This is a genomic window from Kitasatospora sp. NPDC097605 (assembly GCF_040302725.1).
In the GTDB taxonomy this organism is placed as follows: domain Bacteria; phylum Actinomycetota; class Actinomycetes; order Streptomycetales; family Streptomycetaceae; genus Kitasatospora.
On the sequence record NZ_JBEOSF010000015.1, the window covers coordinates 56,908 to 114,157 of the forward strand.

Here is a 57,250-nt window from a genome sequence, read left to right on the forward strand (position 1 = left end):
CGCGGTGGTCGGGCCGACGAACCGGAAGCCGGCCTTCTTCAGGGCCTTGGCCAGCGCCGTCGACTCGGGCGTGACGGCCGGCACCTCGCCGAGCGTGCGGGGCGCCGGCCGGTCCGGGTCACCGGCGAACTGCCAGATCAGCGCGTCCAGGCCGCCCTCGAGGTCGCGGGCGACCCGGGCGTTGGCGATCGCCGCCTCGATCTTGGCCCGGTTGCGGATGATGCCGGTGTCGGCGAGCAGCCGCTCCACGTCGGCCTCGCCGAACCCGGCCACCTCGGCGATGTCGAAGCCGGCGAAGGCCGCCCGGAAGCCCTCGCGGCGGCGCAGGATGGTGATCCAGGACAGGCCGGACTGGAAGGCCTCCAGGCAGACCCGTTCGAACAGCGCGTCGTCGCCGTGCACCGGGCGTCCCCACTCGGTGTCGTGGTAGACGCGGTAGTCGTCCGACGAGTCGCCCCAGCCGCAGCGGCGCAGCCCGTCCGTGCCGAGCACCGCGCCGCCGGGCTCCGTGCTCACCGCGACTCCTCCGGCTTGGCGTCCTCGGGCCCCGGCGCCGGGGAGGGCTGCGCCGAAGGGGTCTTGGCGAGGACGACGGCGGGCTCGACGACCCGGGCGAACTCCTCCAGGCCGGGCAGCGGTTCGGCGCCGGGCTCCGGGCGGCCGTCGGCCTCGACGGCGCCGCGCACCGCGGCCAGCGCCTCCAGTTCGGCGATCCGGGCGTCACGGTGGGCGAGTTCGGCGCCCAGCCGGTCGAGGACGTCGTCCACCTCGTCCATCCGGTAGCCGCGCACGGCCATCGGCAGCCGCAGCGCCTCGACGTCGCCCTGGCCCAGCGGGCGGTCCTGCGGGAGCCGGGCGGAGATACGGTCCTGCACGGCCTCCGGCAGCGAACCGCCGCCGCCCAGTGCCACCAGCGCGGCACCGCCGACCACCACGGCCATCGCCACCACGATCACCCAGAACACGAGCGGTCCTCCCGATTTTCCGGCCGGCCCCGACTGGAGTGGGATCATGGTCCCGATGGGCCGGGGGCCATCATCGCACCCGAAGCAGCTGTGGAGGAGACATCGGTGGCACTGCGCCTGGGACCACGGGAGTTCGGCGACGACGAGCTGGTGATCATGGCGATCGTCAACCGCACGCCCGACTCGTTCTTCGACAGGGGCGCGACGTTCGCCGATGAGGCCGCGTTCGCCGCCGCCGACCGCGCGATGGCCGAGGGCGCCGCGATCCTGGACATCGGCGGGGTGAAGGCCGGCCCCGGCGAGGAGGTGACCGTCGAGGAGGAGCTGCGGCGCACCGTGCCGTTCGTGGCGGAGCTGCGCGAGCGCCACCCGCAGGCCGTGATCAGCGTCGACACCTGGCGGCACGAGGTCGGCGAGGCGGTCTGCGAGGTGGGCGCCGACCTGCTGAACGACGCCTGGGGCGGGGTGGACCCACGGCTGGCCGAGGTGGCCGCCCGGCACGGCGCCGGGCTGGTCTGCACCCACGCCGGGGGCGCCGAGCCGCGCACCCGGCCGCACCGGGTCGGCTACCAGGACGTGATGGCGGACATCCTGCGGGTGACCGTCGGACTGGCCGAGCGGGCGGTGGAGCTGGGCGTGCGGCGGGACGCGGTGATCATCGACCCGGGGCACGACTTCGGGAAGAACACCCGGCACTCGCTGGAGGCGACCCGGCGGCTGCCGGAGATGACCGCGACCGGGTTCCCGGTGCTGGTGTCGCTGTCCAACAAGGACTTCGTCGGCGAGACGCTCGACAAGCCGGTGGACGAGCGGCTGCTCGGCACGCTGGCGACCACGGCGGTCTCCGCCTGGCTGGGCGCCCAGGTGTACCGGGTGCACCAGGTGGCGGAGACCCGGCAGGTGCTGGACATGGTCGCCTCGATCCGCGGCACCCGCCCCCCGGCGGTCGCCCGCCGGGGGCTCTCCTGATGGCGCTCGGCTCGCCTCCGGGGCGCTCGCGCTAGATCTCGTTCACCGGACGGCGGGCGTCGGCGAGGATCTTCATGACCTCGTCGATCTCGTCGGTGACGTGGAACAGCTCCAGGTCGCGCGGGGCAGCCTTGCCCTGCGCGACCAGGGTGTCGCGCAGCCAGTCGACCAGCCCGCCCCAGTAGGCGCTGCCGAAGAGGATCACCGGGAAGCGGGTGACCTTCTTCGTCTGGACCAGGGTGAGCGCCTCGAACAGCTCGTCCAGGGTGCCGAGCCCGCCGGGCAGCACCACGAAACCCTGCGCGTACTTCACGAACATCGTCTTGCGGACGAAGAAGTAACGGAAGTTCAGCCCGAGGTCGACGAATTCGTTGAGCCCCTGCTCGAACGGCAGCTCGATGCCGAGCCCGACGCTGAGCCCGCCGGCGTCCGAGGCACCGCGGTTGGCCGCCTCCATCGCGCCCGGGCCGCCGCCGGTGATCACCGCGTAGCCGGCCTCGGCCAGCGCCCGGCCGATCGCCACGCCCGCCGCGTACTCGGGCGAGTCGACCGGCGTCCGGGCGGAGCCGAAGACGCTGACCGCGGGCGGGAGTTCGGCCAGCGCGCCGAAGCCCTCGACGAACTCGGAGGTGATCCGCAGCACCCGCCACGGGTCGGTGTGCAGCCAGTCGGTCGGGCCGGTGGTGTCCAGCAGGCGCTGGTCCGTGGTGCTCTCGCCGACCTGGTCCCGGCGCACCAGCACCGGGCCCTTCTGCTTCTCGGGCCACGCCTTCTTCGGACCCGGCTCGCCCACCTGCTCGGGGCCGTGACCGTAGTGCTTCTCGTCTGCAGTGCCTGTCATGACGAAACCCTACGCCCGCCCCTCCGCTTTTTCAGGCAACGTCCGAAGGTCGGTTGGGCGACCGGAAGATGGCCTCCGGTCGCCGGCCCCGACGGCCGGCCCGGGCGGTCGGCTCAGGCGGTCAGCCAGGCGCGCAGCCGCTCCTCGGTCGTGGCGATGGCGCTCAGCGAGCAGTGCTCGTCCCGCTTGTGCGCCATGTTCGGGTCGCCCGGACCGTAGTTGACCGCCGGGACGCCGAGCGCGCTGAACCGGGCCACGTCGGTCCAGCCGAACTTGGCGCGGGCGGTGCCGCCGGTCGCGGCGAGGAACGCCTGCGCGGCCGGCTGGTTCAGGCCGGGCAGCGCGCCCGGGGCGAAGTCGGTGACGGTGACCTCGAAGCCGTCGAAGACCTCGCGCACGTGCTTCTCGGCGCCGGCCTCGTCGCGGTCCGGGGCGAAGCGGAAGTTGACCGTCACCACGCACTCGTCGGGGATGACGTTGCCGGCCACACCGCCGTCGATGCGCACCGCGTTGAGGCCCTCGTGGTACTCGAGGCCGTCGATCTCGACCTTCCGCGCCCGGTACTCGGAGAGCCGGCGCAGCACCTCGCCGGCCTTGTGGATGGCGTTGTCGCCGAGCCAGCTGCGGGCCGCGTGGGCGCGGACGCCGCCGAGCCGGACCTGCGCGCGCAGGGTGCCCTGGCAGCCGCCCTCGACCACCGCTCCGCTGGGCTCCATGAGCACCGCGAAGTCGGCGGCCAGCCAGTCGGGGTGGGCCTGGGCGAGGTGGCCGAGGCCGTTGCGGGCGGCCTCCACCTCCTCGCAGTCGTAGAACACGAAGGTGAGGTCCCGGTTGGGCTCGGGCAGGGTGGCGGCGAGCCGGAGCTGGACGGCGACGCCGGCCTTCATGTCCGAGGTGCCGCAGCCGTAGAGCAGGTCGCCCTCGACCCAGGAGGGCACGTTGTCGGCGATCGGCACGGTGTCGATGTGGCCGGCGAGCACGACGCGCTCGGCGCGGCCGAGGCCGGTGCGGGCCACCACGTTGTTGCCGTACCGGTCGACGGTCAGGTGCGGGTAGACCCGCAGGGCCGTCTCCACGGCGTCGGCGAGCGCCCGCTCGTCGCCGCTGACGGAGGGGAAGTCGACCAGCTGGGCGGTCAGCGCGCCGCCGTCGAGGGTGAGGTCCAGGGGCGTCTTCGGGCTGCTCATGGTTGCCCAGCCTAGTCCGCCTGCCGGAGCCCCTTGTGGCGACGCTGTGACAGGAGAGCGGCAACCGCCGGGCCCCGCACACCCGTCCGAGTGGGTACGGTGTCGGTTCGGATGTGCTCGGCGGAGAGGGGCGGCGGTGGCGAGGCGAGAGCGCGGCGGGGGTGGCGAGGACGCGGCGCCGCGGCGCCGCAGGCCGCTGCGGGCGGTGCTGATCGGCGTGCTGGTGCTGGCCGTGGTCGCGGTGGCGGTGTTCTGGCTGCGCGACAACAAACTGCTGACCCCCGAGGGCTGCTCGGTGAAGACACCGGCCGGCGAGGGCACCCTGGAGGTCCCGCAGGCGGCCAACGCGGCGACCATCGCCGCCGTCGCGCACTCCCGCGGCCTGCCGGACCGGGCGGTGACCATCTCGCTGGCCACCGCGATGCAGGAGTCCAAGATCCGCAACCTGTCCGGCGGCGACCGGGACTCGGTGGGCCTGTTCCAGCAGCGGCCCTCGCAGGGCTGGGGCACCGTGCAGCAGATCATGGACCCGGTCTACGCGACCAACAAGTTCCTGGACGGCCTGGTCAAGGTCCCCGGCTACACCCGGCTGCCGCTGACCGACGCGGCCCAGCAGGTGCAGAAGAGCGGCTACCCGCAGGCCTACGCCAAGCACGAGACCAAGGCCACCCTGCTGGCCTCGGCGCTGACCGGCCGCGAGGCGGCCTCGCTGAACTGCGTGGTGCACGACTTCGCCGCACCGGACGCCGACGAGGAGAGCCAGAGCCCGGCACCGGCCGGGGCCGCGCCGGCCCGCCCGGACCGGGCCCAGGTGCTGAGCGACCGGGTGCGCCGGGAGTTCGGCCGCACGGTGACCCCGGCCACCGGCTACACCTCCACGGTCAAGGGCGCGGAGAACGCCGTCTCGCTGACCCCGGACCCGACCGCGTCCACCGACTCCGGCCCGGACGCCGAGCGGCAGAACGGCTGGGCGGTGGCGCACTGGGCGGTCACCCAGGCGCAGAAGCTGGGCATCGAGACCGTCGCGTACGACGGGAGGATCTGGCGGCAGGCGAAGTCCGAGGACGGCTGGAAGCCGCAGCCGACGGGGACGTCGACCAAACTGGTGCTGGTCTCGCTGGCCGCCCCCGCGAAGGGCTGAGACCCGCGGGCCGGGGCCGTTGACGCACTGGTGTCCGGGTTGCCGCCGCCCGGGTGATTCGCGTCAACCCGGGTGGACGGCGCCCCGGCCGGGGCGGGCGGGGCGCAGAACCGTCACTCCCCTTGGCCCGTCATGGGCGCGCACCCCCGGTCCGGTGCCCGGAACGGCTCCGTGAGCGGTCCTACCATCCGATGGTCGGCCCGGCGCTTTCCTTGCACGGGCCGCAACCTTCTGGCTTCTCAAGCGGTAACAACGTCGTCCGCCCGGCGGACGGGACGGACCCAGACCCTCCGAGGAGCCCCATGTCTCACCCCCTCACGCGCCGGATCGCCCAGGCCGCACTGCTCGTGGCGGCCGGCGCGACCCCGCTGGTCGCGGCCGGCTCCGCGTCCGCCGCCGACGCCCTGCTGCCGAAGAGCGACCTGGCCGCCCCGCTGGGCCAGCTCACCAACACCGACGCCGGGTCCACCCTGCAGCACACCACCCACCAGCTGGGCCAGGCGGCCGGGAACACCGGTGCCGCCACCGTCGCCGCGGGCGTGCCCGCCGCCGCCGACGCGACCGGCAGCATCGTCGCCCAGCAGCTCCCCGAGGCGAACGAGAAGGCGAGCTCGCTGACCGCCCCGCTCGACCAGACCGCCGCCACCACCGGCGAGCTCTCCGCCGTCACCCCGAAGCTCGCCCGGACCCTGGCCGGCAAGCTCGGCGAGGCCGTCACCGGCAAGAGCGTCACCCCGCAGCGCAGCTCGCAGGCCGGCGCCGGCCCGGTCGGCGGGCTCGCCCAGACCACCGGCACCCTCACCGGGGCGGTCCCGGGCGCGAGCGGGGTCGCCCAGGCCATTCCCAGCACCGGCACGGTCACCGACGCGCTGCCGATCGGCACGGTCACCCGGGCGCTGCCCGCCGACCTGCCCGCCGCCGACCTGCTGGGCCTGGCGGAGCACGGGTCGGCCAACCGCCTCGGCGGCGCCGACCTCGGCCCGAACAGCCCGCTGAACGGCCTGTCCGGCCTGACCAGCGCGCTCGGCCCGGTCAGCGGCCTGCTGGGCGGCCTCAACGGCGGCTCGCTCAGCGGCCTGCCGATCGGCTGAGCCGGCCCATCGGCCGGTCCGCACAGCGGCGAGGGGCCGGCGTCCTGGTTTCCCGGACGCCGGCCCCTCGTGTGCCGGCCGGCCTACCGCGCGGTGGCGGCCGCGTGCAGCCGCTCGACGGCCGCCGCGACCCGCTCGTCGGTCGCGGTGAACGCGACCCGCACGAACCGCGCGCCCGCCGGACCGTAGAAGTCGCCGGGCGCCACCAGGATGCCGAGACCGGCGAGTTCGGCCACCGTCTCCCAGCACGGCCGGTCCTGGGTCGCCCACAGGTAGAGGCTGGCCTCGGAGTGCTCGATCCGGAAGCCGTACGCCTCCAGCGCCGCCCGCAGCGCCGCCCGCCGGGCCGCGTACCGCTCCCGCTGCTCGGCGACGTGCGCGTCGTCCCCGAGCGCGGCGGCGGTCGCCGCCTGCACCGGGGCCGGCACGATCATCCCGCCGTGCTTGCGCACCTCCAGCAGCTCCCTGACCACCACCGGGTCGCCCGCCACGAAGGACGCGCGGTAGCCGGCCAGGTTGGAGCGCTTGGACAGCGAGTGCACCGCGAGCAGGCCCTCGTGGCCGCCGTCGCCGCACACCTCGGGATGCAGCACGGAGACCGGCTCGGCCTCCCAGCCGAGCTCCAGGTAGCACTCGTCGCTGACCAGCAGCGCCCGGTGCTCGCGCGCCCACTCCACCGCGCGGCGCAGCTCCCCCGCGCCGAGCACCCGCCCGGTCGGGTTCGACGGCGAGTTGACCCAGAGCAGGCGCACCCGGGAGCCGTCCAGCTCGTCCACCGAGTCGTACTCGACCGGCTCGGCGCCGCAGAGCCGCGCGCCCACCTCGTACGTCGGGTAGGCCAGCCGCGGGTAGGCGACCTGGTCGCCGGGGCCGAGGCCCAGCTGGGTCGGCAGCCAGGCCACCAGCTCCTTGGAGCCGACCGTCGGCAGGACGGCCTGCGGGCCGATCTCGGCGCCCAGCCGGCGGCGCAGCCAGCCGGCGATCGCCTCGCGCAGCTCCAGCGGGCCCCAGACGGTCGGGTAGCCGGGCGTGTCGGTGGCCGCGGCGAGCGCCTTCTGGATCACCTCGGGCACCGGGTCGACCGGGGTGCCGACGGAGAAGTCGCAGAGCCCGCCGGGATGGGCCAGCGCGGTCGCCTTGTACGGCTCCAGCTTGTCCCAGGGGAACACCGGCAGCAGGTCGGAAACGCGGCGCGCCGCCCCCGGGTGGCCCGGGAACGGCGCGTGCGTGCTGTTCTTGGTACTCACAGCTCAGTTGCCACCAGTCGTCAGTGGTCGGCGTTCTGCGGCGGCAGAGCGGCGATGAACGGGTGGTCGCGCTCGATCAGGCCGAGCTTCGACGCGCCGCCGGGCGAGCCGAGGTCGTCGAAGAACTCGACGTTCGCCTTGTAGTAGTCCTTCCACTCCTCCGGCGTGTCGTCCTCGTAGAAGATCGCCTCGACCGGGCAGACCGGCTCGCAAGCGCCACAGTCGACACACTCATCCGGGTGGATGTAGAGCGATCGCTCGCCCTCGTAGATGCAGTCAACCGGGCACTCTTCGATGCACGCCTTGTCCTTGACGTCGACACAAGGCTGCGCGATGACGTAGGTCACGCTGTCGTTCCTCCTCGGAAGGGCTCGGCGGCCCATTCTGTTTTCTCGCGTGCGCGGGTGAGCGCGGCGTCGTCGATGCCCGCCCCTAGTATCGCGGGTCGGAGACCGCAAATGCACAGGAGGTGCCCAGATGACCGCCGAAGGGCCGGTTCAGGACCGTCCGGAGGTCCGGATGGATCGCTCTGACGTGGGCCGCAGGGTCAGTGTCCGGCGGCTCTCCGGCTTCACCGGCGACAACCGGCCAGTGTTCCGCGATGTGATCGGTGTGCTCGAATCCTGGGACGACACCGGGCTGACCGTGGTGCCCAGGGCCGGCGATCCGGTCTCCTTCGACGAGAGGCTGCTGGTCGCGGCCAAACCCGTGCCGCTCTTCCCGGCCCGGCGCGCACCGCTGCCGCCGGCCGACCCGGCCGGGCTCCAGCGGGTCGCCGCGCGCGGCTGGCCCGCCGTCGAACAGGCGCGGCTGGGCGCCTGGACGCTGCGCGCCTCGGCCGGCTTCACCCGGCGCGCCAACTCCGTGCAGGCGCTCGGCGACCCCGGCGTGCCCCTGGACGAGGCGCTCACCACCGCGCGCGAGTGGTACGCGGCGCGCGGGCTGCCGGCCTGGGTGGAGGTCACCACCCCCGGCTCGCCGGAGCCGCTGCGCGCCGAGCTGGACCGGCTGGGCGCGGCGTACGCGCCGACCCTGGTCCAGGTGGCCGGGCCGGCGCCGCTGAGCAGGCTCGGGGACCGGGCCGGCCGGGAGCGGGTGCGGCTGTCGCGGACCGCCTCCGCCGACTGGATGTCGCTGTACCGGCGGGTGAGCGGCGATCCGGCGGTGGAGGAGGCCGCTCGCGCGGTGGTCCACGGCGGCCCCTCGGTCTGGTTCGCGACCGTCCACGACACCTACGGCTGCGGGACCGAGGGCGACGGCACCCCGCCCGTGCTGGCGATCGGACGCTGTGTCGTCGACGGCCCGTGGGCCGGCTTCAGCGCCGTCGAGGTGGCGCCGTGGGCCCGCCGCCGCGGCCTGGCCACCGCGGTGATGGCGGTGCTCGCCGCCCGGGCCGCCGAGGAGGGCGCGACCGGCGCCTACCTGCAGGTGGAGGCGGAGAACGCCGGGGCGATCGCGCTCTATGCCGGGTTGGGCTTCACGACCAGTCACACTTACCACTACGCGCTCCTGCCCCAGGGGTAGGCGCGCCCCGGAACCGCCCGTCCCGGAACGCCCGTCCCGGAACCGCCCGCTTCAAAACCGCCCGTCCGCCTGGAACCGCCTGTCTGTCCACCCGTCCAACGAAAGCCGCCGCCACCGCCGTGACCGAGCAGAGCAGAGCACGCTTCCGGACCGAGGCCCGGGCCGAGCACCCCGATCCGGTGCTGCTCTGCCTGCTCGCGGCCGCCGAGCACACCCGCGCCCCCGACCCGGGGGACCCGGACGACCTCCAGGGCCCGCCCTCCGTCGACGCCCTGCTCGCCGCCTGCTCGGCGGCCCTGGAGCGGCACGCGGGCGCCGTCCGGCTCGCCGTCGCCGAGCGGGCCCCGGCCGGACCGGAGGAGACCGCGGCGCTGCTGGCGGCCGTCCTCGGCGGGCGCGAGCGGTTCCACGGGCGGCAGTCCGACTACCGGCGGCTGGAGTCCTCGCTGCTGCCCGACGTACTGCGGCGCCGGCGCGGGCTGCCGATCATGCTCGCGCTGGTCTGGTCCGCCGTCGCCCGGCGGGCCGGGCTCACCGTGCACGGCATCGCCCTGCCCGGCCACTTCATCGTCGCGGTCGGCGGGCCCGCCGGCGGCGACGACTTCGTCCTGGCCGACCCGTTCCACGGCGGCCGGCTGCTCGACCTCGACGACGTGGCCCGGCTGGTGCGCGCCGGCGGGCACGAGTTCACGCCCGAGCTGCTCACGCCCGCGCAGCCGCTGGACGTGGTGCTGCGGGTGCTCGGCAACATCCGGGCCTGGGCCGCCGACCGCCCCGAGCACGCCCGCACCCAGCTGTGGGCCACCGAGCTCGCCCTGCTGCTCCCCCGCCACCCGGCCCAGCTCCGCCTCGAACGCGCCGAGCTGCTGGTGCGCACCGGCGACTTCCTCGGCGGGGCGCAGGAGATGGACGAGTACGCCGGGATCCTGGACGCCTTCGACCCGGACTCCGCCGCCAAGGTCCGCCAGGAGGCCAGGGCCGCCCGCCACCGGCTGAACTGACCCCTCCCGGGTTACAGCCAGCCCTTCTCGCGGGCGATCCGGACCGCCTCGGTGCGGTTGCGGGCCGCGGTCTTCTGGATCGCCATCGAGAGGTAGTTGCGCACCGTCCCCTCCGACAGGTGCAGCCGCCCGGCGATGTCCGCGTTCACCGCGCCGTCCGCCGCGGCCGCCAGCACGTCCCGCTCGCGGGCGGTCAGCGGGTTCGCGCCCTCGGCCAGCGCGGCCGCGGCCAGCGCCGGGTCGATCACCCGCTCGCCGCGCAGCACCCGGCGGATCGCCTCCGCCAGCTCGGCGGCCGGGGCGTCCTTCACCAGGAACGCGTCCGCGCCCGACTCCATGGCCCGCCGCAGATAGCCGGGGCGGCCGAAGGTCGTCGCGATCACCACCCTGGTCTGCGGCCGCCGCTCGCGCAGCAGCGCCGCCGCCTCGATCCCGGTCATCCCCGGCATCTCGATGTCCAGCACCGCCACCTGCACGTCGTGCGCGATCGCCGCGTCCAGCACCTCGTCACCGCGTCCGACCTGGGCGACGACATCGATGTCCCCCTCCAGCCCGAGCAGCGCGGCCAGCGCCTCCCGGACCATCCCCTGGTCCTCCGCCAGCAGCACCCGCACGGAGGGGCGGTCGTTCCGAATGTCACTCATGCCGCCCGACCCTACGGCGTACCGGTTCCCGCTTGAGTCTCCTCCGGGGGGAGACACCAAGCTGGGGGCCATGCGGGACGACGAACTGCACACCACCCTGTACTCCATCGGCGAGTTGGCCAGGCGCACCGGGCTCACGGTGAAGGCCGTCCGGTTCTACGCCGACACCGGACTCGTCCCGCCCACCACCCGTACGCCGGCCGGCTACCGCCGCTTCGACGTGCACGCGCTGGCCCGGCTCGACCTGGTCCGCACCCTGCGGGAGCTGGGTCTCGACCTGGCCACGGTGCGGCGGGTGCTGGACCGTTCCGCCCCGCTGCGCGAGGTGGCGGCCGCGCACGCCGACGCGCTGGACGTGCAGATCCGCACGCTCCGGCTGCGCCGGACGGTGCTGCGGGCGATCGCCGGACGCGGCTCCACGACCGAGGAGATGAGACGCATGCACCAGCTCGCGAAACTGTCGGACGCCGAACGCCGGCGCCTGATCCACGACTTCATCGACGCCACCTTCGGCGGCCTGGACGCCGACCCGGAGTTCGTCGCGATGATGCGCTCCGCCATGCCGGAGCTGCCGGACGAGCCGACCGCCGAACAGATCGACGCCTGGATCGAGTTGGGCGAGCTCGTGCAGGACGAGGACTTCCGCGCCGCGGTCCGCCGGATGGCCGCCCACCAGGCGGCCGAGCGGGCGGCCGGCGACGACACCGGTCTGCACATCGCCCTCTCCGAGACCGTCCGCGGCGCCGTGGCCGCGGCCGTCGCCGAGGGCATCGCCCCCGGCTCGCCCGCCGCCGCCCCCGTCCTCGACTCCCTCACCGCCGCCTACGCCGACACCTTCGGCCGCCCCGACGACGCCGCCCTGCGGGCCTGGATCCTCGACCGCGTCGAGACCGCCGACGACGCCCGCGCCGAGCGCTACTGGCACCTGCTGGCCACCATCAACGGCTGGCCGGTCCAGGAGAGCCTGCGCGAGGTCTTCGCCTGGTTCACCGCCGCCCTGCGGGCCTCGCTGGAGTAGGACGTCGGGCCGGCCTCCCGCTCCGCACGGCCGTAACCCGGTTGCGCCCGGGAGACTTTCGGGATGGCATGCGGGGAGGACTGGAGCGGAGCGGGAGGCGGGCGGGGATGGGCGTGGAGTGGCGGGAGGTGCTCCCGGACGGCGAGCCGGGGGCGGTCCTGGCGGTGGTGCGGCGGTGCCTCGCGGTGGACGGGGGCCTGCCGGTGACCGGCGAGCCGTCCTTCGTCGACCGGCGCTACGACGGGCCGGGGGCCGTCCGGATCGGGGCGTACGAGGACGGCAGGCTGGTGGCCTGCGGGGCGGCCCGGCCCCTCATCGGCCGCTGGTCGCTGGTGGGAGCGGTGGACCCGGACGTCCGGGGGCGGGGGCTCGGCGGGGAGCTGCTGGACCGGCTGATGGCGGTGGCGGAGACCGTCGTCCAGGTGGAGACGGAGGCGCTGACGCCCGCCACCGAGCAGCTGTTCCGCTCCCGGGGGCTGCGACAGGTGTTCGCGGAGGACGTGTTCCGGCTGGGCCCCGAGGCGCCGCTGGAGCAGACCGTCCTGCCGGACGGGGTGCGGGTGGAGGAGTGGGGCGCGGGGACCAGGGGGGCGTTCTACGAGGCCTACTGCGCGTCGTTCGCGGACCGGCCGGGGTTCCCCGGCCTGACCTTGGAGCAGTGGGTGAGCTGGCTGGTCGAGGACGACTTCCGGCCCGGCGCCTCCCTGGTGGCGCGGGATGCGAAGGGGACGCCGGTCGGGTTCGTGGCCTGTGCCGAAGGGTTCCTGGTACAGGTCGGGACCGTACCCGGGTGGCGGCGGCGGGGGCTCGGGCGGGCGCTGGCGGTGACGGCCCTGGAGCGGCTGAGGGCGGCCGGGGACGCGGAGGTGTTCCTGGACGTGAACGTGAACAACCCGGCCTCGGCGGCGCTGTTCCGGGAGCTGGGGTTCACCCGGGTCACCCGGCGGGCGCGGTTCGAACGTCCGTAGGCGCCGGCCCCGCGCCGGCGGCGCGGGCCTCGGTGCGGGCGGCGCACGGGATCAGGGCGAGGAGCAGGACGACGAGCACCACCGCGACAGGCTTCGGCATGCCCGTCATGCTGCCCGCGCCCGGGAGCGGCGCCGCCACGCCGGGCGGGCGGGGCGGAGAGTTCCTCCGCCCGGACCAGCCCGCCAACGCCTACGGGGCCGGGGACGCCCGCGAGGCCGGGGAACTCGGCACGGAGGCCGTCCGCAGCGGCACCGAGGCCCGCAGCCGGAAGCCCTTGCCCCGCTCCCCCGTCCCGGTCTCCAGCCGGCCGCCGACCAGCGCGAGGCGCTCGCCCAGCCCGGAGAGCCCGTTGCCCGGGTGCGACTTGCCCGGCCCGGGCCCGTCGTCGGTGATCTCCAGGACGGCGTACCGCTCGCCGCTCCCCTCCCACGTCTCGTCGGCCCGCACGGTGCAGACGGTGGCCCCCTCGCCGTGCCGCACGACGTTGGTGACCGCCTCCCGCAGCGCCCAGGCCAGCGCGCCCGCCTCCTCGGGGGCCAGCCCCGGCCAGGCGTCGAGCAGCTCCGGCGCCGCCTCCAGGCTCACCTGGGCGGCCGCCAGCGCGGTGCGGGCGGCGGCCAGCTCGACCGGCAGGGTGGGCCGGCGGAAGCCGGTGACCGCCTCCCGGACGTCGATCAGCGACTGCCGGGCGACGTTCTCGATGTCGGCGACCTGCGCCCGCGCCGCCTCGTCCTTGCCCGCGTCCATGAACCGCCCGGCCAGCTCGCTCTTCAGGGTGATCAGCGACAGCGAGTGCCCGAGCAGGTCGTGCAGGTCGCGGGCGAGCCGCAGCCGCTCCTCCGAGGCCGCCAGGTGGGCGACGGCGGCGCGGGCCTCGCGCAGCTCCCGCATGGTGGCGACCAGGCGCTGCAGACCGGTCATCGCGGCGCCGGAGAGGAAGGCGCTGAGGGTGAAGGTCCACACGTTGTCGATGTCGGCGTGGGTCAGCAGGCCGACGCCGGCGGTGAGCGCCGCCATCGCGAGCAGCGCGCGCAGGGCGTAGCGCGCCGGCGTGATGATCGCGACGCACACCGAGGCGTAGATGAACAGGGTCAGGAAGGCGTCGCCGAGCACGAAGGCGGAGGCGACGGCCAGCGCCACCATCGTCGCGACGATCACCCGGCAGGCCCGTGGCCGCATGCCGGCCAGCGAGCGGAAGACGACCAGCAGGACGTAGCCGCCCACGAAGGCCGCCAGGCAGGTCCAGCCGAGCACCCTGGCGCCCGTGCCGTGGCCGCCGTGCAGCAGGTTGCCCACCGGGTAGGCCAGGTAGATCATCCACAGCAGCATCCAGGAGACCTTGACCAGCAGCTGCCGCCTGGTCTCCACCGGGGCGCCGGGGACGTTCATGAACGACGCGCGCGCCGCACCCACCTCGGGGTGCTCGTCGGTGCGCCGGGTCGGACGCGGGTCGCTCATAACGGTCATCATGCCTGCCGGGTGTCGCGGCGGTACAGGGTCGCCGCCGCGACGACGAACACCGCGAGGAAGGCCGCCAGCCCGGCGACGGCGACGGTGTCCAGGCCGTGCCCGGGCCGGGTGAAGGCGGCCAGCCGGTTGTAGAGGTAGACCGGGTCGAACCGGGCGAAGCGCTCCAGCGAACCGCTCACCGGGAACCACGTCCCGCCGAACAGCGCCATCACCATGTAGGTGATCATCACGATGGTCTGCACCGAGTCCGGCGCGGCCGCGTAGCCGAGCGCCACCCCGAGCGCGGCGAAGACGAAGCTGCCCAGCCAGAGCGCGAGCGCCAGGCCGATCCACTGCGCCGGGTCCAGCGAGACGCCCTGGGCGGCGCCGACCGCGAAGACCACCAGGATCGCGGGCAGCGTGGTCACCGCGCTCGCCGCGATCTTGCCGACGGTGTACGCCCGGCCGGGCAGCGCGGTCAGCCGCAGCTGGCGCACCCAGCCGCTCTTGCGCTCCAGCGAGATCCGCTGCGCGCTGCCGGTCAGCACCGCGCCGACCGCGCCGAAGGTGGCCATCGAGACCATGAAGTAGGTCTTCACCGGCAGGCCGCCGGCGAGGTCGGTGCCGCCGTAGGCGTGGATGAAGAAGACGTACATCAGCGCCGGGTAGGCGATGGTGAAGAGCAGGTAGCGGCGGTTGCGGAGGGTCCGCAGGATCTCCAGGCGGATCAGGGTGGTCATCGCGCACTCTCCAGGACGGACGCGGTCGGCGGAGCGGACGCGGCGGACGCGGCGTCCTGCTCGCCGGTGATGGTCAGGAAGGCCTGCTCCAGGCCCAGGCCGGTGACCTCCAGGCCGCGCGGGTACAGGCCCGCCCGGTAGAGGGCGGCGACGGCGGCGTCCGCGTCGGCGGCGCGGATCCGCACCGTCCGCACCCCGGGGACCCGGGCCGTGAGCTCCAGCCCCTGGACGCCGGGCAGCCGGCGCAGCGGGGCCTCGTCGAACGGGCCGTCCGCCTCGTGCAGCTCGAAGGTGATCCGGCGGGCGCCGGCCCGGGCCTTGATCTCGGCGGAGCTGCCGTCGGCGATCAGCCGCCCGCGGTGCAGGACGAGGACGCGGTCGGCGATCGAGTCCGCCTCCTCCAGGTAGTGGGTGGCGAACAGCACGGTGCGGCCGGCGTCGGCCTGGGCCCGCATGCTCGCCCAGAAGGCCTGCCGGACCGAGACGTCCATGCCGGTGGTGGGCTCGTCCAGGACGATGAGGTCATTGGCGCCGGCGATGGCGAGCGCGAAGCGGACCCGCTGTTCCTGGCCGCCGGAGAGCCGGTCGACGCGGCGCTCGGCGAGCTCGGTGACGCCCGCGTCGGCGAGCACCTCGGCGACGGCCCGGCCGCGCGGGTGCACCTCGCAGGCGAGCCGCACCAGCTCGCGGACCTTGACGTCGGCCATCAGACCGCCGCTCTGCAGCATCGCGCCGACCCGGCTGGCCGTGATCGCGGCGCGCGGGGTGCCGCCGAACAGCGTGACGCTGCCGCGGTCGGGCTCGCGCAGGCCGAGCAGCAGGTCGAGGCTGCTGGACTTGCCGGCCCCGTTCGGGCCGAGCAGGGCGACGGTCTCGCCCGGCCGCAGGACGAGGTCGAGGCCGTCCACGGCCCGGACCCGCCCGTAACTCTTGCTGACGCCCCGGAAGGCGGCGACTTCTCCCGCGTCCATGGCCCTGGTCCTCCCTGTCGGTGCCGTTCTCGCCCCATCAGGGTCCCGCCGGGCCGGGGTGCGGCGGCAGTGGCCGCCGTCGTGCGTTCGGCATGACATCCGTCATGCCGAACGCACGACCGGGGTCACGGTCCGCCGCTGTCGGACCCGCCCGCTAACGTGTGGCCCACGTCGAGGCCGGACAGCTCGACCCCCCGTGGGTGCGCGCGGCCAAGGGGGAGCGGGATGGGCATGCCCCGGCACCGCTCGTCCGCGGGCCCGGGTTCCCTGATCCGGCCCCGCTCCCCCTCCTCGGCGCGCCGCGGCTCAGATCCCGAGCGACTTCTTCACGAAGTCGACCTGGAGCAGCAGCAGGTTCTCCGCGACCTCCTCCTGCGGCGTCATGTGGGTGACGCCGGAGAGCGGCAGCACGGTGTGCGGGCGCCCGGCGGCGAGCAGCGCCGAGGAGAGCCGCAGGGTGTGCGCGGCCACCACGTTGTCGTCGGCGAGCCCGTGGATGATCATCAGCGGGCGCTCCAGGCCGGCCGCGTAGCCGGTCAGCGAGTTGGCGTCGTACACCTCGGGCACCTCGGCCGGGTGGCCCAGGTAGCGCTCGGTGTAGTGGGTGTCGTACAGCCGCCAGTCGGTGACCGGCGCGCCCGCGACCGCCGCGTGGAAGACGTCCGGACGGCGCAGCACGGCGAGCGCGGCGAGGTAGCCGCCGTACGACCAGCCGCGGATGGCGACCCGGCCGAGGTCGAGCGGGAACTCGTCGGCGAGCGCCGTCAGGGCGTCGACCTGGTCGTCCAGGGTGGCCCCGGCGAAGTCGTGGCGGATCGACTTCTCCCAGGCCGGCCCGCGCCCGGGGGTGCCCCGGCCGTCGGCGACGACGACCGCGAAGCCCTGGTCGGCGAACCACTGCGAGTTGAGGTGCGGGTTGTGGGCCTGGACGACGCGCTGGCCGTGCGGGCCGCCGTACGGGTCCATCAGGACGGGCAGCAGGCCGTCCCGCTCGCGGTCGTAGCCGGTGGGCAGGAAGACCGCGGCGGGGATGCGCCGCTCGCCGGCGAAGCGGAACACCGGGCGGGCGGTGATCACCGGGGTCTCGGCGTGCGAGGCGATGACGGCGATGTCGTCCACCACCACGCCCTCCGGCAGGTCCCGGGCGACCCGCACCAGGGTGCCGGGCAGGTCGGGCTCGGCGGTGGCCCGCACGGTGATGCCGGCCGCGTGCACCGCGGTGGTGACGGAGGTGAACGGGCGGCCGTTGGCGGACTCCCAGGAGAGCCGCTTGCCGTCGTGGCTGATCCGGCCGACGGCGACCCAGCCGGGCTCGGGGTCGGTCTCGGCGGCGCCGCCGGAGGCGGTGAAGAAGACCTCGTCGGCGGTGACCGCGAGCACCGAGCGCAGGTGCAGGTCGGGCCCGGTGGCGGTGTGCTCGCCGATCACCAGCGACCGCGCCCCGGACTCGTCGGAGATCCGCACCAGCCTGCCGTCCGGGGTCCACGCCGGGACGCCCTGGAACAGCTCCAGCCAGACGTCGTCGCGCTCCTCGTGCAGCACCTCGGTGGCGCCGGTGGCGACGTCCAGGCCGAGGGTGCGCTGGACGCGCTGGTCGCGGGACTGGACGAGCAGCAGCGGCACGCCGCCCTTCGACCAGTGCACCCGGGCCAGGTAGGGGAAGGCCGCGCGGTCCCAGGCCACCTCGGTGCGGGTGCCGTCCAGGCCGAGCACCCAGAGGCCGACCTCGGCGTCGGCGGTGCCGGCGGCCGGGTAGGCGATCTCGGCGGGCTCGCGGTCCGGGTTGGCCGGGTCGGCGATCCACCAGCGGTCGACCGGGGTGTCGTCGGCGCGCTCGACGAGCAGCCGGTCGCTGTCCGGGGACCACCAGTGGCCGCGGTCGCGGCCCATCTCCTCCTGGGCGATGAACTCGGCCTGGCCCCACGTCACGTTCGGCCCGTCGGGCTGGACGAGGGCGCGGTCGCCGGTGCCGTCCACGCGGGTGAGCCGCAGCTCGCCGGAGGTGGTGGCGTACGCGACGTGGACGCCGTCCGGGGAGGGACGCGGGTCGAGCAGCGGGCCCTCGGCGGGCAGTTCGGTGGCGGTGCCGGCGGCCAGGTCGGCGACGAACAGCCGGCCGGAGAGGGCGAAGGCGGCGAGCTTGCCGGCGCCGTCCAGGGCGTAGCCGACGATGCCGGCCGAGCCCTCGCGGCTGCGCTCACGGCGGGCCTTCTCGGCCGGGGAGAGGTCCTCCTCGCCGCCGCCGAGCAGCACCGCCGGGTCGGCGGCGATCCGCTCCTCGCCGGTGGCGGTGTCGAGGGTCCAGAGCAGGTTGGCGCGGTCGGCGCCGGAGAGGGAGCGCAGGAAGACGACCCGGGAGCCGTCGGGTGCGACGGAGAACGACCGGGGGGCGCCGACGGTGTAGCGCAGGGTGCGCGCGTACTGCCTCGGGAAGGTGTCCGCTGAGGTGTGGGTGGTCATGGCACCAGACCCTACGACCCGGGGTGGGCCGTTGGTGATCACTCGTTCGGAGCATCGGCCGCAAGTACGCCCGGATGGGGTCCGCACCCCCTCCGACCGGCCCATGCGCCCCACGGGTGCCACCGTGCCCCGGGGCATGCGGACTCACCCAGCGTCATGACTCCCTCACTCTTCGGGTATGACTGGTGCACGTGTGATCACCAGGCCCCGAGGAGTGTGAGCCGCCATGGCCCTGTCCATCTCCGCCGCCATGCTGATGCTGGTCATCGTGGTGGTGCTGATCCGCCGCTCCGGCCTGAAGCTCGCGCACGCGATCGTCTGCGCGCTGCTCGGCTTCTACCTGGCGTCCAGTTCCATCGCCCCCTCGATCAGCCAGGTCACCAGCAACCTGGCCGGGATGATCAACGGCCTGCGGCTCTGACCCGCCGCGCGGTCACCGGGCCGGCGCCCCGGTCGTTAGGCTTCCTCCCATGACCGCGACTACCGGCCGCCGCCTGCTCCTGGTGCACGCGCACCCCGACGACGAGTCGATCAACAACGGCGCCACGATGGCCCGGTACGCCGCCGAGGGCGCCCACGTCACCCTGGTGACCTGCACCCTCGGCGAGGGCGGCGAGGTGATCCCGCCGGAGCTGGCCCATCTGACGGCGGATCGGGACGACGCCCTCGGCGCGCACCGGATCGGCGAGCTGACGGAGGCGATGGCCGCGCTCGGGGTCACCGACGTGCGCTTCCTCGGCGGCCCGGGCCGCTACCGCGACTCCGGGATGATGGGCGTGCCCGACAACGACGCGCCCGGCTGCTTCTGGCGGGCCGACGTGGACGAGGCGGCCGGCCGGCTGGTGGCGGTGGTCCGCGAGGTGCGCCCGCAGGTGCTGGTCACCTACGACGAGCGGGGCGGCTACGGCCACCCCGACCACATCCAGGCGCACCGGGTCGCGACGCGCGCCCACGAGCTGGCCGCCGACCCGGCCTACCGGCCCGAGCTGGGCCCGGCCTGGCGGATCGCCAAGGTGTACTGGAACCGGGTGCCCCGGTCGGTGCTCGCCCGGGGCCTCGCCGAGACCGCCGGGAAGGCGCCGTTCCCGGGCGTGGCCGAGCCCGCGGACGTGCCCGGGGTGGTGGACGACGAGCTGGTCACCACGGTGGTGGACGGCAGCGCGTACGCCGGCCGCAAGGCCGCCGCGATGGCCGCGCACGCCACCCAGGTCACCGTGGACCCGACCGGCGCGTTCTTCGCGCTCTCCAACGACCTGGGCCAGCCGCTGCTCACCACCGAGTACTACCAGCTGGTGCACGGCCAGGCCGGGCCGCGGCTGCCGGAGGACGACCTGTTCGCCGGCCTGGACCTCACCGCGGCGCCCGACGGCGCGGCGACCTCCGAGGAGCGTGCCCGATGACCCCGCCCGCCCCCGCGCGGCGTTCGATCCCGGCGGCCGTCCTCGGCACCCGCGACGAGCGGCTGAAGGAGCCCCAGCCCCCGCGCGCCGCACGGATCGCGGTGTACGTCCTGCTCTTCCCGCTGGGCTTCGCGGTGTCGGTGTGCGGAGCCTTCGTGCAGGCCTTGTGGCCGCCCGTGGGAGTACTGCTGGCGCTCGCCGCCACCGCCGCGACCTTCTACGGCGGCCTGCGGGTGACCGGCACCCGGCTCGGCGCGGCCGTCCCGGCAGCCGGCTGGTTCCTGGCGCTGCTGCTGGTGATGGTCCCCCGCCCGGAGGGGGACAACGTGCTCTGGACCAACGCCACCTCGCTCGCCTGGCTGTTCGCCGGCTCGATCCTGGGCGTGATCTGCGCCACCCTGCCGACCCGCGCCGGCTGGTTCCCCGGAGTGGCGGGCCCACCGCGCTGACCCGGGCGGGCACCCGCGTACGGTGGCCGGTACGACGGGCAGTCAGCACCGCCCGGTCGTACTCTCATACCGGAGGAACCGGACGTATCGGGATCTCTCCGAACCGGTTCACCGGTCGGTTCTTCCCAGTATGGTGGTGCCGCAGAACGCCGTACCCGACGCCGCCCGCCAGGTCCGGCGCCGACGACCGCGGTCGCGCCGCACGGCCCGGCCCGCGAACCCGGAGCAGAGCAGCATTGAGCAGCCGCGAATCTGACAACGCCCACCCGACGCCTCGGCGCACGGGCCCGGACGCCTACCCGTCGGGCACCCCGCCCTACGGCACACCGGGCTTCCCCGGCGGCGACCGCACGGGCGGCGCCGGCGCCGCCAAGAGCTCGGCTCCGGAGGGCGAGGACGACGGCCCGAAGACCGAGACCACCCTCACCACCCGGGTCCGGATCAACATCCCGGGCTCGCGCCCGATCCCGCCGGTGGTCGTCCGCAGCACCGTCAAGAACGAGGACGGCGGCGGCGAGGACACCCCGGCGCCCGCCGCCGAGCCGGCCGGTCCCCGGCACCGTTCCGCCGCGCCCGCCTCCCCGGTGCTCGGCGTGATGGACGGCGGCCGCAGCACCACCCCGCCGAACCTGCCGCCGGAGTGGCAGATCCCGCCGGCCACCTCGGAGGCCGAGTCGACCGGCGCCTGGTTCCGCCCGCGCCAGAAGAAGGCCTCGACCGCCGAGGGCGCCGCCCCGGCCCCGGTGCCGGCCGCCGCCCCCGCCGCCGCCGAGGCCGGAGCCGCCGCGCCCGCCGCCCCGGCCGGCCCGCAGCGCGCCGCCGCCCGGGCGAACGGCACCCGCCCGCAGACCGAGCGCCCGAAGAAGGCCGAGCGGCCCGCCGCCGCCCCCGGCGCGGCGCGCGCGAACGGCCGTCCGGTGCCCGCCCAGGCCCAGGCCCCCGTGGCGCACCCGACCGGCGCTCCCGCCTCCCCGTACGGCGCGGCGCCCGAGCTGCCCGCCGACGAGGCCGGCGTCTACGCCGACTCCCCGGCCGAGCTGTTCGCCCCGCCGGCCCCGGCCGACCCGTTCGCGCCCACCGACCCGTTCGCGCCGGCCGACCCGTTCGCCGTCCAGCAGCCCCCGGCGACCGGCGGGCCCGGCGCGCCGAGCCCCGAGGACACCTCGGTCGACGGCTTCGCCCCGATCCGCGACGACGCCCCGGCCGCGCCCATATCCGCCGCCCCCGCCGGCCCCGCCGCCCCGGGCGGCGCCCCGCAGCCCGGCCTCTTCCCGGGCGCCCCGGCCGGTGCCGACCCGTTCGCCGCCCAGCGCCCGCCGGCCGCCGGCGCGAACGGCGCCCCGGCCCCCGGCGGCCTCTTCCCCGGTGCCCCCGGCCGCCAGGGCGAGCCCGCCGCCGACCCCTTCCAGACCGCCCGCCCGCACCCCGGGAGCGAGCCCGCCGCGCCGGCCACGGCCACCGCCCCCGCCGCGGACGGCCCGTCCGCGCCGAAGCCGGCCCCCGCCGCCGCCAAGCCCGCGCCGGCCCCCAAGCCCAAGCCCGGTGCCGCCAGGAAGCTGGTCAAGCTCGCCACCTACGCCGTCGTCGGGGTGGGCTTCCTCGGCGCCGCCGCCTACGGCACCGGGCTGATGCTGAACCAGTCCGACGTCCCCAAGGGCACCGTGGTGCTCGGCACCGACATCGGCGGCAGCAGCCGCGACCAGGCCATCCACCAGCTCGACGAGAGCGTCGGCAAGGCCGGCCAGCAGCCGGTCAAGCTGAAGGTCGGCGAGCAGACCGTGGACCTCGACCCGGTCGCCGCCGGGCTCGCCTTCGACACCACGGCCACCGTCGACAAGCTCGCCCAGCACTCCTACAACCCGATGGACGTCCTCAAGTCGCTCAAGGGCGACGAGAAGGCCGTGCCGCCGGAGGTCAAGGTCGACCGGGCCAAGCTCAAGTCCGCGCTGGAGGCGCTGGCCGGCGGCACCGGGCAGGGCCTCCAGGAGGGCTACGTCAAGTTCGCCGAGACCGGCGAGGCCGTCGTCGTCCCCGGCAGGGCCGGCCAGGCGGTGGACTCCGCCTCCGCCGTCGACCTGGTCGACGCGGCCTACCGCGACCGCGCCGCGGGCAAGCCCGAGCAGCCCGTCGCGCTGGCGGTGACCGCGGCCCAGCCGAAGACCTCCGCGCAGGCCCTCCAGGGCGCGGCGGACACCCTCGGCAAGTCCGCGGTGAACGGCCAGATCCACATCATGGCCGGGACCAAGAAGTTCGACTTCGGGCCGAAGACCGCCGCGGTGGCGCTCACCCTGGTCCCGGACGCCAACGGCAAGTTCGTGCCCAAGTGGGACCTCGACGCGCTCAACCGCCAGATGGTCGCCGGCGGCTTCGACAAGGTGAAGACCAAGAAGAACGGCCAGCTCGTCCCGATCACCCCGCAGGACGTCGCGGACCAGATCACCGCGCTGCTGGACAAGACCGGCGACCGGGACCGCACCTACAAGTTCCCGGTCTGACCGAACCGTTATCGGGGGCCGGGCCCGGATCCGGGCCCGCCCCTCGACAATCCCGCTCCCCGGTCAGCAAGATGTGTCGCCTGTCGTCCGCCGCATCCGTCCCGGGAGAACCACCATGGGCCGCCCCCTGTACCGCCGCACGGCCCTGCTCGCCGGCCTGACCGCCGTCTCGCTCTCGCTGACGCTCTGTTCCTGCGCCCCGGTCGGCGGCTCCGACGGCAACGCCCGCGCCCTGCCGAGCGCGGTCGAGAGCCCCAAGCTCACCGCCGTCGACATCAACCCGCACGACCGCGCCGAGCTGCGCCAGGGCGGCACCCTGCGGGTGGCGATCCCCCAGTACTCCTCCCAGTGGTCGCCGATCCAGACCGACGGCGGCGAGTCCTCCACCATCGCCGTCAGCAAGCCGCTGCTGCCGACCTTCTTCCGCTCCGACGCGGCCGGCACCCAGACCCCCAACCCGGCCTATCTGCAGGACGCGCACGCCGAGCAGCGGGACGGCCGGCAGGTCGTGGTCTGGACGCTGAACCCCAAGGCCCGCTGGTCCGACGGCACACCGATCACCTGGCGCGACATCGAGGCCAACTGGCGGGCGCTGAACGGCAAGGACCCGGCGTACCGGGTGGCCAGCAGCACCGGCTTCGAGCAGGTCGCCGCGGTCGAGCGCGGCAAGGACGACTACCAGGCCGTGATGACCTTCGAGCGGCCCTACTCCGAGTGGCAGTCGATGTTCAACGGCGCCGCCAACGCCCCGCTGCTGCCGGCGAGCAGGGTCGCCACGCCCGAGCTGTTCAACACCTCCTACCTGGACGCGATCCCGGTCACCGCGGGCCCGTTCAAGGTGGAGCGGATGGACCGGGCCGCGCAGACCGTCACCCTGGTCGCCGACCCCGCCTGGTGGGGCGACAAGCCGCTGCTGGACCGGATCGTCTTCCGCGCCATGGTGCCCAACACGATGGCCGCCGCCTTCAACAAGGGCGAACTCGACCTGTTCAACAACGGCCCGGACGTGGCCGGCTACCAGCTGATCCGCGGCACCCCGGGCGCCGCCGTCCGGCGGGCCGGCGGGCCCGACTTCCGGCAGTTCACGCTGAACAGCCGCAGCCCCGCGCTCACCGACCCGACCGTCCGCCAGGCGATCTTCCAGGCGATCAACCGGGACACCATCACCCGCTCCGACCTCGCCGGGCTCGACTGGCCCACCGTCACCCTCAACAACCACCTGCTGGTGTCCAACCAGAACGCCTACCGGGACAACTCCCTCGGCCTCAGCCGCTACGACCCGGCCGAGGCCGTCCGCAAGCTCGACGCGGCCGGCTGGAAGCTCGACGGCGACGTGCGCCGCAAGGACGGCAGGGAGCTCAACCTGCGGATGGTCATCCCGGCCGGCGTCACCCAGGCCCAGAACGAGGCCTCCGTCGCCACCGGCATGCTCAAGGAGGTCGGGGTCAAGGTCACCACCGTCACCGCCAGCCCCAACGAGTACTTCGACAAGTACGTCAACCGGCGGGACTTCGACATCGCCGCCTACTCGCTGCTCGGCACGCCGTTCCCGGCCAGCGGCAACCGGACGAACTTCGCCACCAACGGCGGCACCAACCACTCCCAGGCCGGCAGCCCGGCGGTGGACGCCGCCTTCGACCGGGCGGCCGCGGCGACCGACGCGGCCGGCGCCTTCGAGGCCATCAACCAGGCCGACGGCGAGCTGTGGAAGGTGGCCGGGATGCTGCCGCTCTACCAGCGCCCGCAGCTGTTCGGCGCCCGCGCCGACCTCGCCAACATCGGCGCCCAGGGCCTGTCCGACATCATCTGGGAGAACGTCGGCTACCAGAAGTGATGTTCCGCCGTCCGCGGCCGCACGACGGGGCCCCGGAGTCCGCGGGGACTCCGGGGCCCCGCCCGCGGGGGACGCGCTCAGCCCGAGCCGATCACGTCCCGCACCTCCGCGAAGTGGCAGGCCGACTCGTGCGCGGCCGGCCCGCTCAGCGCCGACGGCACGGCCAGCAGCGGGACTTCGCTCGCGCAGCGCTCCTCCGCCTTCCAGCACCGGGTGCGGAAGCGGCAGCCGGAGGGCGGGTTGGCCGGCGAGGGGATGTCACCGCTGAGCAGGATCCGCTCGCGCTGCTCGCGCCCGGTCGGGTCGGGCACCGGCACCGCGGAGAGCAGCGCCTGGGTGTACGGGTGCGTCGGGTGGGAGTAGATCTCCTCCTCCGTCCCGATCTCGACCAGCTTGCCGAGGTACATCACGCCGACCCGGTCGGAGATGTGCCGGACGATCGAGAGGTCGTGCGCGATGAACATGTAGGAGAGCTGGAACTCGTTCTGCAGCTGCTCCAGCAGGTTGATCACCTGCGCCTGCACCGAGACGTCCAGCGCGGAGACCGGCTCGTCGCAGATGATGACCTCCGGCTTGAGCGCGAGGCCGCGGGCGATGCCGATGCGCTGGCGCTGGCCGCCGGAGAACTGGTGCGGATAGCGGTTGATGTACTCCGGGTTCAGGCCGACGACGTCCAGCAGGTCCTGGACGGCCTTGCGTCGGTCACCCTTCGGCGCCACCTCGGGGTGGATCTCGAAGGGCTCGCCGATGATGTCGCCGACCGTCATCCGCGGGTTGAGCGAGGTGTACGGGTCCTGGAACACCATCTGGATGTTGCGGCGCACCGCCTTCAGCCCGGCCCCGGAGAGCCGGGTGATGTCCTCGCCCTTGAACAGCACCTGGCCGGCGGTGGCCCGCTCCAGGTTCATCAGCACCTTGGCCAGCGTCGACTTGCCGCAGCCGGACTCGCCGACGATGCCGAGCGTCTCGCCCTTCCCCAGCTCGAAGGAGACGCCGTCCACCGCCCGGACCGCGCCGACCTGCCTCTTGAAGACGATGCCCTGGGTCAGCGGGTAGTGCTTGACCAGGTCCTTCACCTCCAGGATGGGCTCAGCCATGGAGGGTCTCCTTCCAGAAGTGGCACGCGCTGCGGCGGCCCGGCAGATCGGCCCCCTGCTCGTCCAGCACCGGGACCAGGCGCGGGAGTTCGGTGCGGCAGACGTCCTGGGCCCGGTCGCAGCGCGGGTTGAACGCGCAGCCGTCCGGGATCCGCAGCAGGCTCGGCGGCAGGCCCTGGATCGCGTAGAGGTTCTGGCCCTTCTGGTCCAGCCGGGGGATCGAGTTGAGCAGCCCGCGGGTGTACGGGTGGGCCGGGCGCGCGTACAGCTCGTGCACCGGCGCCGTCTCCACGATCCGGCCGGCGTACATCACCGCGATCTTGTCCGCGACGTCGGCGACCACGCCGAGGTCGTGGGTGATCAGGATCAGGCCCATGTTGAACTCGGCCTGGAGCTCGGCGAGCAGGTCCATCACCTGGGCCTGCACGGTGACGTCCAGCGCGGTGGTGGGCTCGTCCGCGATGATCAGGTCCGGCTCCAGCGCCAGCGCCATGGCGATCATGATGCGCTGGCGCATCCCCCCGGAGAACTGGTGCGGATAGTCGCCGACCCGCTGCCTGGCGGCGGGGATGCGCACCCGCTCCATCAGCTCGACGGCCTTCTCCTTGGCCTCCTTGCGGCTCGCCCCCTGGTGCACCCGGAACATCTCGCCCAGCTGGTAGCCGACGCTGAGCACCGGGTTCAGCGAGGAGAGCGCGTCCTGGAAGATCATCGCGATCTTGCGCCCGCGCACCGCCCGCCGGGCCTTGGGGCTCATGGTGAGCAGGTCCTCGCCCCGGAACCGGATCGAGCCGGCGGTGATCCGCCCCGGCGGCATGTCCAGGATGCCCATGATCGCCTGCGCGGTCACCGACTTGCCGGAGCCGGACTCGCCGAGCACCGCCAGCGTCTCCCCCGCCGACACCGAGTAGCTCACCCCGTTGACGGCCTTGGCGACGCCGTCCCGGGTGTGGAACTCGATGTGCAGGTCGTCGACCTCCAGCAGCGGCGTCCCGGGCACCAGGCTCTCCCGGCGCGCGCCGATCACCTCCACCGTGTCCCGGCCCGGGCCCGGGCCGTCCTTCGCCGGTTTGGTCATGTCAGTCATGGTCCGCGGCCCTCCTCAGCGCAGCTTCGGGTCGAGGGCGTCGCGCACCGCGTCGCCGAGCATGATGAAGGCCAGCACGGTGACGCTCAGCACGGCGGCCGGGAAGAGCAGGACGTGCGGGGCGTTCAGGAAGCGGGCCTGGGCGTCGCTGATCATCAGGCCCCAGGAGATCGCCGGGGACTGGATGCCGATGCCCAGGTAGGACAGCGCGGCCTCGGCACCGATGTAGACGCCCAGGTTGATGGTGGAGACCACGATCACCGGGGCGACGGCGTTCGGCAGGATGTGCCGGCCGACGATCCGCCCGGTTCCGGCGCCCAGCGCGCGGGCCGCCACCACGTAGTCGTTGTGCTTGTTGGCGAGCACCGCCGAGCGCATCAGCCGGTAGATCTGCGGCCAGCCGAGCACGGCCATCACCGCGGAGACCGTCCAGGCGTTGCCCTTGCCCCAGGTCGACATGATCAGCATGCCGCCGAGCAGCAGCGGGATGGCGAAGAAGATCTCGGTGACGCGGGAGAGCACGCTGTCCCCGAGGCCGCCGATCCAGCCGGCCCACAGGCCCAGGAGGCCGCCGGTCAGCACCACCAGGGTGGTGGTCACCAGGCCGACGATGATCGAGTTGCGGGCGCCCCAGACGGTGCGGGTGTAGATGTCGCAGCCCTGGACGTCGAAGCCGAACCAGTGGTCGCCGCTGGGCCGCTTCAGCGAGTCGGCCAGGTTGCAGAAGCCTCCGGACCGCGGGTCCGCGTCCGTGAACAGCCCGGGGACGACGGCGAGCACCACCATGAACAGCACCAGGAACCCGCCGATCAGGAACAGCGGGTTGCGGCGCAGGTCCGCCCAGGCGTCGCTCCAGAGACTGGCGACCCGCTCGGCGTCCTTGCCGCCCCTGCCGCCCTTGCCGCTGCCGCGCTGCCCGGGGATCGCCCCGCTCACGTTCTCGCTCTTCGTCGGCTCACTCATAGCGGATCCTCGGGTCCAGGACGGCGTACAGCAGGTCGACCACCAGGTTGGCGAACAGGTAGACCATCACCAGGGCGCTCACGATGCCCACGACGATGGTGCGTTCCCGCAGGTAGACGGACTGGAAGAGCTGGTGTCCGACGCCCGGGATGTTGAAGATGCCCTCGGTGATCACCGCGCCGCCCATGAGGCCGCCGAGGTCCATGCCCAGGAAGGTGACGATCGGGATCAGCGCGTTGCGCAGCCCGTGCCGGACCACCACCCGCAGCGGGCTGAGGCCCTTGGCGACCGCCGTCCGCACGTAGTCCGCCCGCATGACCTCGATCAGGCTGGTCCTGGTGAGCCGGGCCACGTACGCCAGCGAGGTCGAGGCGAGGACGTAGCCGGGCAGCAGATAGGACCGGAACCCGGCGTCCTCGTTGAAGGAGACCGGGAAGAAGTCGATGCCGTAGTCGGTGTTGAGCTTCACCCCGAGGAGCAGCTGGAGCACGAAGCCGATCACGAAGACCGGGATCGAGATGACCATCAGGGTCGAGATCAGCACCACGTTGTCGATGAACTTGCCGCGCCGCAGGGCGGCGACCACGCCGGCGGTGACACCCACCACCATCTCGATGGCCAGCGCGGTGAGCGCCAGGTTGATGGTGTACGGGAAGGCCCGCCGCATCACGTCGACGACCTGGTTGCCGCGGTAGTCCTCACCGAAGTCGCCCTTGAACAGGCCGGTCAGGTAGTCCCAGTACTGGATGAAGAACGGGTCGTCCAGGTGGTACCGGTCCCGGAGGACCTGGACGACGGCGGGGTCCTGCCGCTTCTCGCCGGCCAGTGCCGTGATGGGGTCGCCAGGCAGCAGGAAGACCAGTGCGTAGATCAGGAAAGTCGCGCCGAGGATCACAGGTATGGCCTGGATGATCCGGCGGACCACATAGCGGCCCATGCGGTCTCCTCGTGGTGGGGGCACGCCGGAGCCGGGCGGTGCGGGGGTTTCCCGCGCCGCCCGTCAGGACGCGCCGGTCGGGCTGGGGGACGGTCAGGCCAGCTCGACGTTGGCCAGGTCGATGCGGTTCTGGGCGTCGACGACCACGTTCTTGACGGTCTTCGTGTAGGCGGCCGAGGTCATGTAGGTGTAGACCGGGATGTACGGCAGGTCCTTGATCAGGATGTCGTCGGCCTGCTGGTACAGCTTCTGGCCCTCGTCCAGGCTCTTCGCCTGGTCGGCCTGGGCGAGCACGGACTCGAACTGCTCGTTGACGTAGCCGCCGTAGTTGGAGCCGTTCTCGATCGCGACCTTGGAGAAGATCGGCCGCAGGTAGTTCTCCATCGACGGGTAGTCCATCTGCCACGCCATCCGGAAGGCGCCGGAGAACTGCTTGTCGCCCAGCGCGTCCAGGATCTTGCCGAACTTCTCGAAGGGCTTGAAGGTGACCTCGACGCCGAGGTTGTTCTTCAGCTGGTTGCCGACGGCCTCGATCCACTCCTTGTGGCCGCCGTCGGCGTTGTAGCCCAGCTCGATGGTGTTGTTCGGGACACCGCCGGCCTGGGTGAAGAGCTGCTTGGCCTTGGCCGGGTCGTACTTCGCCGCGTCGCCCATGGCGCCCTTGCGGTAGCCCGGGATGATCGGGCTGATGAAGTCGTCGGCCGGGATGCGGGTGCCCGAGAAGATGGTCCTGGTGATCGCCTCGCGGTCGATCGCCATCGAGATCGCCTTGCGGATCTCCGGCTTGCCGTACGCGGCCGGGTTGGTGGCGATCGGGAAGCCGATGAAGCCGACGCCCGACTCCGGCTTGTAGATGTAGCGGTCGCCGAACTCGCTCTTGACCGTGCCCATGGCCGAGATCGGGAGCTTGTTGGTGATCTGGATGTTGTTGGCCCGCAGGTCGTTGTAGGCCGTTTCCAGCTTGTCGTAAATCTTGAACGTGACGGAATCCAGCTTGGCCTTTCCGGCCGACTCCGGGAATTTCTCGTAGCGCTTGATCGTGATCTTCTCGTTGTGCTGCCACTTCCCGTCCATCTGGAACGGGCCGTTGCCGATCGGGGCGTCCTCGAAGGACTTCTGGTCCTGGAAGAAGGCCTTAGGCAGCGGGTAGAAGGCGGTGTAGCCCAGCATGATCTTGAACTGCGAGAACGGCGCACTGAGGGTGACCGTGAAGGTCTTGTCGTCGACGACCTTGAGGCCCTTGAGCTTGTCGGTGGCCGGCTTCTTGTCCTTGCCCGGGGAGAGCTCCTCGGCGCCCTCGATCTTGGAGAAGAACGGCAGGCCCTCGGCCGCGTTGTCCTGGTTGGCGCCCCAGTTCCAGGCGTCGACGAAGGACTGCGCGGTGACCGGCTCGCCGTTGTGGAAGGTGAAGCCGTCCTTGAGCTTGATGGTCCAGACCTTGCTGTCCGGGGAGTCGATCGACTCGGCGACGCGCAGCTTCGGCTCGTTGGTCTGCCGGTCGTACTCCACCAGGCCGGCGAACAGCTGCGCGAGCACCTGGGCGCCTTCCGACTCCGCGGTGTTCTGCGGGATCAGCCCGTGCTGCGGCTCACCCGACTGGATGCTGATCGAGCCGCCCTTCTTGCCCGACCCGTTCGCCCCTTCCGAGGACTTCTTGTCGCTGCCGGTGCTGCAGGCGGAGATCGCGAGCGCCGTGCACGCCGCCAGCGCGGTCCAGCGCATCGTCTTGGTGAGCCTCATTCAACTGCTCCTCGATTTAGGGGCTTACGAACGAACGGCGCCCCACCACCCGGTGTGCCGGGCAGGGCGGGGGTCGACATCTCAGGGCCGATCCGCACAGCTGGCGAGGTGACCACTGATACGCGCAGAGCAACTATCGATCAACCGACCCCTTCGGCGGAATCGCCATCACATCTCTTTTCAATTACAGGCCGGGACCAACCCGTGACAATACTCGGCAAATTCCGCCATATCACGCCCGGAATCATTCGCTCCGCTTTCCGAATAGCGAACCGAAAACTCCGGTATTCGAATCTTTACGAAGCGTAATGATCTATTTCGGCGGACGGCCGGTGCGGCCCGGTGGAATTACCGCAGGTCGACGGGTGGACAAACACGGGAGCGCGCCCTCCGTCAGGAGGACGCGCTCAGCCGACGGGGCCGGGCCCCGGTGTCAAACGCTTTCCGGCCCGCCCCGCTCCCCCGGGCCGTCCCGCTCCGCCTGGTCGCCCTCGGCCTGGTCGCGCTCGGCCGCGAAGTGGCAGGCCGACTCATGGGCGGCCGGCCCGCTCAGCCAGCCCGGCACCGCCAGCAGCGGGACCTCCACCGCGCACCGCTCCTGCGCCTTCCAGCACCGGGTGCGGAAGCGGCAGCCGGAGGGCGGGTTGGCCGGGGAGGGCACATCGCCGGTCAGCACGATCCGGTCCCGGTTCTCCCGCGCCGTCGGGTCGGGCACCGGGACGGCGGAGAGCAGCGCCTGGGTGTACGGATGGGTGGCGTGGTCGTAGATCTCCCGGTCGCTGCCGATCTCGACCAGCTTGCCGAGGTACATCACCCCGACGCGGTCGGAGATGTGCCGGACGATCGAGAGGTCGTGCGCGATGAACATGTACGACAGGTTGAACTCGTTCTGCAGCTGCTCCAGCAGGTTGATCACCTGCGCCTGCACCGAGACGTCCAGCGCGGAGACCGGCTCGTCGCAGATGATGACCTCCGGCTTCAGCGCCAGCCCCCGGGCGATGCCGATGCGCTGGCGCTGGCCGCCGGAGAACTGGTGCGGATAGCGGTTGATGTACTCCGGATTGAGCCCGACCACGTCCAGCAGGTCCTGGACCGCCTTGCGTCGGTCGCCCCTCGGCGCCACCTCCGGATGGATCTCGAAGGGCTCGCCGATGATGTCACCGACCGTCATCCGCGGGTTGAGCGAGGTGTACGGGTCCTGGAACACCATCTGGATGTTGCGGCGCACCGCCTTCAGCCCGGCCCCGGTCAGCCGCGAGATCTCCTCGCCCTTGTAGCGCACCGAGCCGCCGGTGGCCGGCTCCAGGTTCATCAGCACCTTGGCCAGCGTCGACTTGCCGCAGCCCGACTCGCCGACGATGCCCAGCGTCTCGCCCTGCATGAGGTCGAAGGAGACCCCGTCGACCGCCTTCACCGCGCCGACCTGCTTCTTGAACAGCACGCCCCTGGTCAGCGGGAAGTGCTTGACCAGGTCGCGGACTTCGAGGATCGGCTCGCCGCGCGCCACCTCCTGCTCGAAGGCGGCCTCCACCGGCGACTCGACCGCACCGGGCCCGTCAACGGTCATGGAGGGTCTCCTTCCAGAAGAAGCAGGCGCTGCCCCGTCCGGGCAGCTCGGTGCCGTCGTCCTCGGTGACGGGGAACAGCTCCGGCACCTCCTGCCGGCAGATCTCCTGGGCGCGCGGGCAGCGCGGGTTGAACGCGCAGCCCGGCGGGATCCGCAGCAGATTGGGCGGCAGGCCCTTGATCGCGTAGAGCTCCTGGCCCTTCTGGTCCAGGCGCGGGATCGAGTCCAGCAGCCCGCGGGTGTACGGGTGGGCCGGGCGCGCGTACAGCTCGTGCACCGGCGCCGTCTCCACGATCCGGCCGGCGTACATCACCGCGATCTTGTCCGCGACGTCGGCGACCACCCCCAGGTCGTGGGTGATCAGGATCAACCCCATGTTGAACTCGGCCTGGAGTTCCGCGAGCAGGTCCATCACCTGGGCCTGCACGGTGACGTCCAGGGCGGTGGTGGGCTCGTCCGCGATGATCAGGTCCGGCTCCAGCGCCAGCGCCATGGCGATCATGATGCGCTGGCGCATCCCCCCGGAGAACTGGTGCGGATAGTCGTCGACCCGCTCCTTGGCGGCGGGAATGCGCACCCGCTCCATCAGCTCGACGGCCTTCTCCTTGGCCGCCTTGCGCGAGGCGCTGTGGTGGGCGCGGAACATCTCGCCCAGCTGGAATCCCACACTGAGCACCGGGTTGAGCGAGGAGAGCGCGTCCTGGAAGATCATCGCGATCTTCTGCCCGCGCACCTTCCGCCGCGTCTCCTTGTCCATCTTCAGCATGTCCTGGCCCCGGAAGCGGATCTCGCCGCGGGGGATCCGGGCCGGCGGCATGTCCAGGATGCCCATGATCGCCTGCGCGGTCACCGACTTGCCGGAGCCGGACTCGCCGAGCACCGCCAGCGTCTCCCCGGCCCGGACGCTGTAGTTGACCCCGTTGACCGCCCTCGCCACCCCGTCCCGGGTCACGAACTCGACGTGCAGGTCGCGGACGTCGAGCAGCGGACCCTCGTAGGGCGTCTCCCGCCGGGCCCCGCCGGTATCGACTGCTGTGGTCACGATGCGTCCCCTCGCTCAGCGCAGCTTCGGGTCGAGGGCGTCGCGCACCGCGTCGCCCAGCATGATGAAGGCCAGCACGGTGATGGAGAGCGCCGCGGCCGGGAAGAACAGGACGAACGGGGCGGTCCGGATCACCTTCTGGGCGGAGGAGATGTCGATGCCCCAGGAGATGGTCGGGTCCTGCAGGCCGATGCCGAGGAAGCTCAGGGTCGCCTCGGTGGCGATGTAGCCGCCCAGCGCGATGGTCGCCACCACGATCACCGGGGCGACCGCGTTCGGCAGGATGTGCCGGAACATCAGCCGGCCGGTGCCGGCGCCGAGCGCTCTCCCGGCCACCACGAAGTCGGACTGTTTGACCGTCAGCACCGCGCCGCGCATCACCCGGGCGATCTGGGTCCAGCCCAGCACGCCCAGCGCGACGACCACGGTCCACACCGTGCGGGTGGAGAAGGCGTTCAGCAGGACCAGCGCGCCGAGCAGCAGCGGGATGCCGAAGAAGATGTCGATGATCCGGGAGAGCACCGCGTCCACCGTGCCGCCGAAGTAGCCGGCCACCATGCCGGTCAGCCCGCCGAGCACGGTGACCGTGGCGGTCACGAAGATGCCGACGGTGATCGAGGCCCGGGCGCCGTACACCACCCGGGCGTAGATGGAGCGGCCCTGGCCGTCGTAGCCGAACCAGCCCGCGCCGAAGAAGTCCGTCCAGTCCGGGCGCTTGAGGTAGTTGTTGACCAGGTCGGCCTTGCGCGGATCGGCGTCGGTGAACGCCCCGGGGAAGATCGCCATCACGATCAGCAGCAGGATCAGCACCGCCGAGATCAGGAAGATCGGCCGCTTGCGCAGATCGCGCCAGGCGTCGCCCCAGAGGCTGCGGGCCTCTTCCCGCTTCTCCGGGTCGGGCTCGACCAGCGTCTCCTGCTCGACCGCCATGCCCTGCTCGCCGGCGTAGTCCAAGTGGTCCACCCCCGGTTTGGGATGCCGCTCGAAGGATTCCTCGTCGTGGATGTCAGGCATAGCGGATCCTCGGGTCCAGGACCGCGTAGAGCAGGTCGACGACGAGGGAGGCCACCAGGTAGACGATCACCAGCACGGTGACGATGCCGACCACGGTCGGCCCCTCCTTCTGGTTGATCGCCCGGTAGAGGACGTTGCCGACACCCTGCACGTTGAAGATGCCCTCGGTGACGATCGCGCCGCCCATCAGCGCGCCGAGGTCGGTGCCGAGGAAGGTGACCACCGGGATCAGCGAGTTGCGCAGCAGGTGGCGGGTGACGATGGTGCGCCGGGGCAGGCCCTTGGCCACCGCGGTGCGCATGTAGTCGGCCCGCAGGTTCTCGCCGATGGAGGTGCGGGTGAGCCGGGCGACGTACGCGAGCGACAGCGAGCCCAGCACGATCGCCGGGAGGATCAGCTGGGAGAGGTCCCTGGAGTCCTGGACGGTCGGGGTGACCCAGCCCAGGTTGGTCGCGAAGACGGTCTGCGCGATGTACGCCAGGACGAAGACCGGGATGGAGATCACCAGCAGGGTGAGGATCAGCACCAGGGTGTCCTGCACGCTGCCGCGCTTCAGGCCGGAGACCAGGCCCAGCAGCAGTCCGAAGATCATCTCGAAGGCGAAGGCCAGCAGCGCCAGCCGGATGGTCACCGGGAAGGCGTCCGCCATGATGTCCGAGACCGGGCGGCCGGTGAAGCTGGTGCCGAAGTCCCCCTGGAAGAGGTTTCCCATGTAGTGCAGGTACTGCTTCCAGATCGGCTGGTCCAGGTAGTACTTGTGCTTGAGGTTGGCGACCACGGCGGGGTCCGCGGCCTTCTCCCCGAACAGGGCCGCGACCGGGTCGCCCGGCAGCGTGTAGACCATCAGGAAGATCAGCAGCGTGGTGCCGAAGAACACCGGGATCATCTGCAGCACCCGCCGCAGCACGTAACTGCCCATTCGAGCCTCCTTCCTGGAGACGTGGTCGAGTGCCCGGGCCCCGCCCTCCGTGCGGAAGGGGCGGGGCCCGCGCGGAACGACTCGTCAGCCCTTGACCTCGACCTGGGTCCAGGCCGGGTTGCCGAAGGAGTCGAACTTCACGTTCTGGACGTTGGTGGAGTAGCCCGAGTTGGTGCGGTAGTACCAGAGCGGGATGGCCGGCATGCCCTGGGCCAGCACGGCCTCGGCCTGCTGGTAGCCGGTCACGGTGTCGGACACGCTGGGCGCCTCGTCCGCCTGGGTGGCGAGCTGGTCGAACTGCGGGTTGCTGTAGCCGAAGTCGTTGGACGCGGCGCCGGTGCGGTACACGTCGGCGAGGAAGTTGGCGTTCAGCGGGTAGTCCTGGACCCAGCCGGTGCGGAAGGCGCCGTTGATCTGGTGGCCGGTGATCGCCGCACGGGCGGTCTTGAAGTCCGGCTTCGGGTCACCCACGCAGTCCACGCCGGTGTTCTGCCGGATCGAGTTGCAGACCGCGTCGACCCACTCCTTGTGGCCGCCGTCCGCGTTGTAGGTGATGGTCAGCTTGTTGCCGGGGACGCCGCCGCCCTCGGTGATCAGCTGCTTGGCCTTGGCCGGGTCGAAGGTGCAGTTGTCGCCGCACTGGCCGGCCTTGTAGCCCTGGACGCCCTCGGCGACCCAGGCGCTGGCCGGCTTGCGCGAGCCCTGGAGCACCGTCTTGGTGATGGTGTCGCGGTCGATCGCCATCGACAGGCCCTGGCGGACCTTCGCCTTCTCCGGGGCCGCCCAGTCGGCCTGGTAGAGCGTGAAGCCGATGTTCTGGATGGCGCCCTGCGGGGCGTCGATCGCCCGGTCGCCCAGGTCGCTCTTGTAGGTGGCCAGCGCCGAGGGCGGCACCTGGTCGATCACGTCCAGGTTGTTGGACTGCAGGTCGGCGTACGCGGCCTCGGCCGTGCTGTACATCTTGAAGACGATGCCGCCGTTCTTCGGCTTGTCCACGCCCTGGTAGTCCGGGAAGGCCTTGGTGACCACCTGCTGGTTGTGGTCCCAGCTGACGAACTGGTAGGCGCCGTTGCCGACCGGCTTCTGCCCGTATCCGGCGGGGTCGCTGTAGAAGCCGTCCGGCAGCGGGGAGAAGGCGATGTAGCCGAGCTTGTACTCGAAGTAGGAGACCTTGCTGCTCAGCTTCACGGTGAAGTGCAGGTCGTCCGTGACGGTCAGCCCGGACATCTTGGCCGCGGTCGGCTGGCCGCCGGCCGGGTGGACGTCCTGGTAGCCCTCGATGTCGGAGAACCAGGAGCTGTTGATCTGGTTGTTGGTGCTGGTCGCCGCCCAGTTCCAGGCGTCCACGAAGTTCTTGGCGTGCACCGGGGTGCCGTCGTGGAACTTCCAGCCGTCCTTCAGCGTGACGGTGAAGGTCTGCGAGTCGCTCGTGTCGATCGTGTCCGCGACCTGCATCCGGAGCTTCGCGGTCTCGGGGTCGTAGTCGACCAGCCCCTTGAAGAGGTTCTGCAGGATGCGCCCGCCACCGGTCTCGTTGGCGTTGGCCGGCTGCAGCGCGTTCTGCGGCTCGCTGCTCTGGTAACTGAAGGTCTTGCTGCTGTCCGACGAGCCGCTGCTGCCGCCCTCGTCGCTGCTGCTACTGCATCCGCCGGCCACCAGGGCCACGGACGTCGCTGCGGCGAGGACCCATCGAGCACGGGTGGCCACGGGCATGGAGGTCCCTCCTCAAGGTGTGTGACGCATCACACCCCATGAGAAGCGCGGCCGCGTGGCGGCGCGAGCTGGGGACCCCCGGACGGGTGCACCTGCCGGGGCGGCGGTTGACGCCCCGGCAGACCGGCCGCGCGAACGCCGGAGGGGCCCGTGCCGCGAACGGCGACGGGCCCCTCCGGGCGGGAACGGGCGACCGGTCAGGCCGCGGCCGTCTCCCGGACGGCGGCGAAGTGGCACGCCGACTGGTGCTTGGCCGCACCGCTCAGCACCTCGGGCACCGCGAGCAGCGGGACCTCGGTCGAGCAGCGCTCCTCCGCCTTCCAGCACCGGGTGCGGAAGCGGCAGCCGGACGGCGGGTTGGCCGGCGAGGGGATGTCACCGGTCAGGATGATCCGGTCGCGGTTCGCGCGCGCCTCCGGGTCCGGCACCGGCACCGCGGAGAGCAGCGCCTGGGTGTACGGGTGGGTGGCGTTCTCGTAGATCTCCTCGTCCGTGCCGATCTCGACCAGCTTGCCGAGGTACATCACGCCGACGCGGTCGGAGATGTGCCGGACGATCGAGAGGTCGTGGGCGATGAACATGTAGGAGAGCTCGAAGTCGTTCTGGAGCTGCTCCAGCAGGTTGATCACCTGGGCCTGGACGGACACGTCGAGCGCGGAGACCGGCTCGTCGCAGATGATGATCTCGGGCTTGAGCGCGAGGCCGCGGGCGATGCCGATGCGCTGGCGCTGGCCGCCGGAGAACTGGTGCGGGTACCGGTTGATGTACTCCGGGTTCAGGCCGACGACGTCCAGCAGGTCCTGGACGGCCTTGCGGCGGTCGCCCTTGGGAGCCACCTCGGGGTGGATCTCGAAGGGCTCGCCGATGATGTCGCCGACCGTCATGCGCGGGTTGAGCGAGGTGTACGGGTCCTGGAACACCATCTGGATGTTCCGGCGGACGGCCTTGAGGGCCGCGCCGGTCAGCTTGGAGATGTCCTCGCCCTTGAACAGGACCTGGCCGGCGGTGGCCCGCTCCAGGTTCATCAGCACCTTGGCCAGCGTCGACTTGCCACAGCCGGACTCGCCGACGATGCCGAGCGTCTCGCCCTTCCCCAGCTCGAAGGAGACGCCGTCGACGGCCTTGACGGCGCCGACCTGCTTCTTGAACAGGATGCCCTGGGTCAGCGGGTAGTGCTTGACCAGGTCCTTGACCTCCAGGATGGGCTCAGCCATGGAGGGTCTCCTTCCAGAGGTGGCACGCGCTGCGGCGGCCGGTGAGCTCCTTGCCGTCCTTGTCGGTCACCTGGTGCAGCTTCGGGATCTCCGTGCGGCACAGGTCGGTGGCGACGTCACAGCGGGGGTTGAACGCGCAGCCGGCCGGGACCTTCAGCAGGTTCGGGGGCAGGCCCTTGATCGCGTACAGCTCCTGGCCCTTCTGGTCCAGGCGCGGGATGGAGCGGAGCAGGCCCTTGGTGTAGGGGTGGGCCGGGCGCGCGTACAGGTCGTGCACCGGGGCGGTCTCGACGATCCGGCCGGCGTACATCACGGCGATCTTGTCCGCGACGTCGGCGACCACGCCGAGGTCGTGGGTGATCAGGATCAGGCCCATGTTGTACTCGTCCTGCAGCTCGGCGAGCAGGTCCATCACCTGGGCCTGGACGGTGACGTCCAGGGCGGTGGTGGGCTCGTCGGCGATGATCAGGTCGGGCTCCATGGAGAGCGCCATGGCGATCATGATGCGCTGGCGCATACCGCCGGAGAACTGGTGCGGGTAGTCGCCGACGCGCTGCCTGGCGGCGGGGATGCGCACCCGCTCCATCAGCTCGATGGCCTTCTCCCGGGCCTCCTTCTTGGAGGCGCCGCGGTGCACCCGGAACATCTCGCCGAGCTGGGCGCCGACGGTCATCACCGGGTTCAGCGAGGAGAGCGCGTCCTGGAAGATCATCGCGATCTTCTGGCCGCGGATCTGCCGGCGCTCCTCCTCCTTCATGGCGAGCATGTCCTGCCCGCGGAAGAGGATCTGGCCCTGGCTGATCTTGCCGGGCGGCATGTCGAGGATGCCCATGATGGTCTGGGCGGTCACCGACTTGCCGGAGCCGGACTCGCCGAGAACCGCCAGGGTCTCACCGGCGGCCACGGAGTAGTTGACGCCGTTCACGGCCTTCGCGACGCCGTCCCGGGTGTGGAACTCCACGTGGAGGTCCTTGACCTCCAGCAGCGGGGTGCCAACCTCCAGGCGGCCGCTCTTCTGGTTCTTCTCGATCACGGTGGTCATCGGGTCGTCACCTCTTCTCTCAGCGGAGCTTCGGGTCGAGGGCGTCGCGGACCGCGTCGCCGAGCATGATGAAGGCCAGCACGGTGACGCTCAGCACGGCGGCCGGGAAGAGCAGGACGTGCGGGGCGTTCAGGAACCGGGGCTGGGCGTCGCTGATCATCAGGCCCCAGGAGATCTGCGGCGGCTGGACGCCGATGCCCAGGTAGGACAGCGCGGCCTCGGCACCGATGTAGACACCCAGGGAGATCGCGGCGACGACGATGACCGGCGCGATGGCGTTCGGCAGGATGTGCCGGAAGGTGATCCGGCCGGAGCCGGCGCCCAGCGCGCGGGCCGCCATCACGTAGTCGTTGTTCTTGTTGGCCAGCACCGAGGCGCGCATGATGCGGAAGATCTGCGGCCAGCCGAGGACGGCCATGACCAGCGAGACGGTGTAGGCGTTGCCGGTGCCGAGCATCGACATGATCAGCATGCCGCCGAGCAGCAGCGGGATCGAGAAGAAGATCTCGGTGAAGCGGGACAGGATCGAGTCGACGATCCCGCCCTTCCAGCCGGCCAGCAGGCCGAGCAGGGAGCCCACCACGGTGACCGTGAGGGTGGTCAGCACGCCGACGGTGACCGAGTTGCGGGCGCCCCAGACGGTGCGGGTGTAGATGTCGCAGCCCTGGACGTCGAAGCCGAACCAGTGCTCGGCGCTCGGCCGCTGCAGCGAGTTGGCCAGGTCGCAGGCACCGCCCTCGAACGGGCTGCCGTCGGTGAACAGCTGGGGCACCGCGGAGATGACCAGCAGGCAGAACACCAGCACCGCGCCGATGATGAAGACGGGGTTGCGGCGCAGGTCGCGCAGCGCGTCCGACCAGAGGCTCGCGACGCGCTCGGGCTTCTGGGCCTTCGCCGCGCCCTTGGCGCCGTTGTCGTCGGAGGGGGCCTCGGGGCCCTTGGTGATGGTGTCACTCATAGCGGATCCTCGGGTCGAGCACGGCGTACAGCAGGTCCACGAGCAGGGTGGTGATCAGGTAGATCAGCACCAGCAGCGTCACGACGCCGACGATGATCGTGCCCTGCTTCTGGTACACGGACTGGGCGAGCAGGCCGCCGATGCCGTGGATGTTGAAGATCCGCTCGGTGATGACCGCACCGCCCATGAGACCGCCGAGGTCGGCGCCCAGGAAGGTGACGATCGGGATCAGCGCGTTGCGCAGCGCGTGGCGGCCGATCACCCGGCGCCGCTTCAGGCCCTTGGCGACCGCGGTGCGGACGTAGTCCGCGCGCATGGTCTCCATCAGGCTGGTGCGGGTCAGGCGGGCGACGTACGCCAGCGACATCGAGGCGAGGACGAAGGCCGGAAGCAGGTACGCCCGGAGCCCGTCCTCCTCGTTGAAGGACACCGAGAAGATCTCGATGCCGTAGTCGTTCTTCAGCTTGACGCCGAGCACGAGCTGCAGCACGAAGCCGGTGACGAAGACCGGGATCGAGATGACCAGCAGCGTGCTGATGAGGACCAGCTGGTCCAGGAACTTCCCCTTGCGCAGGGCCGCCATGACACCGGCCGCGACACCCACGACCGCCTCGATGACGAAGGCCACCAGGGCGAGGTTGACGGTGTACGGGAAGGCGTCCCCGATCATTTCGCTCACCGAGCGACCGGTCAGGCTCTCTCCCAGGTCGCCCTGGAAGACACCGGTGATGTAGTTCCAGTACTGAACGAGGAACGGGTCGTTCAGGTGGTACTTCTCGCGGATCATGTCCGCGACGACCGGGTCGGCTCGCTTCTCGCCGGCCAGCGCCTGCACCGGATCACCGGGCAGGTAGTGGACCAACGCGTAGATCAGCAGCGTCGCGCCGATAAGGACAGGGATCGCCTGTATCAGTCGGCGGATCACATAGCGGCCCATTAGACCTCCACACTTTCGGACAAGGAAGGGAGGCGGGGGGAGCCGGACTGTGGTCCGGTCTCCACCCGCCCCCTAACGTCTGCGTCTCAGATCAGCCGGCGAGCTCGACCTCGTCCAGGTTCATGCGACCCTGGGCGTCGGTGTCGAAGTTCTTGATCTTCTTGGAGTACGCGGCGGAGGACATGTAGGTGTAGACCGGGATGTAGGGGAGGTCCTGGATCAGGACGTCATCGGCCTGCTGGTACAGCTTCAGGCCCTCCTCCGGGGACTTCGCCTGGTCGGCCTGGTCCAGCAGCGTCTCGAACTGCTCGTTGACGTAACCGCCGTAGTTCGAGCCGTTCTCGATCGCGACCTTGGAGAAGATCGGGCGCTCGTAGTTCTCGATCGACGGGTAGTCCATCGACCACGCCATGCGGAAGGCACCGGAGTACTGCTTCTCGCCCAGCGCGTCCAGGATCTTGCCGAACTTCTCGAACGGCTTGGTGGTGACCTCGACGCCGAGGTTCTTCTTCAGCTGGTTGGCGACGGCCTCGATCCACTCCTTGTGGCCGCCGTCGGCGTTGTAGCCCAGCTCGATGGTGTTGTTCGGGACACCGCCGGCGGTGTCGAACAGCTGCTTGGCCTTGGCCGGGTCGTACTTCGCCGCGTCGCCCATGGCGCCCTTGCGGTAGCCCGGGATCAGCGGGTTGATGAAGTCGTCGGCCGGGACACGGGTGCCCGAGAAGATGGTCTTGGTGATCGACTCCCGGTCGATCGCCATCGAGATCGCCTTGCGGATCTCGGGCTTGCCGTAGGCGGCCGGGTTGGTGGAGATCGGGAAGCCGATGTAGCCGACGCCCGACTCCGGCTTGTAGATGTAGCGGTCGCCGAACTCGCCCTTGACGGTGCCCATGGCCGAGATCGGGAGCTTGTCGGTGGCCTGGATGTTGTCGGCGCGCAGGTCGTTGTACGCGGTGTCCAGGTTGTCGTAGATCTTGAAGGTGACGCCCTGCAGCTTCGCCTTGCCGTCAGCGGCCGGGAAGTTGTCGAAGCGCTTGACCTTGATCTGCTTGTTGTGCTCCCACTTGCCGTCCATCTGGAACGGGCCGTTGCCGATGGGGGCGTCCTCGAAGGACTTCTGGTCCTGGAAGAAGGCCTTCGGCAGCGGGTAGAAGGCGTTGTAGCCCAGCATGGTCTTGAACTGGGAGAACGGGTTGGTCAGGGTGACGGTGAAGGTCTTGTCGTCGACGACCTGCAGGCCCTTGAGCTTGTCGGCGGTCGGCTTCTTGTCCTTGCCCGGGGCGAGGTCGGCGGAGCCGTCGATCTTGGCGAAGAACGGCAGGCCCTCGGCCGCGTTCTCCTGGTTGGCGCCCCAGTTCCAGGCGTCCACGAAGGACTGGGCGGTGACCTTCTCACCGTTGTGGAAGGTGTAGCCGTCCTTGAGCTTGATCGTCCAGACCTTGCTGTCCGGGGACTCGATCGACTCGGCGACGCGCAGCTTCGGCTCGTTGGTCTTGTTGTCGTACTCGACCAGGCCGGCGAACAGCGCGTTCAGGACCTCGGCACCCTCGGACTCCGCGGTGTTCTGCGGGACCAGGCCGTGCTGCGGCTCACCGAGCTGAACGGCGATCGAGCCGCCGCCACTGGCGGCCTTGTCGTCGCTCTTCGAGCTGGTGCTGCAGGCGGTCGCCGCGAGGGCGATCGCGGTCGCCGCGACGATCCACTTGGTCTGGGTTGCACCACGCATGGGGGGATGCCTCCTGAATTCGACTTTCCAACGAGGAGAGCACCGCGGGCGGGTTGATCCGGTCCGCCGTGCCGTCCGCGCTCGTGGTTTCGGCGCGCACCCCTGCGCGTTCACCCTTGACCCGAGCCTGACTGCACCCACTATGTGTCACGCACGGACACGAAAGTGACCACTGCCGATCTCAATTAGGTCACATGAACGGTCGGTAAGTTTCGAAAATCGGACATATGAGACATACTCAGACAGGCATCAACCGGACAGTCGTCATGAATGACGGACTGTCACGTTCGCTCAGCGGACACCTTGGCGTGATAGGCGCTATTCCGTTTATACGCGCGTCGACAGCGTGGAGTAGTTGAAAAAGTTCGCCCCCCTCTCCATCGGAAAGGGGGGCGAACGTTTCCGGCCAAAGCACCGCCGGGACGGCTCAGAACGCGGTGATTCAGGCCTTCTTGGCGCGCGACGCGGTACGGCCGCGGTCCTTCTGGTCCAGGACGACCTTACGGATGCGAACCGTCTCCGGGGTCACCTCGATGCACTCGTCCTCGCGGCAGAACTCCAGCGACTGCTCCAGCGAGAGCTTGCGCGGCGGGACGATCGACTCGGCCACGTCGGCGGTCGAGGACCGCATGTTGGTGAGCTTCTTCTCCTTGGTGATGTTGACGTCCATGTCGTCGGAGCGCGAGTTCTCGCCGACGATCATGCCCTCGTACACCTCGGTGCCCGGCTCGCAGAAGAGCACGCCGCGCTCCTGCAGGTTGGTCATCGCGAAGGCGGTGACCACGCCGGCGCGGTCGGCGACCAGCGAGCCGTTGTTGCGGGTGGTCAGCTGGCCGAACCACGGCTCGTGGCCCTCGTGGATCGAGTGCGCGATGCCGGTGCCGCGGGTGTTGGTGAGGAACTCGGTCCGGAAGCCGATCAGACCGCGGGACGGGACGACGAACTCCATCCGGACCCAGCCCGAGCCGTGGTTGGACATGTTGTCCATCCGGCCCTTGCGGATGCCCATCAGCTGGGTGACGGCGCCCATGTGCTCCTCGGGCACGTCCACGGTCAGGCGCTCGACCGGCTCGTGGGTCTTGCCGTTGACCTCCTTGGTGACCACCTGCGGCTTGCCGACGGTCAGCTCGAAGCCCTCGCGGCGCATGGTCTCGATCAGGATGGCCAGCGCCAGCTCACCGCGGCCCTGCACCTCCCAGGCGTCCGGGCGCTCGGTGTCCAGGACGCGCAGCGAGACGTTACCGATCAGCTCGCGGTCCAGGCGGTCCTTCACCTGGCGGGCGGTGACCTTGCGGTCGACCTTGCCGCCGGACTTGGCGTCCGCGCCCTTGCCGCTGCCGCCCCGGCCGACCAGCGGCGAGGTGTTGGTGCCGATGGTCATCGAGATGGCCGGCTCGTCCACCGTGATCAGCGGCAGCGCGATCGGGTTCTCGGGGTCGGCGAGGGTCTCGCCGATCATGATGTCGGCGATGCCGGCGACGGCGCAGATGTCACCGGGGCCCGCCACCTCGGCCGGCTTGCGGGTGAGCGCCTCGGTCATCAGCAGCTCGGAGATGCGGACGTTCGAGATGGAGCCGTCGCGCTTGATCCAGGCCACCGTCTGGCCCTTGCGCAGCTCGCCCTGCTCGACGCGGAGCAGCGCGATGCGGCCGAGGAAGTTGTCGGCGTCCAGGTTGGTGACGTGCGCCTGCAGCGGGGCCTCGGCGTCGTAGGTCGGGGCCGGGACGTGCTCCAGGATGGTGGAGAAGAACGGCTCCAGGTTGTCGCTGTCGGCCGGAACGGTGCCGTTCTCCGGCTTGGTCAGCGAGGCGACGCCGTCACGGGCGCAGGCGTAGACGATCGGGAACTCGATCTGGTCCTCGTCCGCGTCCAGGTCGAGGAACAGGTCGTAGGTCTCGTTGATGACCTCGTCGATCCGGGCGTCCGGACGGTCGGTCTTGTTGATGCAGAGGATGACGGGCAGCCGCGCGGTGAGCGCCTTGCGGAGCACGAAGCGGGTCTGCGGCAGCGGGCCCTCGGAGGCGTCGACCAGCAGGACGACCGCGTCCACCATCGACAGACCGCGCTCGACCTCGCCACCGAAGTCGGCGTGGCCCGGGGTGTCGATGATGTTGATGGTGATCGGCGCGCCACCGTCCTTCGGGTGGTACTTGACCGCGGTGTTCTTCGCGAGAATGGTGATGCCCTTCTCACGCTCCAGGTCGTTGGAGTCCATCATCCGGTCGTCCAGCTGCTGGTGGGCGGCGAAGGCACCGGCCTGCTTGAGCATGGCGTCGACCAGGGTGGTCTTGCCGTGGTCGACGTGGGCGACGATGGCGACGTTACGGATGTCGTTGCGCGTGGGCATGCCTAGCGGATTCTCCTGGAATCGTGGGTTACGGCGCCCGGCTGCGTGACGCGCACTTGCGACCCCTACGGCCGCCACCACCCGTTCCGCCTGCTACTACCGGTCCACCCGCCGGGCAGGACATGCCACGGCTTCCTCCTATCGTACGGGGAACCGCCCAGCGAGGCCGAAACGGGCAGGACGCGCGGGACCAAGATCACAGCTCGGTCACTTCCCTTTCACCCGGCGTTCCGGCTCCGCCAGGCTTCGGCCGTGATCCAACGCCTGCGCTTCGTCCTCCCCGGGGCCTTCCTCGCCGCCGGCATCACGGCCCTGTCCGCCGTGGTCGACCGCGGCCTCCCGCCGTGGACCGCCCTCGGCTTCCTGATCGGCACCCTGCTGGGCCAGGAGCCGCTCTCCGACCTCTGGCTCCTCCTCACCCACCGGCTGGGCGGGGGACGGTTGCTCGGTGTCTCCTACGGCTGGGGGCGGGTGCTGTGGCAGGGGACGGTCGCCGGGGTCCCGGTCACCCTGGGGCTGCGGCCCACCAGCGGCCTGCGCCTCAACTGGGGCCTGCTGCCCGTCCGGGCCCCGAGGCTGCGGCTCTGGGGCTGCTCGGCCGGCTGGCTCGCCGTGCACGGCGGGCTCGGGGCCTGGCTCGCGATCTCCTTCACCGGCGTGCCCCGGGGCATCGGGCTCGGCCTGCTCTCCACCCTCGTTCTCCTGGTGCTCCTCGGGGTGCCGTCGCCGGTCAACTCGGTCTGGGCCGTCCTCGTCCTGCCCTTCTGCCCCGCCGCCCTGGACCACCACCTCTGGTCGGCCCACGACATCACGGCCGAACGGCTGCTGTGGCGCGGCCGGATCCCCGAGGCGCGCGCCGCGCTGGACGCACCCGCCCCGGCCCGGGCGCCTAGCACCCGCCTCACGGCCGCCGGGGTGGCGCTCGCCGAGGGCCGCCACGACGAGGCCGACCGGGTCGTCGAGCTGGCCCTGGCGCAAGGCTGCGACCCCACTCAGGCGCAGGTCGTCGCCGCCATGGTGACCGTGGGCCGCGCCGACAGCGGGGAACTGACCCCGGCCAGGGCCGGGGCGCTGCTCGGCCCGGCCCTGGAGGTGTTCGGCCACAACGAGCGGGCCAAGCTCCGCGCCATCGTGTCGGCGGCCGACCTCGCCCGCTTCACCGGTGATCCGCGGACGGCCGTCCACGCCGCCCGCCGTCTCGCGGGCGAGGCCTACCTCTCCTCGTTCTGGCGGGCCCAAGCCAACTGCTCACTGGCCGCCGCCCTGATCGCGACGGGGAAGCCCGAGCAGGCCGGAAAGGCGCTCGCCCGCGCCCGCCGGGAGTGCCCGGGCCTCACCCGGATCGCCGACGTGGAGCGGATGCTGGAGCGGCCCGTCGAGGTCCGCTAGAGCGCCGACCAGCCGAGGTCCTGGAGGCGGGGGCGGGCGAGGCCGCGGACGGCGGGGCCGATCACGCCGGCGCGGACCGCCAGTGCCTCGGGGCGTTGGAAGAGCGGCACCGAGTGGCCCAGCTGCCAGATCCGCACGTCGGCCTCCTGGAGCAGGGAGCGGCGGGCGGGCGGGTCGGGTTCGGCGGCGGCGCGGTCGAAGAGGCGGTCGATCTCCTCCGTCCCGGCCCGCGCGTAGTTGCGGCCGGCCACCGGGGCGCCGTCCGGGCCGGGGCGGGGCTTGGCGTAGACGGGCCGCTGCTCGCCGGCCGGGGCGGGGCCGGCGGGCCAGGAGAACAGCGCGAGGTCGAAGTCCCCGGTGGCCAGGTGGTCGCGGAGGAAGGCGTCCGCCGGCGCCTCGGTGACCCGGACGGCCGCCCCGGCCGCGCCGAGGTCCGCCGCCACCGCGTCGGCCGCCCGCCGCAGGGTCGCCGAGCCGGCCGGGACCAGCAGGGTGAGCGCCAGTTCGCGGCCGCCCCGGGCGCGGGTGGCGCCGGCGGCGGGGCGCTTCCAGCCGGCCGTGTCCAGCATCCGCCCGGGATCGGCGCCGCCCAGCGCGTCGGCGTCGTCCCGGTAGCCGGGCTGGTCGCCGGCCAGCAGGTGGTGGCCGAGCGGCGCGGCGGGCAGCCCGAACGGGGTCAGCGCGGCGTCGGCGGCGTGCCGCCGGTCGACGGCGCGGGCCAGCGCGCGGCGCAGCACCGGGTCGGTGAGCGGGTCGCGGGCGGCGTTCAGGGTGAGCTGGGCGAGGCCGGCCCCGGCGGCGCGGTGCAGGGTGACGCCGGGCAGCGCCGCGGCCCGGCGCAGCGCCTCGGCGGTGTCCGCCCCGGCGTGCTCGACCGCCGCGGTCAGCGGGGCGAGGTCGAGCCGACCCCGGGCCAGCTCCTCGGTCCGCCGCTCGGCCGGGACGGCGAGGAACTCGATCCGGTCCGCCTTGGCCGGATCACCCCACCAGAACGGGTTGCGGACCAGGGTGGCCTTCCCGCCCACCGGGTCGTAGCCGTCGACCAGGAACGGGCCGGCCGTCGGATGGGCGGTGCCGCCGGGCAGCGGGCGGCCGAAGGCGATGGCGGTGGCGGTCTCGGCGGCCGGGTAGAGCGGGCCGAACAGGGCCTGCCACTCGCCGCAGGGCTGCCGGAAGGTGACCCTGACCTCGTGCGGGTCGGCGCCCTGGACGATGGAGTCGACGGCCGCGTACCCGGCGGGGCGGGCCGCGGGGTACGCGGCGTCCAGGCCGGAGAGGGCGGCCCGCTGGGCGATGAGGTCGGCGGCGGAGAGCGGGGTGCCGTCGCTCCACAGGGCCCGCGGGTTGAGGTGGTAGGTGACCACCTGGGGCAGCTGTCCGGGCGGGGTGGACTCGGCGGCGGCCAGGTAGTCCGGGTCCGGCGTCCACTCGCCGTGCGCGTCCGGCCGGAACAGCGCGGGGTAGAGGGCGTGCGCGAGCAGCGCGGACTCGGCGGTGGCGGCGGGCTGGAAGACGTTCAGGGTGGGCGGGACGGCGTCGACGGCCCAGCGCAGGGTGCCGCCGTCGCGGACGGCGGCCCGGTCGACCGGGCGGACGTCGCCGGTGACGACGGGCGGGGCGGGCGGCACGGGGTCGGGCGTCCCGCCGGTGCGGGCGGGGGCGGAGCCGCCGAAGCAGCCGGCCGTGGCACCGAGGGCGAGCAGCAGCGCGGCGGCTGCGACAGGGGGGCGGGCGGGCATGGCGGCCATCGAACGCCGCCCCCGGGCACCCGGCGGCCCCGACACGACGCCCGTCCGGCCGACAGCACCCGATCAGCGGTACGCGGGACAGGTCCGGGCGCTACAGCCCCAGCTCGAACCAGACGATCTTGCCCTTGGGCGTGCGCCGGCTGCCCCAGCGTTCGGCGAGCAGGCTGACCAGCTGGAGTCCGCGCCCGCCCTCGTCGGTCTCGTGGGCGCGCCGCTGCCGGGGCTGGGCGTACCCGTCGTCCCAGACCTCGCAGACCATGGTCCGGTCGCGCAGCAGCCGCAGCCGGATCTCGCCCCGGCCGTGCCGCAGCGCGTTGGTGACCAGCTCGCTGACCAGCAGCTCGGTGGTGTCGACCAGCTCGTCCAGGCCCCGGGCGAGCAGCCAGCTGCACGCGGCCTCGCGGGCCTTGGCGACCGAGGTGGGCTCGGGCGGCAGGAACCACTGGCCGACGGCGTCGTCCGGGAAGGCGTGCACCTTGGCCATCAGCAGGGCGATGTCGTCCTCGCCGTGGTGCGGGTTGAGCTCGCCGAGGACGTGGTCGCAGAGGTCCTCCAGGCCCTTGCCGCCGTCGGAGAGCGCGGTGCGGAAGGCCTTCAGGCCCTCGTCCAGCTGGTGCTTGCGGCTCTCCACCAGGCCGTCGGTGTAGAGGCCGAGCACGGCGCCGTCCGGGAGGGTCAGCTCGACCTCCTCGAAGGGCTCGCCGCCGACGCCGAGCGGCAGGCCGGGCGGCACGTCCAGCATCCGGGCGGGCTCGCCGGGGCCGAGCAGGACGGGCGGCAGGTGGCCGGCGTTGGCGAAGGTGCAGCGCCGGGTGACGGCGTCGTACACGGCGTAGACGCAGGTGGCCAGGTAGACCTCGCGGGCCTCCTCGTCGGCGGTGGAGGTCAGCCGCCCGTACGGGTTGGAGCGCCCGGTCGGCGCGGTGTCGTCGCCGAGGCCGCGGGCGATCTCGTCGAGCGCGGCGAGCACCTCGCCGGGTTCCAGGTCGAGCATGGCCAGGGTGCGCACGGCGGTGCGCAGCTGGCCCATCGCGACGGCGGCGCGCAGGCCGCGGCCCATGACGTCGCCGATGACCAGGGCGGTGCGGTTGCCGGGCAGCGGGATGACGTCGAACCAGTCGCCGCCGACCTCGGTGTTGTTGTTGCTGGGCAGGTAGCGGCAGGCGATCTCCAGGCCGCTGGCGACCGGGTTGCCCGGGGGCAGCAGGCTGCGCTGGAGGATCAGCGCGCGCTCGTGCTCGCGGCGGTAGAGCCGGGCGTTGTCGATGCAGACGGCGGCGCGGGCGACCAGCTCCTCGGCGATCGCGACGTCGCGGGCGTCGAAGGGCTCGCTGCCGATCGCCCGGGAGAGCTGGACCAGGCCGAGCACCTGGTCGCGGGCGACCAGCGGGACGATCAGGGTGGAGCGCAGCAGCGGGTCGGGTCCGGGCTCGGGGACGACGCTGCGGCCGGTGCGCAGCGCCCGGGCGTGCGGGGAGCGGCGCGGGTAGCAGAGGGTGCCGCCGGCCTCGGCGATGGGCAGGCCGGTGACCGAGCCGAGCACCGAGGAGGCGCCGCCGACCACGCTGGAGACGGCGACCCGGCGCAGTTCGCCGCTGCCGTCGGTGAGCACGTTGTCGCCGAGCCGGCCGGCGCTGGGCACGGTCTCGCCGGAGAGCAGCGCGGTGTAGAGGTCGACGGTGGCGAGGTCGCAGAACGGCGGGACGACGACGTCCAGCAGCTCCTTGGCGGTGGTCTCCAGGTCGAGGGTGGAGCCGATGTGCGCGCTGGCCTCGTTGAGCAGCGCGAGGTTGCGGCGCACGCCGTCGGCCTCGCGCTCGGCGACGTGCCGGCTGGTGACGTCGGAGACCTGTCCGGCGACGCCCATCGGCTGGCCGGCCGCGCCGTTGAGGCGGTAGAGCGAGACGGCCCAGAGCCGGTTGCCCTCGCGGGTCGGGACGGCGGCGTGGAAGCGCAGGTCGAAGACGGGCTCGCCGCTGGCGAGGACCTTGCGCAGGGCGGCGGTGAGCCGGTCGGCCTCGGAGCCGGGGAAGATGTCGTGCGCGGTGAGGCCCTCCAGGTCGGTGGGGGCGAGCCCCATCCCGGAGGCGAAGGCGTCGTTGACGCGCTGGAGGCGGAGCCGGTCGTCGAAGAGGACGAAGCCGGTCGGGGTCTGGCCGAAAACCGCCTCCGAAGCGGCCAGATCCGTCTCGATCCGGCGCAGCCGGCCGAGGTCGACCGCGAGGCAGGTGGCGCCGGCGGCGGGCAGCTCGCTGTCCGGCATCAGGTAGAGCTCGGCGAGGCCCTCGCCGCCGTCGGCGTGCCGGTACGGGGTGGTGCCGACCCACTCCTCGCCGGCCAGGGTGCGTTCCAGCCGGGTGCGGCCGCGCTGCCAGAGCTCGCGCGGCACGAAGGTGGTCACCGGGTCGGCGCCGACCGCCTCGACGGCGGGGACGCCGAAGAACTCGGCCGCGCGGTCGCTCCACTGGCTGATCCGGCCGTCGGGGCCGATGGCGAAGGTGGCGACCCGGATGTAGTCGTAGATCGAGCCCGGATCCCCGGCACCCCACCGCCGCTCCTTGGCCGCCGGCCGCGGGGCGCGGGCGGGCGCGGGAACGTGGTGGTGGGCAGGGGCGGGCACGCGTTGGGCGCCGGCCTGCCCGGGTACAGCGGCATGACCGCTGCTGCTCGGCGCATTGCGCGCCGGGGTGCTGTTCACGGACCGACCCCTCCAAACCCGCGACCGTCCGGATGTCGAGAAGACCGAGTATTCATCATCGAGGGGTACGTTCACACGCCCTCAACATCACAACATCAGATCGGGCGAAGGTTTTTGTCCTACCGCCCGCGCAACCACAATGCCACGCTCGCGCCCCCTGCCGGGGCGCGCGCTCCCCCGGGCCCTCCCGCCGGCGCGCTCAGCCCCCGGCCAGCTCCGCCTCCGGGGTGCCCGGCAGCGCCTGCTCGAACCAGACCACCTTGCCCATCCCCTCCGCCCTGGCACCCCAGTGCAGGGCCAGCCTGGTCACCAGTTCCAGCCCCCGGCCGCCCTCGTCCGCCTCGGCCGCGTGCCGCTCGCGCGGCGGGTCCGGCAGCGGGTCGGAGATCTCCACGAGCAGCGTCTCGCCGAGCGTCAGCCGCACCCCGATCGGCGCGCTCGCGTACCGGACGGCGTTCGTGACCAGCTCGCTGACCAGCAGTTCCGCGGTGTCGGTCAGCTCCTCGACGCCCCACTCGGCCAGCGTCGCGCGGACCAGCCGGCGGGCCCGGGAGACGGCGGTCGGCTCGGCGGGCAGCGTCCAGCCCGCCGTCGGGGTGCCGGCCTGGCCGTGGCCGAGCCGGGCCAGCAGCAGGGCCACGTCGTCCGGCTCGCGGCCCTGCTCCATGGTGTCCAGCACCGCCTCGCAGGCCGCCTGGATCGACGCGTAGGGCTCCTGGAGCACCGTGAGCAGCCGGCCCAGGCCCACGTCGAGGTCCTTGTCCCGGGACTCCACCAGGCCGTCGGTGCACAGTGCCAGCAGGCTGCCCTCGGGGATCTTCAGCTCGACCGCCTCGAACGGGACGCCGCCGACCCCGAGCGGGGCGCCGGAGGGCAGCTCCAGGATCCGGCCGTCGCCGCCGGGCAGCGGGCCGCCGTTGCGGGTCGGGCCGTCCGCGCCCTCCCCCGGCACCACCAGCACCGGCGGGATGTGGCCGGCCTTGGCGGCGGTCAGGGTCGCGGTGGCCGGATCGAACACCGCGTAGACGCAGGTGGCGAGCAGCGCCTCGTCCGGGCCCTGGGCGAGGTCGTCGGCCAGCTCGTGGACGTGCCGCAGCAGCACGTCCGGCGGCAGGTCGAGGGCGGCCAGCACGCGGACGGCGGTGCGCAGCCGGCCCATCGTCGCGGCGGCCCGCAGGCCGTGGCCCATCACGTCGCCGACCACCAGCGCGGTCCGGTCGCCGGGCAGCGGGATGACGTCGAACCAGTCGCCGCCGACCTCCGTGCCGCTGCTGCCGGGCACGTACCGGTAGGCGACCTCGACGCCGGTGGGCTGCGGCACCTGCTGCGGCAGCAGGGTGCGCTGGAGGGTGAGGGCGGCGGTGCGCTCGCGGGCGTACAGCCGGGCGTTGTCCAGCGAGGAGCCGGCCCGGTCCGCCAGCTCGACGGTGAACGCCAGGTCGTCGCGGTCGAAGCCCTCGCGGTAGCCGGCCCGGCTGACCAGCAGCAGGCCGATCACGATGCCCCGGGCGCGCAGCGGCACCACCAGCATGGAGTGCACGCCCAGGTCGTGCGCCGCCTGCATCTTCGGGTCGCCGGCGTAGGTGACGTCGCTCAGCTGGTCGGCGCCGGAGAGCAGCTCGGGGACGCCGGTGCGCAGCACCCGGCCGCAGGCGGAGTCCTCGGCGAAGGTGATCCGGGCGCCGCGCCGCAGCATCACCTCCACCTCCGGGCCGTCCTGGACGGAGGCGGTGCCGAGCTGGAGCAGCGAGGTGCGGCGGTCGTGGCCGTGCCGGGGCAGGTCGTCGCCGTGCGCGACGGCCTGCAGCAGGATGACGGCGGCGTGGTCGGTCAGCCGGGGCACCACCGCGCTCGCCAGCTCCTGGGCGATCCGCGAGGCGTCCAGCAGGTCGCCGACCCGGGAGCCGAACTCGTTGAGCAGCGAGAGGCGGCGGCGGGCGTGCTCGACCTTGGCCACCGCGCGGTAACGCTCGGTGACGTCCATCACGGTGCCGGAGATGCCGAGGACCCGGCCGGAGCGGTCGGTCATCCGGCTGTAGGAGACCGAGCGGTAGCCGGAGCGGGCGGTGATCGGCGAGGCGAGGGTGACGTCGATGACCGGCTCGCCGGTGGCCAGCACCTGGCGCTGGATCGCGGTGATCTCGTCGGCGGCCCGCTCGGGCAGGGTCTCGCCGACGGTGCGCCCGACGTGGTCCTCCGGCGCGACGCCGTTCATCTCGGCGAGGGTCCGGTTGACGGCGGTGTAGCGCAGCTCGGTGTCGAGGATCGCGATGCCCAGCGGGGACTGCTCGAACAGCGCGTCACGCACCGCGAGGTCCCGCTCCACCGCCCGGACGGCCTCCGCCTCGGCCAGGTTGACCTGCAGGAACGGGGTGCCGTCGCCGTCCACCAGGAGCGAGATCCGGGCGTCCACCAGTACCGGGGCGCCCTCGCGGTCGCGCAGTTCGGCCGGCCCGGACCAGCGGCCGTGCCGCAGGGTCTCCTGGATCGCGGTCCGGATCCGGGCCACCTGCTCCTCGTCGGGGACCAGGGTGTCGATCCGCCGGCCGACCAGCAGTTCGTTCGGCCAGCCGAGCAGTTCCTCGGCGGCCGGGCTCCAGAGCACCACGCGGCCCGCGGTGTCCAGGATCGCGATGGCCACCCGGACCACGTCGAAGAGGCTGCCGCCCGCGCGGTCGCCGCCCCCGCCGGCGGAGGCCTCCGCGGCGGCGCGCGGGCCGCCCGGGAACGCCCGGCCGGGGCGGCTGCGCAGACCGGCCGACGGGGCCGCGTCGGGCACGGTGAGTGACGGAGCGGGCTGCACCGGCTGGGCGGCCGACACCCCCTCGGGCGCGCCCTCGCCCCGGCGGCGCCCGGCCGACCGCTCCCGGGCGGCCCGGGTGTCGGCGCGCCCGCCGCTCGCACGGTTCGCGCCGAGGCGCAGCCGGGCGCGGGCTCCGGCGCCTCCCCCGGCGCCCGCCCGTCTCGCTCCCCCGCCGCCGTACCCGCTATTCGACACCGACGGGGCCTCCGGCTCTGCTCGGATCGGTCGCCGGCTGGGACGGCTCACCGATGGTGACGAATAGTGCCGAAAAGTGACATACCCAGCAGGACCAAGGCTATCCCGACGGTCGCACCGGCTTTTCCGATTTGCCCGATCCGTCGCTCCCACGCGTCGTTCGCGGGCGCGGCACGGCGGTTCGCCGGCGCGGGCCGGTACCATCCGCCGGCGCGCGCCGCGCCGGGGGTGCGTTCAGGGGGCGGTCAGCAGGCGGGCGACCTCGGGCAGCACCTCGCGGTCGTGCTCCAGCCACTCGACGTCGGCCAGCTCGGTGGGGCCGAGCCAGCGCAGTTCGTCGTGGTCCTGCAGCGGGCGCGGGTCCCCGGCGAGCAGCTCGGCCGCCCAGAGCCGCAGCTCCAGGCCCGGGCGCACCAGCCAGGCGCCGGGCAGCCGGGTGAGCGCCCGGGCCCGGACGCCCAGCTCCTCCATCAGCTCGCGCTCCAGCGCCTCGGTCTCGGTCTCGCCCGGCTCGGCCTTGCCGCCCGGGAACTCCCAGCGCCCCGCCACCTCGGCGGGCGCGCTGCGCCGGGCGGCGAGCACCCGCCCCCGGTGGATCAGCGCGCCGCCGACGACGATCCGGTTCTCCGCCGCGCCGCCGGCGGCGGTCGGCTGGTCGATGGTCCTGTCCATGGACGTCGACCTTAGGGCGTGTCCGTCAGGCGCGCGGGCCCCGCGCCTCGGAGGCGCCGGCGGGCTCGGCCTCGACCCAGTACAGCTGCTTGTGGCCGCGCGCCTCGAACTCGGCCGCGAGCCGCTCGGCCGCCTCCCGCCCGATCCCCCCGACGACCGGAAAGCGGTTGCCGTTGTCGTCCTGCCGCATCACCCGGTAGGTGTCCATGCCGCCCAGGTTAGGGCGTGTCGTGCGATCAGACCCGGATGTCGGAGGCCTGCTCGCCCGTCGACAGCCCCAGCTCGCGCCGGATCTCCACCGCGAGCGCGCTGCTCTTGGCGGACAGCGCCTCCACCTTCTGCATCTCGCGGCCGAGCGTCTGCTCGTCGCCGGACTTGGCGACGGTGTCCCAGGCGTTGGCCTCGTCCAGCTTGATCGCGCCCATCTCGATCAGCTTGGCCCGGGCCCCGGCCGGCCAGTCGACGCCGTTGGCCGACAGGTCCTTGACCTCCTTTCGGCAGGCCCCGGCCATCGTCTTCGCCCAGGTCCGGTACTCGGCCGGCTCCTCGTCGGCCTCGCCCTCCGGCTGGACGGCGAGCGCGCCGTTGTAGGCCTGCGCGGCGTCCAGATAGGTGCGCTGGGCCTGGGTGAGCTTGGTCCGGTCGGTGCGGACGCTGCCGGTGTGCGTCCTCGTCGAGTCCTGGAAGGTGCAGGTCAGCCGGCGGTCGCCGGACGCCCAGCCGTTGTGGCTCGGGTAGTAGTAGGAGTCCTCCATGCCGTCGGGGACGAGCCAGGGGTCGAGGGCGTAGTCGTCGCGCACCGGGTTGCAGAGCCGCGCGGCGGACTTCTCGATCTCGGTCCTGGTGGGGTACTCGGCGGGACCGCGGCCCGCGATGTCGGAGAAGCCGGCGACCTCGCCGTGGTGCGGCGACGAGCAGGGCACCACCCGCACCCAGTAGAGGCTCGTGGACTCGGGGTCCTTCCCGGGGCTGGTCGGCGGCTCGTTGAAGCAGTCACCGGTCACCAGGTCGTCGATGGACACCGACCCCTTCGGGGCGCCCAGCGGGGTGTCCCCGTACCGCTCCTCGTCGAAGCCGGCGGCGACGAGGCCGATGAAAGCGAACAGCATGACGATCGCCCCGAGGACACCGGTCACCAGGCCGGTGACCGCCATGCCGCGGCCCTTCTCGTTGCGCTTGGGGATCTGGACCAGTGCGACGATCGCGAAGACGAGCGCCAGCGGCCACATGCAGAGCAGGCCGGTGACCAGCGCGGCGACCGAGAAGCCGTTGGTCGTCGTCGGGGCGGCGGGGTAGGGGTAGCCGGGCTGGAAGCCGGAGTGGGCGCCCGGGGTGACCGCCGCCCAGCCGGTGAGGCGCGGCTGGTCGGGGTCGAAGGGCGGCGGCTGCAGCACACCGGGGGGAGGGGCCCACGGGTCGGCGCCGGGCGGCGGTGCGGTGGGGGCGGCGCCCGGGGCGGGCGCCGCCCAGGGGCTGGGCGCGGGGGGCGGCGTGGGCGCCGCGGCCGGGGCCGGGGCCGGGGCCGGCTCTGCGGCGGGCGCGGCCTCAGGTGTCGGCGCAGGCGCCGGCCCGGTCTCTGACACGGGCTCGGCCTCCGGCGCCGGCTCGGCCTCTGACACGGGCTCGGCCTCCGGCGCGGGCACGGCCGCCGGCTTGGTCAGTTCGACCCGCTCCACCGGCTCGGGCTCGGGGACGGCGGCGTCGGACTCGGGCTTGGACACGTGCGATCTCCCACGGCCCGCGGACGGCGGGCGACGGCTCGGCAGGCAGGACGACGACCGACGGAGCCCGCGGGCGGATCACCGCGGCGGGCCGTCGGGCAGGGGAACAGGCGCGCGACTCTACCGGATCTTGTGAAACACCCGCGCACCTTTTCCCCTCCGCACGAACCATCCCCTCACCGCACCACCACGCCCCGCCTCAGCGCCGGGCCAGCACCTCGCCGTGCACCATCGCGAACCACCCGTCCCCGGCGTCCGCCCACTCCCGCCACCCGGCCGAGATCCGGGCCAGTCCGGCCTCGTCCGCGTACCCCTCGGCCACCGCCGTCCGCGCGATGGCGGAGTCCGTGATCCGGTCCGCCCACATCCCGCCCCACCACGCGCGCTGCTCGGGCGTCGTGTACGTCCAGGTGCTCGACGTGGCGGTGATGTCGGTGAAGCCGGCCTCCCTGGCCCAGGACAGCAGCCGCCGTCCGGCGTCCGGCTCGCCGCCGTTCTGCCGGGCGATCCGCCGGTACAGCTCCAGCCAGCGGTCCAGCTCGGGCACCTCCGGGTACCAGGCCATGGTCGCGTAGTCGACGTCCCGGACGGCGACCACGCCGCCCGAGGCGGTGACCCGGCGCAGCTCGCGCAGCGCACCGACCGGATCGGCCACGTGCTGCAGCACCTGGTGGGCGTGCACCACGTCGAACTCCCCGTCCGCATACGGCAGCCGGTGCACGTCGGCGACCTCGAACACGACGTTGGACAGGCCCCGCCCGGCGACGAACCCGGCGGCCGTCTCCAGCACCTCACCGGAGGTGTCGGCGGCCACCACCCGGCCGTCCGGCCCGACCAGTTCGGCCAGGTCGGCGGTGATCGTGCCGGGGCCGCAGCCGATGTCCAGCACGGCCTGTCCGGGCTTCAGCCGGTCGCGCAGATAGGCGGCGGAGTTCTCGACGGTCCGGGAGCGGTGCGAGCGCAGCACGGACTCCTGGTGGCCGTGGGTGTAGACGACGGGCTTCGGTGCGGTCATGGTGGCGTCCCCCTCTGGATCGACCGGTCTCCCAACGCCTCCGACGCTACTCCTCATCCCGCATTCCAAGAAGATTCGTCTCACATACCGACCACGGTTCGCGGGCGACGCGACGGCCCCCGTGCGGACGAGGCATCGTCCGCAGGGGCCGGGTTCCCTGCCGAGGAGGCCTAGTTGACGGTGAACCAGGTGGTCCGGGACTTCTTGAACTCCGGGTTGACGAGGTCCTTGGCCTCGATGCCGTCGTTGTAGAGCACGGCCGAGCCGTCGTCGGTGATCAGCTGCACCCGGGCGCCGGGGGCGGTGAGGTC

General features: G+C 72.7%; 49 protein-coding genes (2 of these 49 running past the window's edge). 13 read left to right on the top strand and 36 right to left on the bottom strand.

Going from position 1 to position 57,250, the window contains the following annotated elements:
• Both ABTX81_RS18725 and ABTX81_RS18730 read right to left on the bottom strand, forming a co-directional pair.
• A protein-coding gene (locus ABTX81_RS18725; RefSeq protein ID WP_350546781.1) for a DNA-3-methyladenine glycosylase I crosses the window boundary here: on the bottom strand, positions 1-516 show its 5' portion. Its footprint begins 72 nt before the window's first position; only the first 516 of its 588 coding nucleotides appear in the window; it begins with the start codon at positions 514-516; its stop codon lies off the left edge, out of view.
• Entirely contained in the window at positions 513-965 is a 453-nt protein-coding gene (locus tag ABTX81_RS18730) for a DivIVA domain-containing protein (RefSeq protein ID WP_350546784.1), read from the bottom strand. Before ABTX81_RS18730 ends, ABTX81_RS18725 begins: the two co-directional genes overlap by 4 nt.
• A 156-nt stretch (positions 966-1,121) precedes the next feature.
• Between ABTX81_RS18730 and folP the strand changes: the two genes are divergently transcribed.
• Positions 1,122-1,934: a dihydropteroate synthase gene (folP, locus tag ABTX81_RS18735; RefSeq protein ID WP_350547071.1), complete on the top strand. Its 813-nt coding sequence runs from the start codon at positions 1,122-1,124 to the stop codon at positions 1,932-1,934.
• A 31-nt stretch (positions 1,935-1,965) separates the two neighbouring features.
• Here the strand turns inward: folP and ABTX81_RS18740 are convergent, their stop codons facing one another.
• Together ABTX81_RS18740 and dapE are read right to left on the bottom strand one after the other, a co-directional pair.
• Complete coding sequence (locus tag ABTX81_RS18740; RefSeq protein ID WP_350546787.1) at positions 1,966-2,775, bottom strand: LOG family protein; 810 nt, start codon at positions 2,773-2,775, stop codon at positions 1,966-1,968.
• Positions 2,776-2,888: 113 nt separating this feature from the next.
• On the bottom strand, positions 2,889-3,962 hold the full coding sequence (gene dapE / locus ABTX81_RS18745; protein WP_350546790.1) for a succinyl-diaminopimelate desuccinylase: 1,074 nt from the start codon (positions 3,960-3,962) through the stop codon (positions 2,889-2,891).
• A 136-nt stretch (positions 3,963-4,098) separates the two neighbouring features.
• Between dapE and ABTX81_RS18750 the strand changes: the two genes are divergently transcribed.
• Together ABTX81_RS18750 and ABTX81_RS18755 are read left to right on the top strand one after the other, a co-directional pair.
• Positions 4,099-5,103, top strand: coding sequence for a VldE C-terminal domain-containing protein (locus ABTX81_RS18750; protein ID WP_350546793.1), 1,005 nt, complete (start codon positions 4,099-4,101; stop codon positions 5,101-5,103).
• Between the two features lie 302 nt (positions 5,104-5,405).
• Entirely contained in the window at positions 5,406-6,194 is a 789-nt protein-coding gene (locus ABTX81_RS18755) for a hypothetical protein (RefSeq protein WP_350546796.1), read from the top strand.
• An 83-nt stretch (positions 6,195-6,277) separates the two neighbouring features.
• On the opposite strand, the gene dapC is transcribed toward ABTX81_RS18755, so the two are convergent.
• Together dapC and fdxA are read right to left on the bottom strand one after the other, a co-directional pair.
• Positions 6,278-7,441: a succinyldiaminopimelate transaminase gene (dapC, locus tag ABTX81_RS18760; protein WP_350546799.1), complete on the bottom strand. Its 1,164-nt coding sequence runs from the start codon at positions 7,439-7,441 to the stop codon at positions 6,278-6,280.
• Between the two features lie 20 nt (positions 7,442-7,461).
• Positions 7,462-7,788, bottom strand: a complete 327-nt coding sequence (gene fdxA / locus ABTX81_RS18765) for a ferredoxin (RefSeq protein WP_030061559.1) — start codon at positions 7,786-7,788, stop codon at positions 7,462-7,464.
• 130 nt (positions 7,789-7,918) lie between these two features.
• Between fdxA and ABTX81_RS18770 the strand changes: the two genes are divergently transcribed.
• Together ABTX81_RS18770 and ABTX81_RS18775 are read left to right on the top strand one after the other, a co-directional pair.
• Positions 7,919-8,965, top strand: a complete 1,047-nt coding sequence (locus ABTX81_RS18770) for a GNAT family N-acetyltransferase (protein WP_502892804.1) — start codon at positions 7,919-7,921, stop codon at positions 8,963-8,965.
• A gap of 119 nt (positions 8,966-9,084) precedes the next feature.
• Positions 9,085-9,966, top strand: coding sequence for a transglutaminase family protein (locus ABTX81_RS18775; RefSeq protein ID WP_350546804.1), 882 nt, complete (start codon positions 9,085-9,087; stop codon positions 9,964-9,966).
• An 11-nt stretch (positions 9,967-9,977) separates the two neighbouring features.
• Here the strand turns inward: ABTX81_RS18775 and ABTX81_RS18780 are convergent, their stop codons facing one another.
• Entirely contained in the window at positions 9,978-10,610 is a 633-nt protein-coding gene (locus ABTX81_RS18780; protein WP_350546807.1) for a response regulator, read from the bottom strand.
• 70 nt (positions 10,611-10,680) lie between these two features.
• On the opposite strand from ABTX81_RS18780, the gene ABTX81_RS18785 reads away from it, so the two are divergent.
• Together ABTX81_RS18785 and ABTX81_RS18790 are read left to right on the top strand one after the other, a co-directional pair.
• The gene (locus ABTX81_RS18785) at positions 10,681-11,628 is read left to right on the top strand and encodes a MerR family transcriptional regulator (protein ID WP_350546810.1); all 948 of its coding nucleotides are present in this window, start codon (positions 10,681-10,683) and stop codon (positions 11,626-11,628) included.
• 107 nt (positions 11,629-11,735) lie between these two features.
• On the top strand, positions 11,736-12,596 hold the full coding sequence (locus ABTX81_RS18790; RefSeq protein ID WP_350546813.1) for a GNAT family N-acetyltransferase: 861 nt from the start codon (positions 11,736-11,738) through the stop codon (positions 12,594-12,596).
• On the opposite strand, the gene ABTX81_RS18795 is transcribed toward ABTX81_RS18790, so the two are convergent.
• From ABTX81_RS18795 to ABTX81_RS18815, 5 genes are all read right to left on the bottom strand, one after another.
• Positions 12,565-12,696, bottom strand: a complete 132-nt coding sequence (locus tag ABTX81_RS18795; protein ID WP_350546816.1) for a hypothetical protein — start codon at positions 12,694-12,696, stop codon at positions 12,565-12,567. The genes ABTX81_RS18790 and ABTX81_RS18795 overlap by 32 nt on opposite strands.
• 90 nt (positions 12,697-12,786) lie before the next feature.
• Positions 12,787-14,055, bottom strand: a complete 1,269-nt coding sequence (locus tag ABTX81_RS18800) for a sensor histidine kinase (protein WP_350546818.1) — start codon at positions 14,053-14,055, stop codon at positions 12,787-12,789.
• Positions 14,056-14,063: 8 nt separating this feature from the next.
• The gene (locus ABTX81_RS18805; protein WP_350546820.1) at positions 14,064-14,786 is read right to left on the bottom strand and encodes an ABC transporter permease; all 723 of its coding nucleotides are present in this window, start codon (positions 14,784-14,786) and stop codon (positions 14,064-14,066) included.
• Positions 14,783-15,757, bottom strand: a complete 975-nt coding sequence (locus ABTX81_RS18810) for an ABC transporter ATP-binding protein (protein ID WP_350546822.1) — start codon at positions 15,755-15,757, stop codon at positions 14,783-14,785. Before ABTX81_RS18810 ends, ABTX81_RS18805 begins: the two co-directional genes overlap by 4 nt.
• A 306-nt stretch (positions 15,758-16,063) precedes the next feature.
• Complete coding sequence (locus tag ABTX81_RS18815) at positions 16,064-18,217, bottom strand: S9 family peptidase (RefSeq protein WP_350546824.1); 2,154 nt, start codon at positions 18,215-18,217, stop codon at positions 16,064-16,066.
• A gap of 226 nt (positions 18,218-18,443) precedes the next feature.
• On the opposite strand from ABTX81_RS18815, the gene ABTX81_RS18820 reads away from it, so the two are divergent.
• The 5 genes from ABTX81_RS18820 to ABTX81_RS18840 all read left to right on the top strand — a co-directional run bounded on the left by ABTX81_RS18820 (position 18,444) and on the right by ABTX81_RS18840 (position 24,395).
• Entirely contained in the window at positions 18,444-18,638 is a 195-nt protein-coding gene (locus ABTX81_RS18820; RefSeq protein WP_344344199.1) for a DUF2304 family protein, read from the top strand.
• A 49-nt stretch (positions 18,639-18,687) separates the two neighbouring features.
• Positions 18,688-19,617 (top strand): N-acetyl-1-D-myo-inositol-2-amino-2-deoxy-alpha-D-glucopyranoside deacetylase, encoded by a 930-nt coding sequence (mshB, locus tag ABTX81_RS18825; RefSeq protein ID WP_350546827.1) that lies wholly within the window; start codon positions 18,688-18,690, stop codon positions 19,615-19,617.
• Positions 19,614-20,066 (top strand): DUF6113 family protein, encoded by a 453-nt coding sequence (locus ABTX81_RS18830; RefSeq protein WP_350546829.1) that lies wholly within the window; start codon positions 19,614-19,616, stop codon positions 20,064-20,066. Before mshB ends, ABTX81_RS18830 begins: the two co-directional genes overlap by 4 nt.
• Before the next feature lie 236 nt (positions 20,067-20,302).
• Positions 20,303-22,561, top strand: a complete 2,259-nt coding sequence (locus ABTX81_RS18835; protein WP_350546831.1) for a hypothetical protein — start codon at positions 20,303-20,305, stop codon at positions 22,559-22,561.
• Between the two features lie 115 nt (positions 22,562-22,676).
• Entirely contained in the window at positions 22,677-24,395 is a 1,719-nt protein-coding gene (locus ABTX81_RS18840) for an ABC transporter family substrate-binding protein (protein WP_350546834.1), read from the top strand.
• A gap of 77 nt (positions 24,396-24,472) precedes the next feature.
• On the opposite strand, the gene ABTX81_RS18845 is transcribed toward ABTX81_RS18840, so the two are convergent.
• The 16 genes from ABTX81_RS18845 to typA form a co-directional block, all read right to left on the bottom strand.
• The gene (locus ABTX81_RS18845) at positions 24,473-25,492 is read right to left on the bottom strand and encodes an ABC transporter ATP-binding protein (protein WP_350546837.1); all 1,020 of its coding nucleotides are present in this window, start codon (positions 25,490-25,492) and stop codon (positions 24,473-24,475) included.
• Positions 25,485-26,570 carry an ABC transporter ATP-binding protein gene (locus tag ABTX81_RS18850; protein ID WP_350546840.1) on the bottom strand — a complete coding sequence of 362 codons (1,086 nt, stop codon included), beginning with the start codon at positions 26,568-26,570 and terminating at the stop codon, positions 25,485-25,487. Before ABTX81_RS18850 ends, ABTX81_RS18845 begins: the two co-directional genes overlap by 8 nt.
• A 24-nt stretch (positions 26,571-26,594) precedes the next feature.
• Positions 26,595-27,542 (bottom strand): ABC transporter permease, encoded by a 948-nt coding sequence (locus ABTX81_RS18855; protein WP_350546843.1) that lies wholly within the window; start codon positions 27,540-27,542, stop codon positions 26,595-26,597.
• Complete coding sequence (locus tag ABTX81_RS18860) at positions 27,535-28,479, bottom strand: ABC transporter permease (RefSeq protein ID WP_350546846.1); 945 nt, start codon at positions 28,477-28,479, stop codon at positions 27,535-27,537. The genes ABTX81_RS18855 and ABTX81_RS18860 overlap by 8 nt, the downstream gene beginning before the upstream one ends.
• A 93-nt stretch (positions 28,480-28,572) precedes the next feature.
• Positions 28,573-30,219 carry a peptide ABC transporter substrate-binding protein gene (locus ABTX81_RS18865; protein WP_350546848.1) on the bottom strand — a complete coding sequence of 549 codons (1,647 nt, stop codon included), beginning with the start codon at positions 30,217-30,219 and terminating at the stop codon, positions 28,573-28,575.
• 433 nt (positions 30,220-30,652) lie between these two features.
• Positions 30,653-31,786, bottom strand: a complete 1,134-nt coding sequence (locus tag ABTX81_RS18870) for an ABC transporter ATP-binding protein (protein ID WP_350546850.1) — start codon at positions 31,784-31,786, stop codon at positions 30,653-30,655.
• Positions 31,776-32,828, bottom strand: coding sequence for an ABC transporter ATP-binding protein (locus ABTX81_RS18875; RefSeq protein WP_350546853.1), 1,053 nt, complete (start codon positions 32,826-32,828; stop codon positions 31,776-31,778). The genes ABTX81_RS18870 and ABTX81_RS18875 overlap by 11 nt, the downstream gene beginning before the upstream one ends.
• Before the next feature lie 15 nt (positions 32,829-32,843).
• The gene (locus ABTX81_RS18880) at positions 32,844-33,758 is read right to left on the bottom strand and encodes an ABC transporter permease (RefSeq protein ID WP_350547073.1); all 915 of its coding nucleotides are present in this window, start codon (positions 33,756-33,758) and stop codon (positions 32,844-32,846) included.
• A gap of 76 nt (positions 33,759-33,834) precedes the next feature.
• Positions 33,835-34,761, bottom strand: a complete 927-nt coding sequence (locus ABTX81_RS18885; RefSeq protein WP_350546856.1) for an ABC transporter permease — start codon at positions 34,759-34,761, stop codon at positions 33,835-33,837.
• A gap of 84 nt (positions 34,762-34,845) precedes the next feature.
• Complete coding sequence (locus ABTX81_RS18890) at positions 34,846-36,474, bottom strand: peptide ABC transporter substrate-binding protein (protein WP_350546858.1); 1,629 nt, start codon at positions 36,472-36,474, stop codon at positions 34,846-34,848.
• 197 nt (positions 36,475-36,671) lie between these two features.
• Positions 36,672-37,688: an ABC transporter ATP-binding protein gene (locus tag ABTX81_RS18895; protein WP_350546860.1), complete on the bottom strand. Its 1,017-nt coding sequence runs from the start codon at positions 37,686-37,688 to the stop codon at positions 36,672-36,674.
• Positions 37,681-38,730 carry an ABC transporter ATP-binding protein gene (locus tag ABTX81_RS18900; protein WP_350546862.1) on the bottom strand — a complete coding sequence of 350 codons (1,050 nt, stop codon included), beginning with the start codon at positions 38,728-38,730 and terminating at the stop codon, positions 37,681-37,683. Before ABTX81_RS18900 ends, ABTX81_RS18895 begins: the two co-directional genes overlap by 8 nt.
• A 19-nt stretch (positions 38,731-38,749) precedes the next feature.
• Positions 38,750-39,688 (bottom strand): ABC transporter permease, encoded by a 939-nt coding sequence (locus ABTX81_RS18905; RefSeq protein ID WP_350546864.1) that lies wholly within the window; start codon positions 39,686-39,688, stop codon positions 38,750-38,752.
• Positions 39,681-40,625, bottom strand: coding sequence for an ABC transporter permease (locus tag ABTX81_RS18910; protein ID WP_350546867.1), 945 nt, complete (start codon positions 40,623-40,625; stop codon positions 39,681-39,683). Before ABTX81_RS18910 ends, ABTX81_RS18905 begins: the two co-directional genes overlap by 8 nt.
• A 91-nt stretch (positions 40,626-40,716) precedes the next feature.
• Positions 40,717-42,351, bottom strand: a complete 1,635-nt coding sequence (locus ABTX81_RS18915; RefSeq protein ID WP_350546869.1) for a peptide ABC transporter substrate-binding protein — start codon at positions 42,349-42,351, stop codon at positions 40,717-40,719.
• Positions 42,352-42,793: 442 nt separating this feature from the next.
• Positions 42,794-44,698, bottom strand: coding sequence for a translational GTPase TypA (gene typA, locus ABTX81_RS18920; protein ID WP_350546871.1), 1,905 nt, complete (start codon positions 44,696-44,698; stop codon positions 42,794-42,796).
• Between the two features lie 252 nt (positions 44,699-44,950).
• Here typA and ABTX81_RS18925 point away from each other — a divergent pair, with 252 nt between their 5' ends.
• On the top strand, positions 44,951-46,087 hold the full coding sequence (locus tag ABTX81_RS18925; RefSeq protein WP_350546873.1) for a tetratricopeptide repeat protein: 1,137 nt from the start codon (positions 44,951-44,953) through the stop codon (positions 46,085-46,087).
• Here the strand turns inward: ABTX81_RS18925 and ABTX81_RS18930 are convergent.
• The 8 genes from ABTX81_RS18930 to ABTX81_RS18965 form a co-directional block, all read right to left on the bottom strand.
• A complete protein-coding gene (locus ABTX81_RS18930) occupies positions 46,084-47,826 on the bottom strand; it encodes an ABC transporter family substrate-binding protein (RefSeq protein WP_350546875.1) in 1,743 nt (580 codons plus the stop codon). The genes ABTX81_RS18925 and ABTX81_RS18930 overlap by 4 nt on opposite strands.
• A 100-nt stretch (positions 47,827-47,926) precedes the next feature.
• Complete coding sequence (locus tag ABTX81_RS18935; protein WP_502892805.1) at positions 47,927-50,533, bottom strand: SpoIIE family protein phosphatase; 2,607 nt, start codon at positions 50,531-50,533, stop codon at positions 47,927-47,929.
• Between the two features lie 199 nt (positions 50,534-50,732).
• A complete protein-coding gene (locus tag ABTX81_RS18940) occupies positions 50,733-53,531 on the bottom strand; it encodes a SpoIIE family protein phosphatase (protein ID WP_350546878.1) in 2,799 nt (932 codons plus the stop codon).
• Positions 53,532-53,765: 234 nt separating this feature from the next.
• Entirely contained in the window at positions 53,766-54,203 is a 438-nt protein-coding gene (locus ABTX81_RS18945; RefSeq protein WP_350546881.1) for a (deoxy)nucleoside triphosphate pyrophosphohydrolase, read from the bottom strand.
• A gap of 25 nt (positions 54,204-54,228) precedes the next feature.
• Positions 54,229-54,411: an SPOR domain-containing protein gene (locus tag ABTX81_RS18950; protein WP_350546884.1), complete on the bottom strand. Its 183-nt coding sequence runs from the start codon at positions 54,409-54,411 to the stop codon at positions 54,229-54,231.
• Between the two features lie 28 nt (positions 54,412-54,439).
• Positions 54,440-55,924 (bottom strand): DUF4190 domain-containing protein, encoded by a 1,485-nt coding sequence (locus tag ABTX81_RS18955; protein WP_350546887.1) that lies wholly within the window; start codon positions 55,922-55,924, stop codon positions 54,440-54,442.
• Between the two features lie 199 nt (positions 55,925-56,123).
• Complete coding sequence (locus ABTX81_RS18960) at positions 56,124-56,939, bottom strand: methyltransferase domain-containing protein (RefSeq protein ID WP_350546889.1); 816 nt, start codon at positions 56,937-56,939, stop codon at positions 56,124-56,126.
• Positions 56,940-57,109: 170 nt separating this feature from the next.
• Positions 57,110-57,250, bottom strand: partial view of a hypothetical protein gene (locus ABTX81_RS18965; protein WP_350546892.1) — the 3' portion only. 1,239 nt of this gene lie beyond the right edge of the window; 141 of the gene's 1,380 nt are visible here — the last part of the coding sequence; the start codon falls outside the window, past its right edge; it ends in the stop codon at positions 57,110-57,112.

Coding starts and splice junctions, on each gene's coding strand:
- ABTX81_RS18885 (WP_350546856.1), bottom strand. CDS start 34,761: ATGGGCAGTTACGTGCTGCGGCGGGTGCTGCAGATGATCCCGGTGTTC.
- ABTX81_RS18770 (WP_502892804.1), top strand. CDS start 7,919: ATGACCGCCGAAGGGCCGGTTCAGGACCGTCCGGAGGTCCGGATGGAT.
- folP (WP_350547071.1), top strand. CDS start 1,122: ATGGCGATCGTCAACCGCACGCCCGACTCGTTCTTCGACAGGGGCGCG.
- ABTX81_RS18865 (WP_350546848.1), bottom strand. CDS start 30,219: ATGAGGCTCACCAAGACGATGCGCTGGACCGCGCTGGCGGCGTGCACG.
- ABTX81_RS18870 (WP_350546850.1), bottom strand. CDS start 31,786: ATGACCGTTGACGGGCCCGGTGCGGTCGAGTCGCCGGTGGAGGCCGCC.
- ABTX81_RS18930 (WP_350546875.1), bottom strand. CDS start 47,826: ATGCCCGCCCGCCCCCCTGTCGCAGCCGCCGCGCTGCTGCTCGCCCTC.
- ABTX81_RS18905 (WP_350546864.1), bottom strand. CDS start 39,688: ATGAGTGACACCATCACCAAGGGCCCCGAGGCCCCCTCCGACGACAAC.
- ABTX81_RS18755 (WP_350546796.1), top strand. CDS start 5,406: ATGTCTCACCCCCTCACGCGCCGGATCGCCCAGGCCGCACTGCTCGTG.
- dapE (WP_350546790.1), bottom strand. CDS start 3,962: ATGAGCAGCCCGAAGACGCCCCTGGACCTCACCCTCGACGGCGGCGCG.
- ABTX81_RS18880 (WP_350547073.1), bottom strand. CDS start 33,758: ATGGCGGTCGAGCAGGAGACGCTGGTCGAGCCCGACCCGGAGAAGCGG.
- ABTX81_RS18910 (WP_350546867.1), bottom strand. CDS start 40,625: ATGGGCCGCTATGTGATCCGCCGACTGATACAGGCGATCCCTGTCCTT.
- mshB (WP_350546827.1), top strand. CDS start 18,688: ATGACCGCGACTACCGGCCGCCGCCTGCTCCTGGTGCACGCGCACCCC.
- ABTX81_RS18740 (WP_350546787.1), bottom strand. CDS start 2,775: ATGACAGGCACTGCAGACGAGAAGCACTACGGTCACGGCCCCGAGCAG.
- ABTX81_RS18820 (WP_344344199.1), top strand. CDS start 18,444: ATGGCCCTGTCCATCTCCGCCGCCATGCTGATGCTGGTCATCGTGGTG.
- ABTX81_RS18950 (WP_350546884.1), bottom strand. CDS start 54,411: ATGGACACCTACCGGGTGATGCGGCAGGACGACAACGGCAACCGCTTT.
- typA (WP_350546871.1), bottom strand. CDS start 44,698: ATGCCCACGCGCAACGACATCCGTAACGTCGCCATCGTCGCCCACGTC.
- ABTX81_RS18785 (WP_350546810.1), top strand. CDS start 10,681: ATGCGGGACGACGAACTGCACACCACCCTGTACTCCATCGGCGAGTTG.
- ABTX81_RS18855 (WP_350546843.1), bottom strand. CDS start 27,542: ATGAGTGAGCCGACGAAGAGCGAGAACGTGAGCGGGGCGATCCCCGGG.
- ABTX81_RS18900 (WP_350546862.1), bottom strand. CDS start 38,730: ATGACCACCGTGATCGAGAAGAACCAGAAGAGCGGCCGCCTGGAGGTT.
- ABTX81_RS18945 (WP_350546881.1), bottom strand. CDS start 54,203: ATGGACAGGACCATCGACCAGCCGACCGCCGCCGGCGGCGCGGCGGAG.
- ABTX81_RS18795 (WP_350546816.1), bottom strand. CDS start 12,696: ATGCCGAAGCCTGTCGCGGTGGTGCTCGTCGTCCTGCTCCTCGCCCTG.
- ABTX81_RS18860 (WP_350546846.1), bottom strand. CDS start 28,479: ATGGGCCGCTATGTGGTCCGCCGGATCATCCAGGCCATACCTGTGATC.
- ABTX81_RS18960 (WP_350546889.1), bottom strand. CDS start 56,939: ATGACCGCACCGAAGCCCGTCGTCTACACCCACGGCCACCAGGAGTCC.
- ABTX81_RS18890 (WP_350546858.1), bottom strand. CDS start 36,474: ATGCCCGTGGCCACCCGTGCTCGATGGGTCCTCGCCGCAGCGACGTCC.
- ABTX81_RS18840 (WP_350546834.1), top strand. CDS start 22,677: ATGGGCCGCCCCCTGTACCGCCGCACGGCCCTGCTCGCCGGCCTGACC.
- ABTX81_RS18845 (WP_350546837.1), bottom strand. CDS start 25,492: ATGGCTGAGCCCATCCTGGAGGTGAAGGACCTGGTCAAGCACTACCCG.
- ABTX81_RS18850 (WP_350546840.1), bottom strand. CDS start 26,570: ATGACCAAACCGGCGAAGGACGGCCCGGGCCCGGGCCGGGACACGGTG.
- ABTX81_RS18830 (WP_350546829.1), top strand. CDS start 19,614: ATGACCCCGCCCGCCCCCGCGCGGCGTTCGATCCCGGCGGCCGTCCTC.
- ABTX81_RS18815 (WP_350546824.1), bottom strand. CDS start 18,217: ATGACCACCCACACCTCAGCGGACACCTTCCCGAGGCAGTACGCGCGC.
- ABTX81_RS18915 (WP_350546869.1), bottom strand. CDS start 42,351: ATGCGTGGTGCAACCCAGACCAAGTGGATCGTCGCGGCGACCGCGATC.
- ABTX81_RS18895 (WP_350546860.1), bottom strand. CDS start 37,688: ATGGCTGAGCCCATCCTGGAGGTCAAGGACCTGGTCAAGCACTACCCG.
- ABTX81_RS18805 (WP_350546820.1), bottom strand. CDS start 14,786: ATGACCACCCTGATCCGCCTGGAGATCCTGCGGACCCTCCGCAACCGC.
- ABTX81_RS18810 (WP_350546822.1), bottom strand. CDS start 15,757: ATGGACGCGGGAGAAGTCGCCGCCTTCCGGGGCGTCAGCAAGAGTTAC.
- ABTX81_RS18790 (WP_350546813.1), top strand. CDS start 11,736: ATGGGCGTGGAGTGGCGGGAGGTGCTCCCGGACGGCGAGCCGGGGGCG.
- ABTX81_RS18800 (WP_350546818.1), bottom strand. CDS start 14,055: ATGAGCGACCCGCGTCCGACCCGGCGCACCGACGAGCACCCCGAGGTG.
- ABTX81_RS18780 (WP_350546807.1), bottom strand. CDS start 10,610: ATGAGTGACATTCGGAACGACCGCCCCTCCGTGCGGGTGCTGCTGGCG.